General features: G+C 72.2%; 49 protein-coding genes and 2 pseudogenes (1 of these 51 only partly in view). 16 read left to right on the forward strand and 35 right to left on the reverse strand.

Annotation, left to right across the window (positions count from 1 at the left end; all coding sequences use genetic code 11):
- Nucleotides 1–567 precede the first annotated feature (567 nt).
- The 4 genes from tyrS to LNK82_RS42970 are packed head-to-tail and all read right to left on the reverse strand — an operon-like array spanning nt 568 to nt 6,450.
- On the reverse strand, nt 568–1,842 hold the full coding sequence (gene tyrS, locus LNK82_RS42955; protein WP_308257516.1) for a tyrosine--tRNA ligase: 1,275 nt from the start codon (nt 1,840–1,842) through the stop codon (nt 568–570).
- A 47-nt stretch (nt 1,843–1,889) separates the two neighbouring features.
- On the reverse strand, nt 1,890–2,630 hold the full coding sequence (locus LNK82_RS42960; protein ID WP_230572570.1) for a DUF554 domain-containing protein: 741 nt from the start codon (nt 2,628–2,630) through the stop codon (nt 1,890–1,892).
- Nucleotides 2,627–3,391 (reverse strand): alpha/beta fold hydrolase, encoded by a 765-nt coding sequence (locus LNK82_RS42965; protein WP_230572571.1) that lies wholly within the window; start codon nt 3,389–3,391, stop codon nt 2,627–2,629. Before LNK82_RS42965 ends, LNK82_RS42960 begins: the two co-directional genes overlap by 4 nt.
- A complete protein-coding gene (locus tag LNK82_RS42970) occupies nt 3,388–6,450 on the reverse strand; it encodes an amino acid adenylation domain-containing protein (protein ID WP_230572572.1) in 3,063 nt (1,020 codons plus the stop codon). The genes LNK82_RS42965 and LNK82_RS42970 overlap by 4 nt, the downstream gene beginning before the upstream one ends.
- A gap of 349 nt (nt 6,451–6,799) precedes the next feature.
- On the opposite strand from LNK82_RS42970, the gene LNK82_RS42975 reads away from it, so the two are divergent.
- Complete coding sequence (locus LNK82_RS42975) at nt 6,800–7,258, forward strand: hypothetical protein (protein WP_230572573.1); 459 nt, start codon at nt 6,800–6,802, stop codon at nt 7,256–7,258.
- A 156-nt stretch (nt 7,259–7,414) separates the two neighbouring features.
- A complete protein-coding gene (locus LNK82_RS42980) occupies nt 7,415–7,936 on the forward strand; it encodes an EF-hand domain-containing protein (RefSeq protein WP_230572574.1) in 522 nt (173 codons plus the stop codon).
- Here the strand turns inward: LNK82_RS42980 and LNK82_RS42985 are convergent.
- The 11 genes from LNK82_RS42985 to argC are packed head-to-tail and all read right to left on the reverse strand — an operon-like array spanning nt 7,933 to nt 17,081.
- Nucleotides 7,933–8,127: a hypothetical protein gene (locus LNK82_RS42985; RefSeq protein WP_230572575.1), complete on the reverse strand. Its 195-nt coding sequence runs from the start codon at nt 8,125–8,127 to the stop codon at nt 7,933–7,935. The genes LNK82_RS42980 and LNK82_RS42985 overlap by 4 nt on opposite strands.
- On the reverse strand, nt 8,124–8,429 hold the full coding sequence (locus tag LNK82_RS42990) for a hypothetical protein (RefSeq protein WP_230572576.1): 306 nt from the start codon (nt 8,427–8,429) through the stop codon (nt 8,124–8,126). The genes LNK82_RS42985 and LNK82_RS42990 overlap by 4 nt, the downstream gene beginning before the upstream one ends.
- 24 nt (nt 8,430–8,453) lie before the next feature.
- Nucleotides 8,454–9,083, reverse strand: coding sequence for a DNA-3-methyladenine glycosylase (locus LNK82_RS42995; protein WP_230572577.1), 630 nt, complete (start codon nt 9,081–9,083; stop codon nt 8,454–8,456).
- On the reverse strand, nt 9,067–10,410 hold the full coding sequence (gene argH / locus LNK82_RS43000; protein WP_230572644.1) for an argininosuccinate lyase: 1,344 nt from the start codon (nt 10,408–10,410) through the stop codon (nt 9,067–9,069). Before argH ends, LNK82_RS42995 begins: the two co-directional genes overlap by 17 nt.
- Nucleotides 10,411–10,470: 60 nt before the next feature.
- Nucleotides 10,471–11,406 (reverse strand): argininosuccinate synthase domain-containing protein, encoded by a 936-nt coding sequence (locus LNK82_RS43005; RefSeq protein ID WP_230572578.1) that lies wholly within the window; start codon nt 11,404–11,406, stop codon nt 10,471–10,473.
- Nucleotides 11,399–11,905, reverse strand: a complete 507-nt coding sequence (locus LNK82_RS43010) for an arginine repressor (protein ID WP_230572579.1) — start codon at nt 11,903–11,905, stop codon at nt 11,399–11,401. Before LNK82_RS43010 ends, LNK82_RS43005 begins: the two co-directional genes overlap by 8 nt.
- Nucleotides 11,902–12,828, reverse strand: coding sequence for an ornithine carbamoyltransferase (argF, locus tag LNK82_RS43015; protein WP_230572580.1), 927 nt, complete (start codon nt 12,826–12,828; stop codon nt 11,902–11,904). The genes LNK82_RS43010 and argF overlap by 4 nt, the downstream gene beginning before the upstream one ends.
- On the reverse strand, nt 12,828–14,015 hold the full coding sequence (locus LNK82_RS43020; protein ID WP_230572581.1) for an acetylornithine transaminase: 1,188 nt from the start codon (nt 14,013–14,015) through the stop codon (nt 12,828–12,830). Before LNK82_RS43020 ends, argF begins: the two co-directional genes overlap by 1 nt.
- The gene (gene argB, locus LNK82_RS43025) at nt 14,012–14,899 is read right to left on the reverse strand and encodes an acetylglutamate kinase (RefSeq protein ID WP_230572582.1); all 888 of its coding nucleotides are present in this window, start codon (nt 14,897–14,899) and stop codon (nt 14,012–14,014) included. Before argB ends, LNK82_RS43020 begins: the two co-directional genes overlap by 4 nt.
- On the reverse strand, nt 14,896–16,068 hold the full coding sequence (argJ, locus tag LNK82_RS43030; protein ID WP_230572583.1) for a bifunctional glutamate N-acetyltransferase/amino-acid acetyltransferase ArgJ: 1,173 nt from the start codon (nt 16,066–16,068) through the stop codon (nt 14,896–14,898). The genes argB and argJ overlap by 4 nt, the downstream gene beginning before the upstream one ends.
- Nucleotides 16,065–17,081 (reverse strand): N-acetyl-gamma-glutamyl-phosphate reductase, encoded by a 1,017-nt coding sequence (argC, locus tag LNK82_RS43035; RefSeq protein ID WP_230572584.1) that lies wholly within the window; start codon nt 17,079–17,081, stop codon nt 16,065–16,067. The genes argJ and argC overlap by 4 nt, the downstream gene beginning before the upstream one ends.
- A 107-nt stretch (nt 17,082–17,188) precedes the next feature.
- Here argC and LNK82_RS43040 point away from each other — a divergent pair, with 107 nt between their 5' ends.
- Nucleotides 17,189–17,602: a hypothetical protein gene (locus LNK82_RS43040; RefSeq protein ID WP_230572585.1), complete on the forward strand. Its 414-nt coding sequence runs from the start codon at nt 17,189–17,191 to the stop codon at nt 17,600–17,602.
- Here LNK82_RS43040 and LNK82_RS43045 read toward each other — a convergent pair.
- Nucleotides 17,569–18,762 (reverse strand): cytochrome P450, encoded by a 1,194-nt coding sequence (locus LNK82_RS43045; RefSeq protein WP_230572586.1) that lies wholly within the window; start codon nt 18,760–18,762, stop codon nt 17,569–17,571. The two genes, LNK82_RS43040 and LNK82_RS43045, sit on opposite strands and share 34 nt — an antisense overlap.
- Nucleotides 18,763–18,880: 118 nt before the next feature.
- Here LNK82_RS43045 and LNK82_RS43050 point away from each other — a divergent pair, with 118 nt between their 5' ends.
- Entirely contained in the window at nt 18,881–19,510 is a 630-nt protein-coding gene (locus LNK82_RS43050; protein ID WP_230572587.1) for an HAD family hydrolase, read from the forward strand.
- 13 nt (nt 19,511–19,523) lie between these two features.
- On the opposite strand, the gene sthA is transcribed toward LNK82_RS43050, so the two are convergent.
- The 5 genes from sthA to LNK82_RS43075 all read right to left on the reverse strand — a co-directional run bounded on the left by sthA (nt 19,524) and on the right by LNK82_RS43075 (nt 26,068).
- Nucleotides 19,524–20,951: a Si-specific NAD(P)(+) transhydrogenase gene (gene sthA / locus LNK82_RS43055; RefSeq protein ID WP_230572588.1), complete on the reverse strand. Its 1,428-nt coding sequence runs from the start codon at nt 20,949–20,951 to the stop codon at nt 19,524–19,526.
- Between the two features lie 112 nt (nt 20,952–21,063).
- Complete coding sequence (locus tag LNK82_RS43060; RefSeq protein WP_230572589.1) at nt 21,064–21,555, reverse strand: hypothetical protein; 492 nt, start codon at nt 21,553–21,555, stop codon at nt 21,064–21,066.
- A gap of 306 nt (nt 21,556–21,861) precedes the next feature.
- Nucleotides 21,862–24,339 carry a phenylalanine--tRNA ligase subunit beta gene (gene pheT, locus LNK82_RS43065; protein ID WP_230572590.1) on the reverse strand — a complete coding sequence of 826 codons (2,478 nt, stop codon included), beginning with the start codon at nt 24,337–24,339 and terminating at the stop codon, nt 21,862–21,864.
- 3 nt (nt 24,340–24,342) lie between these two features.
- Nucleotides 24,343–25,410 (reverse strand): phenylalanine--tRNA ligase subunit alpha, encoded by a 1,068-nt coding sequence (pheS, locus tag LNK82_RS43070; RefSeq protein WP_230572591.1) that lies wholly within the window; start codon nt 25,408–25,410, stop codon nt 24,343–24,345.
- Between the two features lie 277 nt (nt 25,411–25,687).
- On the reverse strand, nt 25,688–26,068 hold the full coding sequence (locus LNK82_RS43075; RefSeq protein ID WP_230572592.1) for a hypothetical protein: 381 nt from the start codon (nt 26,066–26,068) through the stop codon (nt 25,688–25,690).
- 362 nt (nt 26,069–26,430) lie between these two features.
- On the opposite strand from LNK82_RS43075, the gene LNK82_RS43080 reads away from it, so the two are divergent.
- Entirely contained in the window at nt 26,431–28,218 is a 1,788-nt protein-coding gene (locus tag LNK82_RS43080) for an HSP90 family protein (protein WP_230572593.1), read from the forward strand.
- Entirely contained in the window at nt 28,215–31,016 is a 2,802-nt protein-coding gene (locus LNK82_RS43085) for a hypothetical protein (protein ID WP_230572594.1), read from the forward strand. Before LNK82_RS43080 ends, LNK82_RS43085 begins: the two co-directional genes overlap by 4 nt.
- Nucleotides 31,017–31,280: 264 nt before the next feature.
- Here the strand turns inward: LNK82_RS43085 and LNK82_RS43090 are convergent, their stop codons facing one another.
- The 4 genes from LNK82_RS43090 to infC form a co-directional block, all read right to left on the reverse strand.
- Complete coding sequence (locus LNK82_RS43090; RefSeq protein WP_230572645.1) at nt 31,281–32,129, reverse strand: TrmH family RNA methyltransferase; 849 nt, start codon at nt 32,127–32,129, stop codon at nt 31,281–31,283.
- Nucleotides 32,126–32,515 carry a 50S ribosomal protein L20 gene (rplT, locus tag LNK82_RS43095; RefSeq protein ID WP_073892005.1) on the reverse strand — a complete coding sequence of 130 codons (390 nt, stop codon included), beginning with the start codon at nt 32,513–32,515 and terminating at the stop codon, nt 32,126–32,128. Before rplT ends, LNK82_RS43090 begins: the two co-directional genes overlap by 4 nt.
- A gap of 99 nt (nt 32,516–32,614) precedes the next feature.
- On the reverse strand, nt 32,615–32,809 hold the full coding sequence (rpmI, locus tag LNK82_RS43100) for a 50S ribosomal protein L35 (RefSeq protein WP_123746324.1): 195 nt from the start codon (nt 32,807–32,809) through the stop codon (nt 32,615–32,617).
- 73 nt (nt 32,810–32,882) lie between these two features.
- The gene (infC, locus tag LNK82_RS43105; RefSeq protein WP_230572595.1) at nt 32,883–33,488 is read right to left on the reverse strand and encodes a translation initiation factor IF-3; all 606 of its coding nucleotides are present in this window, start codon (nt 33,486–33,488) and stop codon (nt 32,883–32,885) included.
- Nucleotides 33,489–33,755: 267 nt separating this feature from the next.
- Between infC and LNK82_RS43110 the strand changes: the two genes are divergently transcribed.
- Nucleotides 33,756–34,106, forward strand: a complete 351-nt coding sequence (locus LNK82_RS43110) for a DUF1844 domain-containing protein (RefSeq protein ID WP_053722440.1) — start codon at nt 33,756–33,758, stop codon at nt 34,104–34,106.
- A gap of 148 nt (nt 34,107–34,254) precedes the next feature.
- On the forward strand, nt 34,255–35,784 hold the full coding sequence (locus tag LNK82_RS43115; RefSeq protein WP_230572596.1) for a S8 family serine peptidase: 1,530 nt from the start codon (nt 34,255–34,257) through the stop codon (nt 35,782–35,784).
- A gap of 37 nt (nt 35,785–35,821) precedes the next feature.
- On the opposite strand, the gene LNK82_RS43120 is transcribed toward LNK82_RS43115, so the two are convergent.
- Nucleotides 35,822–36,418 carry a hypothetical protein gene (locus LNK82_RS43120; RefSeq protein WP_230572597.1) on the reverse strand — a complete coding sequence of 199 codons (597 nt, stop codon included), beginning with the start codon at nt 36,416–36,418 and terminating at the stop codon, nt 35,822–35,824.
- Between the two features lie 107 nt (nt 36,419–36,525).
- On the opposite strand from LNK82_RS43120, the gene LNK82_RS43125 reads away from it, so the two are divergent.
- Both LNK82_RS43125 and LNK82_RS43130 read left to right on the forward strand, forming a co-directional pair.
- Nucleotides 36,526–38,817 carry an ATP-binding protein gene (locus LNK82_RS43125; RefSeq protein ID WP_230572646.1) on the forward strand — a complete coding sequence of 764 codons (2,292 nt, stop codon included), beginning with the start codon at nt 36,526–36,528 and terminating at the stop codon, nt 38,815–38,817.
- A gap of 286 nt (nt 38,818–39,103) precedes the next feature.
- On the forward strand, nt 39,104–40,003 hold the full coding sequence (locus LNK82_RS43130; protein ID WP_230572598.1) for a pentapeptide repeat-containing protein: 900 nt from the start codon (nt 39,104–39,106) through the stop codon (nt 40,001–40,003).
- A 3-nt stretch (nt 40,004–40,006) separates the two neighbouring features.
- On the opposite strand, the gene LNK82_RS43135 is transcribed toward LNK82_RS43130, so the two are convergent.
- The 3 genes from LNK82_RS43135 to LNK82_RS43145 are packed head-to-tail and all read right to left on the reverse strand — an operon-like array spanning nt 40,007 to nt 42,163.
- Nucleotides 40,007–40,390: a RidA family protein gene (locus LNK82_RS43135; protein ID WP_230572599.1), complete on the reverse strand. Its 384-nt coding sequence runs from the start codon at nt 40,388–40,390 to the stop codon at nt 40,007–40,009.
- Nucleotides 40,391–40,448: 58 nt separating this feature from the next.
- Nucleotides 40,449–41,198, reverse strand: coding sequence for an IclR family transcriptional regulator (locus LNK82_RS43140; protein WP_230572600.1), 750 nt, complete (start codon nt 41,196–41,198; stop codon nt 40,449–40,451).
- Nucleotides 41,195–42,163: a sugar kinase gene (locus LNK82_RS43145; RefSeq protein ID WP_230572601.1), complete on the reverse strand. Its 969-nt coding sequence runs from the start codon at nt 42,161–42,163 to the stop codon at nt 41,195–41,197. Before LNK82_RS43145 ends, LNK82_RS43140 begins: the two co-directional genes overlap by 4 nt.
- Nucleotides 42,164–42,281: 118 nt before the next feature.
- Between LNK82_RS43145 and LNK82_RS43150 the strand changes: the two genes are divergently transcribed.
- The 3 genes and pseudogenes from LNK82_RS43150 to LNK82_RS43160 all read left to right on the forward strand — a co-directional run bounded on the left by LNK82_RS43150 (nt 42,282) and on the right by LNK82_RS43160 (nt 46,527).
- Nucleotides 42,282–43,535 (forward strand): amino acid deaminase, encoded by a 1,254-nt coding sequence (locus LNK82_RS43150; protein ID WP_230572602.1) that lies wholly within the window; start codon nt 42,282–42,284, stop codon nt 43,533–43,535.
- 10 nt (nt 43,536–43,545) lie between these two features.
- On the forward strand, nt 43,546–45,135 hold the full coding sequence (locus LNK82_RS43155) for an N-acyl-D-amino-acid deacylase family protein (protein ID WP_230572603.1): 1,590 nt from the start codon (nt 43,546–43,548) through the stop codon (nt 45,133–45,135).
- A pseudogene (locus LNK82_RS43160) lies at nt 45,132–46,527 on the forward strand (GntP family permease). Before LNK82_RS43155 ends, LNK82_RS43160 begins: the two are co-directional and overlap by 4 nt.
- 33 nt (nt 46,528–46,560) lie before the next feature.
- Here the strand turns inward: LNK82_RS43160 and LNK82_RS43165 are convergent.
- From LNK82_RS43165 to LNK82_RS43175, 3 genes are all read right to left on the reverse strand, one after another.
- The gene (locus tag LNK82_RS43165; RefSeq protein ID WP_230572604.1) at nt 46,561–47,451 is read right to left on the reverse strand and encodes a hypothetical protein; all 891 of its coding nucleotides are present in this window, start codon (nt 47,449–47,451) and stop codon (nt 46,561–46,563) included.
- An 85-nt stretch (nt 47,452–47,536) separates the two neighbouring features.
- Nucleotides 47,537–47,869 carry an FAD-dependent oxidoreductase gene (locus tag LNK82_RS43170; protein ID WP_230572605.1) on the reverse strand — a complete coding sequence of 111 codons (333 nt, stop codon included), beginning with the start codon at nt 47,867–47,869 and terminating at the stop codon, nt 47,537–47,539.
- A gap of 21 nt (nt 47,870–47,890) precedes the next feature.
- The gene (locus LNK82_RS43175) at nt 47,891–48,715 is read right to left on the reverse strand and encodes an FAD-dependent oxidoreductase (protein ID WP_230572606.1); all 825 of its coding nucleotides are present in this window, start codon (nt 48,713–48,715) and stop codon (nt 47,891–47,893) included.
- Nucleotides 48,716–48,791: 76 nt separating this feature from the next.
- Here LNK82_RS43175 and LNK82_RS43180 point away from each other — a divergent pair, with 76 nt between their 5' ends.
- Nucleotides 48,792–49,382: a TetR/AcrR family transcriptional regulator gene (locus tag LNK82_RS43180; protein WP_230572607.1), complete on the forward strand. Its 591-nt coding sequence runs from the start codon at nt 48,792–48,794 to the stop codon at nt 49,380–49,382.
- Between the two features lie 786 nt (nt 49,383–50,168).
- On the opposite strand, the gene LNK82_RS43185 is transcribed toward LNK82_RS43180, so the two are convergent.
- On the reverse strand, nt 50,169–50,636 hold the full coding sequence (locus LNK82_RS43185) for an SRPBCC family protein (protein WP_230572608.1): 468 nt from the start codon (nt 50,634–50,636) through the stop codon (nt 50,169–50,171).
- A 226-nt stretch (nt 50,637–50,862) separates the two neighbouring features.
- Complete coding sequence (gene uvrA, locus LNK82_RS43190; RefSeq protein WP_230572609.1) at nt 50,863–53,736, reverse strand: excinuclease ABC subunit UvrA; 2,874 nt, start codon at nt 53,734–53,736, stop codon at nt 50,863–50,865.
- A 247-nt stretch (nt 53,737–53,983) separates the two neighbouring features.
- Here uvrA and LNK82_RS43195 point away from each other — a divergent pair, with 247 nt between their 5' ends.
- Nucleotides 53,984–54,775 carry a maleylpyruvate isomerase family mycothiol-dependent enzyme gene (locus LNK82_RS43195; protein ID WP_230572610.1) on the forward strand — a complete coding sequence of 264 codons (792 nt, stop codon included), beginning with the start codon at nt 53,984–53,986 and terminating at the stop codon, nt 54,773–54,775.
- Between the two features lie 101 nt (nt 54,776–54,876).
- On the opposite strand, the pseudogene LNK82_RS43200 reads toward LNK82_RS43195, so the two are convergent.
- A pseudogene (locus LNK82_RS43200) lies at nt 54,877–55,815 on the reverse strand (acyltransferase family protein); the annotation flags it as partial.
- Nucleotides 55,816–55,931: 116 nt separating this feature from the next.
- Here LNK82_RS43200 and LNK82_RS43205 point away from each other — a divergent pair.
- Nucleotides 55,932–56,400, forward strand: partial view of an MBL fold metallo-hydrolase gene (locus LNK82_RS43205; protein ID WP_230572611.1) — the 5' portion only. Its footprint extends 209 nt past the window's final position; only the first 469 of its 678 coding nucleotides appear in the window; it begins with the start codon at nt 55,932–55,934; its stop codon lies off the right edge, out of view.

The following is a 56,400-nucleotide window of genomic DNA, read 5'->3' on the forward strand; positions in this document are numbered from 1 at the left end:
GATCGCTCCGAACAACACTGACAAGTAATGTCAGTTGTCCAGTAACAATCTCAAAGGAAACCTCTTGACGAGGTTCATAAATTTACTGGCTATTCGGCACGCTGTTGAGTTCTCAAAGAACACGCGCACATCATCACTCGCCGCTGTGACGCGGTTCGATCCGAGGCTTGTGATTCAGCTAAAGCTTGTGTTGGGAAACAAGACGCCCTGGTCGCTCGGCTCAGACGAGCCCCGACTGGGTCTTCCGTTCCGCGGTCACCCACTCTACCACGCTAGCGGGAGCTTGGTTCGTGACCTGCCGCACTCCGTTCCGGTGTTCCCGGCCCGTTCCGCGCTGACATGGAGAAAGTTACACGCAGCCGAACCGGAGGTCAAATCGGGGGCGCAGCACCGCGCCACAGGCTGAAACCGCAGGTCAGCAGCCCGTGCCGCACTCCAGTCCACGCTATCCGACCCGGTCCACCGGCAACAGTGTGACCGCGATCACACTCAAACGTGGCGAAGGCCGCCGGTCCGGGTGGGACCGACGGCCTTCGACGTCACGCTCGGAGAGCCTGTTCGCGCAGGTCAGAGGAGCACCCGCAGGCCGGCGGTGTTGCGCTTGCCGCGCCGCACGACCAGCCACTCCCCGTGGAGGAGGTCCTCCTTGGTGGGCACCCACTCCTCGTCGGTGACCTTGGAGTTGTTCACGTACGCGCCGCCTTCCTTCACGGTGCGCCGCGCCGCGCCCTTGCTGTCCGCGAGCCCGGAGCTGACCAGCAGGTCGACGATGGTCGGCGCGTCGGCCAGGCGGACCTCGCCGGTCGGCGCCTCGGCCATCGCGGCCACCAGCGTGGACAGGTCGAGCTCGCGCAGCTCGCCCCGGCCGAACAGGGCCTGGCTCGCCGCGATGACCTGCTGCGTCTCGTGCTCGCCGTGCACCAGGTTGGTGAACTCCTCGGCCAGCCTCTTCTGCGCGGCGCGCAGGTGCGGGGCCTCGGCGGTCTGCCGCTCCAGGTCGGCCATCTCCTCCTGGGACAGGAAGGTGAACAGCCGCAGGTAGCGGAGCACGTCGGCGTCGCCCACGTTCACGAAGTACTGGTACCAGGCGTACGGCGAGGTCATCTGCGGGTCGAGCCACACGTTGCCGCCGCCGGTGGACTTGCCGAACTTGCGGCCCTCGGCGTCGGTCACCAGCGGCGCGGTCAGCGCGTGCACGGACTTGCCGTCGACCTTCCGGACCAGGTCGACGCCGCCGAGGATGTTGCCCCACTGGTCGGAGCCGCCGACCTGCAGCGTGGTGCCGTACCTCCGGTTGAGCTGGAGGTAGTCGTGCGACTGCAGGAGCAGGTAGCTGAACTCGGTGTAGGACATGCCGTCGCCGTCGAGGCGGCGCTTGACCGTGTCACGGGCGAGCATGACGTTGACCGAGAAGTGCTTGCCCACGTCGCGCAGGAAGTCCAGCACGGGCATCCGGCCGGTCCAGTCCAGGTTGTTGGCCACGATCGCGCCGGTCGGGCTGTCGTCGAACTCCACGAACCGCTCCAGCTGGCCGCGGATGCGCCCGGCCCACTCGGCCACGGTGTCCAGCGGGTTGAGCGCGCGCTCCGCGGTGTCGCGCGGGTCGCCGATCATCCCGGTGGCGCCTCCGGCGAGGACGATCGGCCGGTGCCCGGCGCGCTGGAAGCGGCGCAGCATGAGCAGCGGGACGAGGTTGCCGGCGTGCAGGCTGGGCGCGGTCGGGTCGAACCCGCAATAGAGGGTGAGCGGTCCCGCGTCGAGATCCTTCCGCAGCGCGTCGAGGTCGGTGGAGTGCGCGATCAGGCCGCGCCAGGACAGCTCATCGAGGATGTGCTCGCTCACGGTTCCCATCTTCGCCTACCGCGTCCAGCGGTTTCGTCCAGGTGGGGTCAGCTCACCGCGACCGCCAGTGCGGTGAACAGCGGGGCGAACAGCAGCGCGGGAAGCAGGTCCCCGGTCGGGAAGTCCTTGAGCTTGAGCAGGCGCAGCCCCACTCCGGCCAGGAGCAGGCCGCCGGTGGCGTCGAGCGCGGCGACGTGCGGGTCGGGCAGGACGCCGCCGAGCGCGAACCCGGCGACGGTGAACAACCCCTGCACCACCAGCACAGACAGGCCCGCGGCGGCCACGCCCCAGCCGAACGAGGCGGCGAACGCGATCGCGGTGAAGAAGTCGAGCATGGACTTCAGGGCGAGCTGGTCGATGCCTCGGCCGAGGCCGTCGGACAGCGCGCCGAGCACCGCCAACGGCCCGACCGAGAAGACCAGCGAGGAGGAGACGAAGCCCTCGACGAAGCGGTGATCGCCGCCGCCGTCGTCGCGGAGGAACCGCTTCTGCAGGCCCCCGCCCAGCCGTTCGAGCCACCGCTCGATGCCGAGCAGGGAGCCGATCACGCCGCCGACGAGCATGGCCCCGAGCACGACGAGCACCGGGACGCCGCGTCCCATCGCGCCGGACAGCGCGGGGTCGGTCACGCTGACCGCGCTGAGCGCCGCGACCAGGAGGGTGACCATGCCCAGTCCCTGGGTGATCACCTCCCTGGTCCGCTCCGGGAACCTGTGCCCGACCAGCGACCCGATGGTCGCCCCGGCGAGGATGGCACCGACGTTGAGCGCCGTGCCGAGCCCGATCATGTGGAGAGTCCCCCAGAAAGAGTGATCAGTTCCGCGAACGCCGCCGGGTGGGTGACGTGGGCCGCGTGGCCGGCTCCCGGGATCTCCCGGAAACGCCCGTTCGGCGCCAGCGCGGCCAGGTGCAGCGCCGTCTCGCGGTGGTGCGGCAGCGTATCCGCCGCCGCCCCCGCGCCGACCACGACCGGCACGTCCAGCGCGATCGGGTCGAACAGGGGCGTGTCGAGGCTGCGGTCACCCATCTCGGTGACGAGTGCGGCCCCGTCCTCCTCCAGCTGGTGCCGGGGAGTCGCGGGTGGCCGTCCGGTGACGGCGCGGAGCAGTTCCTCGGCGACGGCCGCGGGGCCGTTCGGCTCGGTGTCGCGGACCAGCTGCTCCCACGGCGCGCTCGGCGGCCACCACGGCAGCCACCGCACGGGCGGTTCGTAGGCCACCACGGCCCGGACCAGCTCGGGTGAGCGGGCCGCGGCGCACAGGGCGACGAGCCCGCCGTAGCTGTGCCCGGCGACGACGGACCCCGGTTGTGCCGCCAGGATGGCGGTCAGGTCGTCGACGTGGTCTTCGAGGGTGGTGGTGGCGTCGCCCAGGGCTCGGGAACCGCCCCAGCCGCGTCGGTCGTAGCCGATGACCGTCCACTCGGACAGGTGCGCGGCGACCTGGCGGAAGCTGGTGTGCCGGTCGAGTGAGCCGTGCACGAGGACGACCTTGTCCGGTCCGCCCGCGCGTTTGACGATCGTGGGTCGGCGTCCGGTTCGCGTGGTCATGCCGTCGCCAGGATCCGGTCGGAGATGCGCGCGGGGGTGGGGTCGGCCAGCAGCTGCTCGACGTCGAGCACGTGGTCGACCTCCTGCTCGATCTTGGTCAGCAGGGTCGCGACGGCGAGCGAGTCGCCGCCCAGGGCGAAGAAGTCGGAATCGGCCTTGACCTCGGCCTGGCGGATGCCGACGCAGGTCGCGAAGAACTGGGCGATGCGCCACGTGAGCCGGGCGCGCCTGCGGTCGGGCTCCGGTGCGGTTCCCAGCGTCGGCACGGGTGGCGGTGCGGACGTCCGTGCGGGTTCCGGTGTCGGTGCGGGGAGCGCCGCGACGGGCTCCGGGGTTGGGCTTGCGGGCTGTGGCCTTGCGGGCTCGGTGGGCGTTCCGGTCCGGTCGGCCTTGCCGGTGATGCTCCTGGGCAGCTCGGCGACGACGGTGAGCGTCGCCGGGACCATGCCGCTGTGCAGGTGCATCCGGAGGTGCTTCCACACGACCGTCTCGTCGAGGTCGCCAACCACCTGCGCTTCCAGCCGCCCGGCGCGCTCGGACACCACGGCGGCCTCCACGCCCGGTGAGGCCTCCAGCACCCGTTCGACCTCGTCCAGCTCGACCCGCTGGCCGCGGATCTTGACCTGGCGGTCGCGCCGGCCGAGGTACTCGATCGAGCCGTCCGGCAGCCACCGCGCCCGGTCGCCGGTGCGGTAGAGCAGCCTGCCGGGCTCGGCGGCGAACGGGTCCAGCCGGAACCGCTCGCGCATCAGCTCGTCGCGGCCCAGGTAGCGGCCGACGCCGAGACCGCCGACGCACAGCTCGCCCGGCTCGCCGACCGGCACCGGGCGCAGGTCGGCGTCCAGCACGTAGACCTGCTTGTTGGCGACCGGCCGGCCGATCGTCGGCGTGGTGCCGGTGTCGGTGCACTCGTGCCAGGTGGCCATCACCGCGGTCTCGGCCGGGCCGTAGAGGTTGAGGAACCGCCGTCCGGGCACGAGCCAGCGGGCGAGCACCGCGGTGGTGAGCCGCTCACCGGCCGCCGCGGCGACCCGCAGGTCCGGCAGCGGGCCGTCCGGCAGCGCGAGCCACACCGACGGGGTGAGGATGACGGCGGTGACCCTCCGCTGCGCGAGCAGGCGCACCAGGGGCGGGCCGACGACGAGTCGCGCGGTCGGCGCGACGACGAGGGTGGCGCCGTTGAGCAGCGCGAGGACCAGGTCGGCGAAGCAGCCGTCGAAGTTCGGCGACAGGAATTGCAGCACGCGGTCGGTCGGTGCGAGCCGGAAGATGCGGCGCTGCCCGATGTGCAGGTTCACCGCGCCCTCGTGGCTGATCGCGATCGCCTTGGGCCGCCCGGTCGTGCCGCTGGTGAACACCACGTAGGCCGTGTTGCCCGAGGTGACGCCGGTGATCGGCGGGTCGTCGCGCTCGGCGGAGGTGTCGACCTCGGTCAGCACGACGCGCGCGCCGGACTGCTCGACCATGGCGCGCAGCCGTTCCGGCGGGCACGTGGGTTCGGCCAGCATGAACGCGCCGCCCGCCTTGGCGACGGCGAGCACGGAGATGACGAAGTCGACCGTGCGCTCCATGACGACGCCGACCACGGACTCGGGCTGCACGCCCCGTGCGCGCAGGTCGTGCGCGAGCGCGTTGGCCCGCCGGTCGATCTCGCCGTAGGTGTGCTCGCGGCCCTGGTCGTCCACCGCGACGGAGTCCGGCGCGAGCCGGGCGCGGTGCTCGAAGACCTGGTGCCAGCCCGCGTGCGGGCCCAGCGGGGCGGAGTGGTCGTTGAACTCGACGGTCACCCGGTGGCGTTCGACGTCGGAGAGGGCGGGCGGCGCGGTCCGCACCTCGACGGGGGCGTGCGCCGGGCAGCGGGTGTTCGCGTGGTGGCCCCACCGCACCTCGCCCGCCGGCCGGTAGTGCGGGTACCGGTCGAGGAAGCCGCGGATGGCCCACCCGCCGAGCCGTTCCGCGTACGGCGCGCCGACGCAGTAGTGGCGGCCCATGCCGAAGCCGAGGTGGCGCGTCCCGTTGCGCCGGATGTCGAGGTCGCGCGGGTGGTCGAAGACGCGCGGGTCGAGGTTGGCCGCGGCGAGGTGGACCAGGACCGTCTGCCCGGCCCGGATCGTGGCGCCGCCCAGGTCGACGTCCTCGACGGCGAGGCGGGCCAGGTACTGGCTCGACCCGTTGCGCCGCATGAACTCGTCCACCGCCGACTCGATCAGCTCCGGCTCCTCGCGCAGGGCGCGCAGCTGGTCCGGGTGGTCGTGCAGCTGGAGCAGGCCGGTGGTCACCAGGTGGGTGAGGGTCTGGTAGCCGCCCCCGACCAGCACGATGCAGTTCGCGGCCACCGAGAACAGCTCCTCGTCGGTGCCGTCGATGCCGTCGACCAGCGCGGAGACCAGGTCGTCGCCGGGGTCGGCCATGCGGCGGCGGGCTTGGTCGCGGAAGCCGGCGACGGCCTCGTCCAGCACGGCGACCACTTCCCGGTCGCGGACGTCGGGGAGGCTGGACAGGCTGCCGAGCAGCCGTTCGTAGGCGTCCGCCCACCGGGTCAGCAGTTCCTCGTCGCCTTCCATGCCCAGCAGGTGCGCCACGAGCTTGGCGGGCAGCTTCGCGGCGTAGTCCCCGACCAGGTCGAGCACGCCCTCCTCGGGCAGATCCGCGAGCGCCTCGTCCACCATTCGACGCATGACGTCGTCACGTGCCCGGATTTGGGCCTTCGTGAATTGGTCCCGAATGCGCGCGCGAATTGCGGCGTGCTCCGGCGGGTCCATGAAGAGCATTTGTTCGGAGACGATGCCGGCGGCGCTGGAAGCGGCGTCCAGGCCTCGTTCGTCGAGTGCCGATGCCTTGCGCGTGCGGGCCGAGGAGAACCGCCGGTGGTCGGTGAGGACGCGGGCCGCCTCGGCGTAGCCCGTGCACACCCACACGCCGCCTACCTGGTCGTAGAACAGCGGACCGAGCTCGGTGACGGCGTCGATGTAGATCAACGGGTCGGCCACCACTGCGGCACGGCCGAGGTTGTGCGTGCCATGGCGCGCACGGTCGTACCCGGATGGGTTGGACAACATTAATTCCCCCCAAGGAATTGGGGGCACCCGGTACCGGTGCCGCGACTTACCGGCACCGTGAACCGCCCCCTCGGTTAACACCCCGCGGCGAGTCTAGGCACAGCCGCCAGAATCGGTCAAGACAGGATCAGCAGGGGTGTATCAATCAGCGGGACGGACGAACTGCGAACTGCACTTATTCCACGGCGGTGGGAAATGGAACAACTCTTTCGGACGCCGCGCCGGGACAGCTCGTCGAGGATGTGCTCGCTCACGGGCAGCCATTCCCCCGCTGCCTGGTCACCTCAGTTTGAGGCGGTGCCGCCGGTGGGTAGTCGACCCGAGGGCTCTACTGAGAGGACCACGGCTGATGACCTACCCGAACCGCGACAGACGTCCCGCCGACCGTCCCACCGAGCACCTGCGCCCGACCGAGCCCGCGTACCGGGAGGAGTTGCCCTACCAGCGCGAGGAGGAGGTCGTCGAGCGCGGTGACGGCCGGGTGCGCGCCGTGCGCGTGGTGTGCGCCGTCATCGACGTGCTGTGCTGGCTGTTCGCGATCGTGCTGGCGATCCACATCTTCCTGGTCATCGGCGGCGCCAACCCGGCGAACGGGTTCGCGCAGCTGATCGACTCGTGGTCGGCGGCGGTGTCCCTGGGCCTGCGCGACCTGTTCACGCCCGCGAACGTCGGTGTCCGGACGTTGTTCAACGACGGCCTCGCCGCGTTGCTGTGGCTGCTGATCGGCGCGGTGCTGACCAGCGTGATCAGCCGGGTGGCGTTGCCCGCGCACGAGCGCCGCGTCTGGTACCGCCGCACGGTGCGCTAGTCCGCCCCGCCGGTGTGGGTGACGGCGGTCGGGCGGCGTGCCTGCTTGCGCCCGACCAGGCACTACCGACCGTCACCGCGATGTCACTCGGGCGCGCAGAGGTTTGCCCCGGCTGGTCAATTGTCCTCGTCGCGTTCCCCGACCAAGTTTGCTTGCGTGGCCAGCGACTTGCAGCGGAAGAAGACCTCCATCGTGTTCACCGCGATGGACTCGAACGGTGACGGGTTCCTCGAGCGGGCCGATTTCGAGGCGTTGACGGACCGGTGGGTGCACCTCCGGGGCGCGGCCGACCCGGAACGGTTGCGGGAGATCATGATGGGCTGGTGGGACGCGCTGCGGGCGGCGTCCGACCACGACCGCGACGACAAGATCACGGTGGACGAGGTGCTGACCGTGGTGGAGGACCTCGGCACCATGCTCGACCTGGTGGTGGCCACGGCGGAGTCGATGTTCGAGGCGGTGGACGAGGACGGCGACGGCCTGGTCTCCGCGCCCGAGTACGGCCGGATGATCCACGCCTGGACCGGCGACGACGCCCCGACCGACGCCGTCTTCGCCCGGCTCGACCTCGACGGCGACGGCTCGATCTCGAAGTCCGAGTTCGTGCAGCACTGGGTGGAGTTCTGGGCGGGCGACGACGCGGACGCGCCCGGCGCCCACGTGTTCGGCGAGGTCTAGAAGGACCCGCGCACGAACCGCACCGGCACCGGCGCGCCGAACCACGTCGCCCACTCGGCCGCGTGAGCCGGCGAGTCCTGCCGGAGGAGCCCGGCCGCGGCCAGGCCGGCCGGTGGCGCGTCGAACCGGTGCCACTGGTCGGCGTGCAGGGTGAGGAACGCGGCCTCGGGCAACGAGTCGAGGTTGGTCACGACCGCGCCGCCGAGGTGCAGCTCGACCAGCCGCGGCCACGGCGGCACCTCGACCGTCGCACCACCGGAGACCGGTCGGTGTTGATGCGCAGCTCCAGGTCGGTGCGGCCGAAGTGGGTCGCCGGCCGCTCGCTCAAGCCGTGCTCGGGCCGCCCCCGCACCCGGCCCTCGCCGTCCACGTCCTCGTGGCGCGAGAACCAGCCCTCGCCGAACTCCGCGCGGCGGCCGATCGCCCGCCACGCGCCGTCACAGCGGTCCACCACGTCCTGGCACAGGCGTGCGAGCAGCTCTTCTTCGTCCACCGTGACTCCCCCGGAAAAAGGGTGTCAGGTCACGACGCGCGTCCGGCGGGTGCCCCGGCGGTAGGTGCTGACGGCGGGCGAGTCGATCCAGAACCGCCACGGCACGTCCACCGCGACGGCCACGCCCACGCGCGGGCCGGTGCGGATGTCGGCCTCGTCCACCGGCTCGCCGGCCAGCAGCCGCACGGTCGCGCCCGGCTCGGTCAGGTTCACGCCGTTGTGCACGCGGTCGAGCCCGAGCACGCCGGTCAGCCGAGCCGGGCCCTTGGCGAGTTCGGCGGCGTTGCGCGCGGTCGGGCGGCGGGCGTGCGCCAGCGCCGACCCGGTCACCACCTCGCCGGCGCGCAGCAGCACCGCGCCGGGCACGCCGTCGGTCAGCGACACGACGTTCGCGCAGAAGTGCATGCCGTAGACGAAGTACACGTAGAGCCGACCGGCCGGGCCGAACATCACGTCGTTGCGCGGCGTGCGGCCCCGGTAGCAGTGCGAGGCCGGGTCGTCGCCGCCCCGGTACGCCTCGACCTCCACGATCCGCAGCGCGACCACGCCCTCGTCGGTGGTCGACTCGATGACGCTCCCGAGCAGGAGCCGCGCGGCGTCGACGGGGTCGACCGCGAGCTCCCGCTCGGTGAGCTGCCTAGGCGTTGCGGGCAACGGAGACCTTGTCGCGCAACCTCTTCAGCTGCTCGGCGACCCGGTCGGGCGCGGTGCCGCCGTGCGCGTCCCGTGACGCGATGGACCCTTCCACGGTCAACACGCTACGCACCTCGGGCGTCAACGCGGGAGAGATCGTGGCGAACTCCTCATCGGTGAGGTCCTCCAGCCCGACGCCGCGCCCCTCGGCCACCCGGACGCACTCGCCCGCCGCCTCGTGCGCCACCCGGAACGGCACGCCCTGCCGCACCAGCCACTCGGCGATGTCGGTGGCCAGGGTGAACCCGGCGGGCGCCAGCGCCGCCATCCGCTCGGTGTCGAACCGCGTGGTGGCGATCATCCCGGCCAGCGCGGGCAGCAGCAGTTCCAGCTGCTCGACCGAGTCGAACAGCGGCTCCTTGTCCTCCTGGAGGTCCCGGTTGTAGGCCAGCGGCTGCGCCTTCAGCGTCGCCAGCAACCCGGTCAGGTTGCCGATGAGCCGGCCGGACTTGCCCCTGGTCAGTTCGGCGACGTCGGGGTTCTTCTTCTGCGGCATGATCGAGCTGCCGGTGGCCCACGCGTCGTCCAGCACGGCGAAGCGGAACTCGGCGGTGGTCCAGATGATCACCTCTTCGGCGATCCTCGACAGGTCGACGCCGATCATGGCCAGCACGAACGCGATCTCGGCGGCGAAGTCGCGCGACGCGGTGCCGTCGATGGAGTTCTCCACCGGACCGTCGAAGCCCAGCTCCTCGGCCACCGCGGCCGGGTCGAGGCCCAGCGACGAGCCGGCCAGCGCGCCCGAGCCGTACGGCGACACGGCGGTCCGCTTGTCCCAGTCGCGCAGCCGGTCGACGTCGCGCAGCAGCGCCTGGCCGTGGGCGAGCAGGTGGTGCGCCAGCAGCACGGGCTGGGCGGACTGGAGGTGCGTGCGGCCGGGCATGACGGCGGTGGCGTGCGCGGACGCCTGGTCGGCCAGCGCCTCGACCACGTCGAGCACACCCGCCGACACCCGCTGCGCGGCGTCGCGCAGCCACATCCGGAACAGCGTGGCCACCTGGTCGTTGCGGGACCGGCCGGCGCGCAGCTTGCCGCCCAGCTCCGGTCCGGCCCGCTCGATCAGGCCGCGTTCCAGCGCGGTGTGCACGTCCTCGTCGGCCACCGTCGGGGTGAACGACCCGGCCGCCACGTCGGCTTCCAGCGCGTCCAGCGCGGCGAGCATGCGCTCCAGCTCGTCGGCGGTCAGCAGACCGGCCCGGTTCAGCACGCGGGCGTGCGCGCGGGAACCCCTGATGTCGTACGGGGCGAGTCGCCAGTCGAAGTGCGTCGACGCGGACAGCCGCGCCATCGCCTCCGCCGGTCCTCCGGCGAACCGGCCACCCCACAATGAGCTCACGTGATCGAATCCCTACGTCGCGGCGATCTTGTCCGGCAGGTTCCGCGATCTTCCCGAGCCCACGGCGAAGTCGGACAGCGACTCCTCGCCGCGCCGGCCGGTGACGACCGCGCGGCCACCGTGCAGCACGAGCCGGACCTCGCCGGACACGTGCCGCTGGGTGGTGTCGATGAAGCTGTCCAACGCCTGCTTGAGCGGGGAGAACCACAGACCTTCGTGCACCAGTGCACCCCAGCGCCGCTCGACCTGCCGCTTGAAGCGGAGCAGGTCGGGCTCCAGGGTGACGTCCTCCAGCTGTTGGTGAGCGGTGGTCAACGCGCTCGCGCCCGGCGTCTCGTAGGCCCGGACGCCGGTGAGGCGGCCGACCCCCGAGACGCCCGCCCTCCGGTTCAGCTCCCGGACGGCTTGCGGCATGGTCACGGTCTCGCCGTCGATGGCGACCGGCGTGCCCCGGTCGAACGCGAGCACGAGCTCCTCGGGGTCGCCCGGCTCGATCCGGCCCACCGGGCGGTCCTCCGCCGGGGCGTCGGCCGTTGCGACGGCGACGACCGCGAGGTCGGGCGCCAGGGCGGCGACACCGGCCTCGAAGCGGATCCGGTCGGCGCCGGCGCGGTCGTGCGCCACGGTCGTCGCGCCGTGCCGGCGGGCGGCCTCGACCACGTGCCCGGCGACGAGCGGCGCGACCAGCGCCGAGGCCGGGTGCAGGGCGTTGGCGCGCAGCGCGGGCAGGCAGTACTGGTCGGCGAACTCGTCGCGGGCGTCGGCGACCACGGCCTCGACCGCGCCGCAGTCCAGCGCCCGGCGGCGGGTGGTCTCCAGGTCGTCCCCGCCCCGGCCGAGGTCGACCACGACCGCGACGACCTCGGCGCCGGTCTCCTCGGCGAGCCGGCCGATGGCGACCGGGGCGTCGAACCCGCCGGAGTACGCGAGGACGACCCGCTCACTCATGGGGCTCCCCCGGCTGCGCCTCGTGGTCGCCCGCGGCGAGCGCGGTCACCCTGGCGGCCAGGTCCGCGCCGGTGAGCGGTTCCCTGGCCACCGCGAGGATGGTGTCGTCACCGGCGATGGTGCCGACGATGTCGTGCAGCGCGGCCCGGTCCAGCGCGCTGGCCAGGAACTGGGCCGCGCCGGGCGGGGTGCGCAGCACGGCGAGGTTGCCGGAGTGGTCGACCGACACGAGCAGTTCGGCGAGCACCCTGGTGAGGCGGGACGTGCCGCCCTGCACACCGCGCACCGGGCTGCCGTCCTCGGGGATGACGTAGACGGGCGCGCCGCCGTCGGGTCCGCGCAGCTTGACCGCGCCCAGCTCGTCCAGGTCGCGCGACAGCGTGGCCTGGGTGACCTCGATGCCTTCCACCGCCAGCGTCTTCGCCAGTTCCGACTGGCTGCGGATGGCGCGTTGGGCGACCAGTTCGACGATGCGGGCCTGCCGCGCGGTCCGGGTCATCGCGACTGCTCCAACAACCACACGAGCAGCGCCTTCTGGGCGTGCAGCCGGTTCTCGGCCTCGTCCCACACCGCGCTGTCGGGGCCGTCGAGCACGTCGTCGGTGATCTCCTGGCCGCGGTGGGCGGGCAGGCAGTGCAGCACGGTCGTCTTCACGCCGGTCGCGGCCACGAGCTCGGCGTTGAGCTGGTACGGCCGGAACGGGCGCATCCGGTCGCGGCCGTCGTTCTCCTGGCCCATCGACGTCCAGGTGTCGGTGACCAGCACGTCCGCGCCGGCCACCGCCTCGCGCGGGTCCTCGACCACGGTCACCGAGCCGCCGGTGTCCGCGGCGCGCTTGCGCGCGTCGTCCAGCACCCACGGCAGCGGCTGGAACAGCGCGGGCGCGGCGATCCGCACATGCATGCCCGCCGTGACGCCGCCGAGCAGCATCGAGTGGGACATGTTGTTCGCGCCGTCGCCGAGGTAGGTGACGGTGAGGCCGGCGAGCTCGCCGTGCACGCGCCGGATGGTCTGCAGGTCGGCCAGCACCTGGCACGGGTGGAACTCGTCGGTCAGCGCGTTGATCACCGGGATGCGGGACACCGACGCCATCGCGTCGATGCGCTTCTGCGCGAACGTCCGCCAGATCACCGCGTCCACGTACCCGGACAGGATCCGGGAGGTGTCCTCGATGGTCTCCTCGCGGCCCAGCTGCATGGACCGGCCGTCGATGATCACCGGGTTGCCGCCGAGCTGGGCGATGCCGACCTCGAACGACAGCCGGGTGCGGGTGGAGTTCTTCTCGAAGATCACCGCGACGGACTTGGGCCCGGCCAGCGGCTTGGCGGTCAGCCGGTCGGCCTTGTAGCCGTCGGCCAGGTCGAGGACCGCGGCCTGCTCGTCCGGGGTCAGGTCGTCGTCACGCAGGAAGTGGCGCACCATCACGGCTCCTGGCCTGGGGTGGGGAGGAACGACGGCAGGTCGGCCACCAGTCGGTGGGCGTCCGCCTCGTCCAGCACCAGCGGCGGCGCCAGGCGGATGACGTCGGGCTGGATCGGGTTGATCAGGTAACCGGCCTGCTGCGCGGCCGCCGCGGCCTTCGCCGAGACCGCCTCGCGCAGCGTGATGCCGAGCAGCAGGCCGGCGCCCCGCACCCCGGAGATCAGCGGGTGGTCCAGCGCCTCGACACCGGTCGCGATCTCCTTGCCGACCGCGGCGGTGTGCTCCAGCAGGCCGTCGGCGGCGATCGTGTCGAGCACGGCGAGCGCGGCGGCGCAGCACACCGGGTTGCCGCCGAACGTGGTGCCGTGCTGGCCGGGCTCGAACAGGTCCTTCGCCGGGCCCACCGCGATGCACGCGCCCAGCGGCAGCCCGCCGCCGAGGCCCTTGGCCAGCGTGATCACGTCGGGGACGATCCCGACCTGGTGGAACGCGAACCAGGTGCCCAGGCGCCCGACGCCGGTCTGCACCTCGTCGAGGACGAGCAGCGCGCCGTGCTCGGTGGTGATCCGGCGGGCCGCTTCGAGGTAGCCCTCGGGCGGCACGACGACGCCGTTCTCGCCCTGGATCGGCTCCACGATGAACGCGGCGGTCTCGTCGTCGACCGCGGCTTCCAGCGCGGCCACGTCGCCGTACGGGATGTGCACGACGCCGGGGACCAGCGGCTCGAACGGCTCGCGCTTCCTGGGCTGGCCGGTCAGCGCCAGCGCACCCATGGTGCGGCCGTGGAAACCGCCGTCGGTGGCGACGACCTTGGTGCGACCCGTGCGGCGGCTCAGCTTGAACGCGGCCTCGTTGGCCTCCGCGCCGGAGTTGCAGAACAGCACCCGGCCGTCACCGTCCACACCGGACAGGTCGAGCAGCCGTTCGGCGAGCTTGAGCGCGGGCTCGTTGATGTAGAGGTTGGACGTGTGGCCGATCCTGCCGATCTGCTCGGTCACCGCGGCCACGATCGCCGGGTGCGCGTGGCCGAGCGCGTTGACCGCGATGCCGGTCAGCAGGTCCAGGTAGCGGTTGCCGTCGGCGTCCCAGACGTGCGCGCCCTCGCCTCGGGTCAGGGTCAGGCCGGGCGTGCCGTAGTTGTTCATCATCGCGGCCTGCCACCGCTGCTGATTCTGGCTCTCGCTCATGCCTCGCCCGCCCCAGTCCGTTCGGTCACCATCGTTCCGACGCCCTCGGAGGTGAAGACCTCCAACAACACCGAGTGCGCCAGCCTGCCGTCGATCACGTGCGCCTCGGGGACGCCGCCGCGCACCGCGCGCAGGCAGGCCTCCATCTTCGGCACCATGCCGCTGTCCAGGTCCGGCAGCATCTTCTCCAGCCGCTCGGCGTCCACCCGGTGCAGCAGCGAGCTCTTGTCCGGCCAGTCCGCGTACAGGCCCTCGACGTCGGTGAGCACGACCAGCTTCTCGGCCTTCAGCGCCACGGCCACCGCGCCCGCCGCCGTGTCGGCGTTGACGTTGTGCACCACGCCGTCGGCGTCCGGTGCGACCGTGGACACGACCGGGATGCGGCCCGCGCGCACGATGTCGAGCACCGCGTCCGGGTTGACGTCCACGATGTCGCCGACCAGGCCGATGTCGACCGGCGCGCCGTCCACGATGGCCGGTCGCCGGGCGGCGGTCAGCAGGTGGGCGTCCTCGCCGGACAGGCCGACCGCGAGCGGGCCGTGGGAGTTGATCAGGCCGACCAGCTCGCGCTGCACCTGGCCGACCAGCACCATCCGGACCACGTCCATGGCCTCGGGCGTGGTGACGCGCAGGCCCCCGCGGAACTCGCTGTCGATGCCGAGCCGCTTGAGCATCGCGGCGATCTGCGGCCCGCCGCCGTGCACCACGACCGGGTGCAGGCCCGCGAGCTTGAGGAACACCATGTCCTGCGCGAACGCGCGCTTCAGCTCGTCGTCCACCATGGCGTTGCCGCCGTACTTGACGACCACGATCGCGCCGCGGAAGCGCTGCAACCACGGCAGCGCCTCGATCAGGATCCCGGCCTTGGCCTGTGGCGTGATCATGAGCTGTACGCGCTGTTCTCTTCGACGTACCCGTGCGACAGGTCCGTGGTGAGCACGGTGGCCGTGCCGTCGCCGAGGTTCAGGTCGACCACGATGGCGACGTCGCGGCCGGACAGGTCGGCCTCGCCCCGGTCGGCGGCCCGGTGGCCGTCCGCGAACAGCGTGACGCCGTTGATCGCGATGCCGAGCTTGTGCTGGTCGACGGTGGCCCGCGAGCGGCCGACGGCCATCGCGATCCGGCCCCAGTTCGGGTCGGAGCCGAACAGGGCGGTCTTGACCAGGTTGTCCTCGGCGACGGTCTTGGCGACCACGACCGCCTCGGCTTCGGTGAGCGCGCCGTTGACCGTGATGGCGACCTCCTTGGTCACGCCCTCCGCGTCGCCTTGGAGCTGCTTGACCAGGTCGTGCGCCACGGCGGTCAGCACGTCGGCGAACTGCTCGGCGGTCGGCGTGACCCCGGAGGCGCCGGAGGCGAGGAGGAGCACTGTGTCGTTGGTGGACGTGCCGCCGTCCACGTCGAGCCGGTCGTAGGTCTTGGCGGTGACCGCGCGCAGGGCCGCGTCGAGGGCGTCTCCGTCGATCACCGCGTCGGTGGTGATGACGCTGAGCATCGTGGCCATGTTCGGCGAGAGCATGCCCGCACCCTTGGCGAACCCGCCGACCGACCACCCGTCCGGGTAATCCTGCCAGCACTGCTTGGGGTGGGTGTCGGTGGTCATCACGGCGGTGGCGGCGTCCAGGCCCGCCTGGTCGCCCGCGGCGAGTGCCCGGGCCGCCTCCTCCACGCCCGCCTTGAGGTCGTCGATCGGCAGGCGCTCGCCGATCAGGCCGGTGGAGCACACCGCGACCTCGATCGCGCCGACGTCCAGCACCTCGGCGACCTTCTCGGCGGTGGCGTGGGTGTCCTGGAAGCCCTCGGGACCGGTGCACGCGTTCGCGCCGCCGGAGTTCAGCACGACGGCGTGCAGCTTGCGCTCCTTGAGCACCTGCTGGGACCACAGCACGGGCGCGGCCTTCACCTGGTTGGTGGTGAAGACGCCGGCGGCGGCCTGGCCGGGTCCTTCGTTGACGACCAGCGCCAGGTCGAGCGCGCCGGACTCCTTGATGCCGGCCGCGACGCCCGCGGCCTTGAAGCCCTTCGGCCCGGTCACGCCCTTGTCGCGGTTCACGGTGCGACTCCCACGGTGGACAGGCCGGTGGTCTCCGGCAGGCCGAGCGCCAGGTTCATGCACTGCACCGCCGCGCCCGCGGTGCCCTTCGCCAGGTTGTCGATCGCGGCCACCACGACCAGCCGGTTCACGTCGCGGTCGACGGCCACCTGCAGCTGCACGGCGTTCGAGCCGAGCACCGCGGCCGTGGTCGGCCAGTGGCCCTCCGGCAGCAGGTGCACGAACGGCTCGTCGGCGTAGGCCTTCTCGTAGGCGGCGCGGACGTCGGCGTCGGGGTCCTTGAGCGTCGCCGAGCAGGTCGCCAGGATGCCCCTCGGCAACGGCGCCAGCACCGGCGTGAACGAGACCCGGACCGGCTCGTCGGCGACCTTGGACAGGTTCTGCGTGATCTCCGGGGTGTGCCGGTGCGCGCCGCCGACGCCGTAGGCGCTGAGCGAGCCCATCACCTCGGAGCCGAGGAGGTGGGGCTTGAGCGCCTTGCCCGCGCCGGACGTGCCGGACACGGCCACCACCGTCACCTCGGGCTCGACCAGCCCCATCGCGGGCGCCAGGGCCAGCGACGACACGGTCGGGTAGCAGCCGGGCACGGCGACGCGGCGGGCGCCGCGCAGCTCGTCGCGCTGACCGGGCAGCTCGGGCAGGCCGTACGGCCAGCTGCCCGCGTGCGCGCCGCCGTACCAGCGGTCCCAGGCGGTGGGGTCGGTGAGCCGGTGGTCCGCGCCGCAGTCGACGACGAGCGCGTCGTCGTCCAGCTGCGCGGCGATCTCGGCCGAGCGGCCGTGCGGCAGGGCGAGGAAGACGACGTCGTGGCCCTTGAGGGTGTCGGCGGTCGTCTCCTCCAGCACCCGGTCGGCCAGTGGCAGCAGGTGTGGCTGGTGGGCGAACAGCGGGGAGCCCGCGTTGCCGCCGGCGGTGAGCGCGCCGATCTCCACGTCCGGGTGACCGAGCAGGAGGCGCAGCACCTCACCCCCGGCGTACCCGCTGGCCCCGGCGACCGCGATCCGTACCGTCATGCGGATAAGTATGCACGCTGATGCAAAGGTACTCAAATCGGTTCGGCTAATGGAGCGGCGCGGGTGCCGGTGTCATGCTTTCCTGTACGGGAACTGGGGGGTTCATCGTGATACACCATCCGCACGACCACGCACGGGGGCACTTCTCACCCGGACCACGACGTCCGCGCGACGGCTATCCGGGTCCGCTCGCCGGACGGCCGTGGCTGAACCTGCTCGCCTGGCTCGGCGTGCTCACCGCGATCGTGGGGATGACCGTCATCGGCCTGGACGTGGTGTGCGACTCCGCGCCGACACCCGTCGGCTCGGTGCACTCCGACGGGTTCCCGGGCCGCGACCCGTTCCCGGGCGCCCCGATCCCCGCCGGCGACCCGGCCGCCGGGAGCAGGCCGGCCCGACCCGGCGACGCGGGCTTCGGCATCGGCCTGGTCTTCGGCGGCTTCGCGCTCGCGGCCGTCGCGGGCCTCGGGCGCTCGCCGCGCCGCCGTCACCACGTCACGGGCAGTGCCCCGAGGCCGTAGACGATCCGCTGGGAGCGGTAGTCGGGTTCCGGCCCGACCAGGCGCAGACCGGGGAACCGGCGCGCCAGGGCGGGGAAGGCGATCCGCATCTCGATCCTGGCCAGCGGCGCGCCGAGGCAGTGGTGGACGCCGTGGCCGAACGCGACGTGGCCGCCCGCGTCACGGGTGATGTCCAGCCCGTCCGGGTCCGGCACGAGATCGGGGTCGCGGTTGGCGGTGGGCAGCGAGCAGAGGATCAGCTCGCCGGGGCCGAGGGTGTGACCGCCGAGCTCCACCTCGGCGGTCGTGATCCGCGGCACGCCGGTGTGCACGACCGTCAGCCACCGCAGCAGTTCCTCCACGGCCGCGTCGGCGCGCTCGGGCTCGTCGCGCAGCAGCCGGAGCTGGTCGGGGTGGCGCAGCAGGGCGAGCACGCCGAGGCCGAGCATGTTGGCCGTGGTCTCGTGGCCGGCCAGCAGGAGCAGGTCCGCGATGCCGACCATCTCGCGGTCGTCGAGGGCGGCGGCCTCGTCGCGCGCGAGCATGCCGAGCAGGTCGTCGCCCGGCTCGACCCTGGCCCGCGCGACCAGGTCGGCCAGGTACGCCTTGGTCTCGTACTGCAGGGCGAGCCGCTCCTCGAACGACAGCGCCGCGTCGAAGAACCTCGTGTAGCGGTCCTGGAAGGTGTCGCGGTCCTCGAACGGCACGCCGAGCAGCTCGCAGATCACCAGCGCCGGCACGGGCAGCGCGAAGTCGGCCACCAGGTCGGCGGGCGGCCCCTTGCGCTCGATCGCGTCGAGGTGGTCGCGCACGATGTCGTGGACGCGCGGTTCCAGCCGGCGCATCCGGCGGGCGGTGAACTCCGGCGCCAGCGTCCGGCGCAGTCGGGTGTGCTCGGGCGGGTCGAACGCGAGCATGTTGCCCGGCCGCACGGCGGCCAGCTCCTCGTCGGTCAACGCGGGCGCGCCCGGCACCAGGTGGTGGGCCGAGATGCCGAACCGCCGGGAGTCGCTGTAGACCACCCGGACGTCCTCGATCCGGGTGACCACCCACACCGACGTGCCCAGCGCGGGCGAGTCGATCCGGCGCACCCCGCCGTCCTCGCGGATCTCCGTCAGGTCGGGGTGGGGGTCGAACCCCACCCGGCGGTAGATCAGGGGCGTCGTCGGCTTCGCGGCCATGCCGCCTCCAACCCTCGGGGTCCTGCGAAAAAACGTAGCGACGTGGCGCGGTCGTGCGCGAGCCTTCGCACGAGTGAGTCGCCGACTACCCACCGTGATGACGAGGAGCGTGCCGCCGATGGCCGGACGCCTGCGGGCCGTGATCTTCGACTGGCGGGGGACGCTCGTGCTCACGCCCACGTTCCGCGGGTGGGTGGCGGAGGCGTTGCGCCGGATCGGCCGCGGCACCGACCGGACCGCCGAGGTGATCGCGGCGCTGGACGTGACCGGGCTGGACGCGCCCGGCGTCGACGCGGACGCCGCGCTGCACCGGGAGACCTACTACGGGGCGTTCCGGGCGGCCGGGCTGGACCAGGAGCTGGCCGACTCGCTGTACGCGGTGGAGTCCGACCCGGCGTTCACCCCGTTCGCGGTGGACGCCGGGCCGACGTTGCGGGCGCTGCGGGAGGCCGGCGTGCGGATCGGGGTGCTCAGCGACATCCACTTCGACATCCGGCCCGCGTTCGCCGACCTGCCGGTCGACTCGTTCGTGCTGTCCTTCGAGCACGGCGTGGTGAAGCCCGACCCGGCGATCTTCCGCCTCGCGCTGCGCGAGCTCGACACCGCGCCCGAGGAGACGCTGATGGTCGGCGACCGCTCGACGCACGACGGCGCGGGCGTCGAGGTCGGCCTGCCGACGTTGCTCGTGCCGCCGCTGCGGGACGTCGACGACGCCCGCCTGCACCTCGTCACGACCCTGCTCGCGTGATCGGGGCTCGCGATCAGGAGCCGAAGCGCTCCAGCGCGCGCATCTTGTTCGTGGCGTCCAACGCGGCCACCTTGTACGCCTCGGACAGCGTCGGGTAGTTGAAGACGGTGTCCACCAGGTAGTCCACCGTGCCGCCGCACGCCATGACCGCCTGCCCGATGTGGACGAGGTCGGTCGCGCCGGTGCCGAACAGGTGCACGCCGAGCAGCTTGCGGTCCACAGTGGACACCAGCAGCTTGAGCATGCCGTAGGCGTCGCCGACGATCGAGCCGCGCGCCAGCTCGCGGTACCGCGCCAGCCCCACCTCGTACGGCACGGCGGACGACGTCAGCTCGGCCTCCGTGGCGCCGCAGTAGGAGATCTCCGGGATGGTGTAGATCCCGATCGGCTGCAACGAGGACAGCTCGCGCGCCTGCTCGCCGAACGCGTGGTAGGCGGCGAGGCGGCCCTGGTCCATCGACGTGGCGGCCAGCGCCGGGAAGCCGATCACGTCGCCGACCGCGTAGATGTGCTCGACGGGCGTGCGGTAGTGCTCGTCCACGGTCAGCCGGCCGCGGTGGTCCGCTTCGAGGCCCGCCTTGTCCAGGTCGAGCGCCTCGGTGTTGCCCTGCCTGCCCGCCGAGTACATCACCGCGGCGGCGGGGATGCGCTTGCCGCTGGCCAGCGTGGTGACCGTGCCGGAGTCGGACACGTCGACGTTGACGACCTTCTCGCCGAACCGGAACGTCACCGCCAGGTCGCGCAGGTGGAACTTCAGCGACTCCACGATCTCCGGGTCGCAGAAGTCGAGCATCCGGTCGCGCTGCTCGACCACCGTGACCCGGCTGCCCAGCGCGGCGAACATCGACGCGTACTCGATGCCGATCACGCCCGCGCCCACCACGACCAGGGACGACGGGATCTCCTCCAGCGCCAGCACCTCGTCGGAGTCCAGCACCCGGATCTCGTCGAAGTCCACCTGGTCCGGTCGGGCGGGACGGGTGCCGGTGGCGATCACGACGTGCCCGGCGGTGATCAGGTGGTGCTCGCCGCGGTGCCCGCCGTCCACCGCGACCGTGTGCGGGTCGACGAACCGGGCGGTGCCGGTGAGCAGGTCGACCTGGTTGCGGTGCAGCTGCGCGCGCACGACCTGGACCTCGCGGCCGATCACGTGCTGCGCGCGGGAGAGCAGGTCGCTGATCGTGATGTCCTGCTTCACGCGGTAGCTCGCGCCGTACAGGTCGCGCTGGCTCAGGCCGGTCAGGTACATCACGGCCTCGCGCAACGTCTTCGACGGGATGGTGCCGGTGTTCACGCACACGCCGCCCACCATGTCGGCGCGGTCGACGATCGCGACCCGCTTGCCGAGCTTGGCGCCCGCGATGGCGGCCTTCTGCCCGCCCGGGCCCGAGCCGATCACCAACAGGTCGTAGTCGTACTCGCGTGCGCCCGCAGCAGTCATACGCCGAAGCGTCGCACACACCGCCGCTCCGCGGTGGCGGCTCCGCGGACGTGCTCACCCGTGTCGGCGATCCGGCAGGCGTCGGCGGCGCTCCCGGGGAAGCCGGCACCCGTCAGGTGCGCGCCGCCCGACCCGAGTAGGTCAGCGGGAACACGAGGTCCTTGCACGCGCCCGGCACGTCGTGCGCGATCCGCACGACCATCTCCACCTCGACCTCGCCCGCCGGCGGGATGGTGACCGGCTCGGCCATCGGCACCACGGTCAGCACGCCGGACGGGCAGTCCGGCACCCGGTTGCGCGCGGCGTCCAACGGCTGGCCCGGCTCGGCCTCCAGCGTCAGCACCACGATGTCCACGGTGTTCGGGTTCGACAGCCGCACCAGGCGGAAGCCCTCGCTGCCCGGCGTCAACTCGACCGCGCCGCCGGAGACGTCGTTGATCTCGAAGGGCTCCAGGTTCGACACCTCGCCGCCGCTCACCGAGTACGCCATCGCGGGCAGTTCGGGTTCGGGCCAGGTCAGGTGCATGGCAGCCACCACGGCGGCACCCACGCCGAGGATGGTCATGGCGACGGCGACTTCCATCCGCGGGCCCAAGCTGCGCATGAGGCAACCTCACTCGATTGCTGCTCCAGGCGGTGGGTTCGCCGCTAGCTCCCCGTCGGACCGGCGACCAGACTCGCCCGGCGGTTCATCGCTTCGCCCCTCGGCCCAGCGGGCCGCGAAGCCAATCTTGGAGAACGTTCAACCTGTGCGCAAGGACCTGGCCGACCCGGAAAGACAGGCCTTTGGACCTCTTGACACGTCACGCGACCGCGCGTGAACTGCACGTTCTCCGGTATCCGCCACCGGGTGATTCACCCGCGCGGCGTAGTCCCGGACCCGCAGTGGTGCGGATCCGGGACACCCGCGTCAGCTTCTCAGCACGGCGCCGAAGCGCTCCGCCGCGGCGGCCACGGCCGCGTCACGCGCCGCCGTCGCCTCCTCCACGGTCAACGTGCGGTCCGGCGCGCGGAACCGCAGCGAGTACGCCAGCGACCGCTTGCCGTCGCCGACCTGGTCGCCGGTGTAGACGTCGAACAGCCGGATGTCCTCCAGCAACGCCCCACCGCCCGCGCGCAGCACCCGTGCCACCTGCTCGGCGGGCACGTCCACCGGCACGACCACGGCCACGTCCAGCAGCACCGGCGGGTACGCCGACACCACCGGCGCGGGCCGGTTGTCGCTCAACGGCAGCGCGTCGAGGTCCAGCTCCATCGCCACGGTCCGCTTCGGCAGCCCCAGCGCCTCCACGACCTTCGGGTGCAGCTCGCCCGCGTGACCCACGGGCCAGTCGCCGACGCGCAGCTCGGCGCACCGGCCGGGGTGCCACGGCGCGAGGTCGGAGGCGACCACGGTCAGCTCCACCCCGTAGGCCTGGCCGACCAGCCGCGCGGCCTGCACCGCGTCCGCCCAGTCCGCCTGCCTGCCCTTGCCCCACCAGCCCGCCCGCTCGCGGTGGCCCGCCAGCACGGCCGCCACGTGCACCGGCTGCTGCGGCAGCGCCGCCAGCAACGACGCCACCTGCGCGTCCGACGGCCGCTCGCCCACGCCCACCTGCGGCACCGGCACCTGCTGCGTGCGCGGCAACGTCACCTGGGCGATGGAGTAGAGCGCGATGTCCTTCTGGCCGCGCGCCAGGTTCCGCTGCACGGTCTCCAGCAGCCCCGGCACCAGCGTGGTCGCCAGCGCGTGCTTGTCCGACTCCAACGGGTTCAGCACGCTCACCGTGTTGCGGCGCACGTCGCCCTCGGGCAGGCCCAGCTCGTCGAACACCGACGGCGCGACGAACGGGAACGGCTTCACCTCGACGAACCCGTTCTCCGCCAACGCGCGCGACACCGTGCGGCGACGGCGCTGCTGCTCGGTCAACCCCCGGCCGGCGGGCGCGGGCGGCAGCGTGGACGGGATCGTGTCGTAGCCCTCCAGCCGCAGCACCTCCTCCACCAGGTCCGCGGGCTGGGTCAGGTCCGCGCGCCACGTCGGCGGGACCGCGGTGACCATGGTCGCGCCGTCGTCGCCCGTGGTGACCTCGACGAGGCAGCCGATCTGGCCGAGCCGGCGCGCGGTCACGCCGCGGGCGTAGTTCACGCCGGCGACCCGGTCGGGCAGGTTGATCGGCATCGACACCGGCAACGGCTGCGCGGGCGTGCCGACGTCGGTGCGGCCGGGCTTGATGCTGCCGTCGCCGAACATGTCCAGCAGCCGGGCCGCGCGCTCCAGCGCGACCGGCGCCAGCGCCGGGTCCACCGTGCGCTCGAACCGCTTCGCCGCCTCGCTGGGCAGCTTGTGCCTGCGCACCGTGCGCGCGATGGACGCCGGGTCCCAGTTCGCCGCTTCCAGCAGGATGTCCGAGCTGGTCGTGGACACCTCGGTGCTCGCGCCGCCCATCACGCCGGCCAGCGAGATCACGCCGGTGTCGTCGGCGATCACGATGTCGTCCGGGTCCAGGACGCGGACCTGCTCGTCCAGCGTGGTCAGCTTCTCGCCGGCCGCCGCGCGCCGCACCACCAGGCCGCCCTTGACCGACTGCGCGTCGAACGCGTGCAGCGGCTGGCCCAGTTCCAGCATCACGTAGTTGGTGACGTCCACCGGCAGGGAGATCGACCGGATGCCCGCCAGCATCAGCCGCCGGCGCATCCACCACGGCGTCGGCGCGGTCGGGTCCACCCCGCTGACGCGGCGGGCCACGAACCGGGGGCACGCGCGCTCGTCCTCGATGGTGACCGGCAGGACCTCGCCCTCGCCCTCGGGCACCTCGGCCGTGCCGGGGTCGCGGTAGGGAACGTCGAACGCGCACGCGATCTCGCGGGCCAGGCCGCGCACGGAGAACGCGTAGCCGCGGTCCGGCGTCGGCGCGACCTCGATCACCGTGTCGCCCAGGCCGAGCAGCTCCAGGGCGTCGTCACCGGGCTGCGCGGTGCCGCTGGGCAGCACCATGATCCCCGCGTGGTCGTCGCCGAGGCCCAGCTCGCGGGCCGAGCAGATCATGCCGTTGCTGGTCTTGCCGTAGGTCTTGCGCGCCGAGATGGTGAAGTCGCCGGGCAGCACCGCGCCGGGCAGCGCCACCACGACGGTGTCGCCCTCCTGGAAGTTCGACGCGCCGCAGACGATGCCGTTGATCTGGTCCGGGCCGACCTCGACCTGGCAGTAGCGGATCGGCTTCTTGAACTCGGTCAGCTCCTCGATCTCCACCACGCGACCCGCGACGAGCGGGCCGGTGACCGAGTCGAGCTTGTGGACGTCCTCGACCTCGATGCCGATCCGGACGAACGCCTCGGCGAGCTGCTCGGGCGTGGGCGTCTCGGCGAACTCGAGGTTCTCGACCAGCCAGGTAACCGGAATGCGCACCGGTCAGGCCTCCGTTCCGAATGGCTGGGTGAAGCGGACATCGCCTTCGACCATGTCCCGCATGTCGGGCAGGCCGTTGCGGAACTGCAGCGTGCGCTCCAGGCCCATGCCGAACGCGAACCCCGAGTACACGTCGGGGTCGACGCCGCAGTTGCGCAGCACGTTGGGGTTGACCATGCCGCAGCCGCCCCACTCGACCCAGCCGGCGCCGCCCTTGCGCTCCGGGAACCAGACGTCCACCTCGGCGGACGGCTCGGTGAACGGGAAGAAGCTGGGCCGCAGGCGGGTCTTGGAGTCCTCGCCGAACATGGCGCGGGCGAACGCGTCGAGCGTGCCCTTCAGGTGCGCCATGGTCAGGCCCTTGTCCACCGCCAGGCCTTCGACCTGGTGGAAGACGGGGGTGTGGGTGGCGTCCAGCTCGTCGGTGCGGAACGTGCGGCCGGGGCAGACCACGTACACGGGCAGCTCGCGGTCGAGCAGGGTGCGGGCCTGCACCGGGCTGGTGTGCGTGCGCAGGACCAGGCCGGAGTCGGCGGGCGCCACGTAGAACGTGTCCTGCATGGAGCGCGCCGGGTGGTCCTTGCCGAAGTTCAACGCGTCGAAGTTGAACCACTCCGTCTCCAGCTCCGGGCCCTCGGCGACCTCGTAGCCCATGGCCACGAAGACGTCGCCGATGCGCTCGGCGAGGGTGGAGATCGGGTGGCGGGCGCCGCGGGGCACGCGGTCCCACGGCAGCGTGACGTCGACCGTCTCCTCGCGCAGCACCCGGTCGTCGCGCTCGGCCTGCAGCCGGGCGCGGCGCTCCTCGAACGCGGCCTTGACCGCGTTCTGCGCCTCGTTCACCCGCTTGCCCGCCTCCGCCTTCGCGGCGGGTGGCAGCGCGCCGATCTCGCGGCGGGCCAGCAGGACCGGCGAGCGGTCGCCCAGGTGGCTCGGCTTCACGGCGGCGAGCTCGTCGAGGTCGGCCGCCTTCGCGAACGCCTCACGAGCCTGCTCGACCGCCGCGTCGAGCGCTTCCGGGGAGAGCGCCGCGACCTGCTTGGGGTCGTACGGGTCGTTGGCTCCGGACATGGTTGGTGGACAGCTCCCGTCACGGACAACTTGGTGGTCAGCCCTCCGCACGGCATGCGGAGCGGCGGGTCGATCCTAGGTGATCGGCCCCGACCGGCCTGCGGCACCGCCCGTTCGGGCCGTTCTCCGTGACGTCCATCCCGCGACCGAGTGATCGGAACGCGACGTCGTGAACCACCGGCGTGGCAATTCCGCCGTTTCGCCGAATGACGATGACGCCGTCACATGACCGACGGGCCCCTTGTCCGGCGCAGGCGTTCCGCTCGAATCGCCAGCCCTACGTCTGCGCATCCGGATTCGGCGGCGACTGCCGCGTGCGCATTCCATGGGCCGCTGCCGCGGCGAAGTCGTAGCCGCAACCCGCGCACGCCGTCGCACCGCGCTTGACCGAACGGCCGCAGACCGGGCAATCGCGCGTCTTACGCCGGGTGATCAGCCAGAGCACGCCTAGGATGACGTCCGCAGCGAGCCAGAATGCCACGATCAGGGACACGCCGATGCCCGTGCCCACGGCCCTGGCCGCGTCACACGCCTCTTGGTCGAGGCCCTCGCACGGGGTGTCGGCGCTCCCACTCACACCCGCGATGATCCAGATCAGGAACAAGAGGTTGATCGCGAGGATGAACCACGTGAAGAAACGAAATCGCGGAAACCGCATGACAGCCCTCTCGGAGCAGCGCCCACCACCCGACCGGGCGCTCCAATAGGTCCATTTGGAGTATGAACCTCGAAATCACGCGGCGTAAGCCCGGGCGACGACTCGTCCGGCAGGACGGACCGCGTCACACCGAGCAGGGTCGACCGACCACCCGCTGTGTCCGCCACGCACCGGCGGCTCGGACGGCCGGGCGTGCGGCCGACCGGCTCTTCGGTTCCGGGAATTGTCGGTGGGGCGTGGCAGTCTCTACCGCGCGAGCAGGACCCCGGCGGGCGATCAGCGGAAAACCGGGTCACAAGCCGCCGGCACGCCCTTAGAATCGTCCCTCCCCCGTGACCTGACCCGAGGTGAACTCCACTCCCATGGCACACACCTTCGGTGTCGACCTGCGCGGGATCATCGACCTGCTCAGCCACCACCTCTACAGCAGCCCCCGCGTGTACGCGCGCGAGCTCCTGCAGAACGCGGTGGACGCGATCACCGCCCGCCGCGCGCTGCAACCGGACGCGCCGGGCGAGGTCGTGATCGAGCCGGTCGGGTCCTCCGGCGGCACCCTCCGCATCACCGACACCGGCATCGGCCTGACCGAGCGCGAGGTGCACGACCTGCTGTCCACGCTCGGCCGCACGTCCAAGCGCGACGACCTGGGCTTCGCCCGCCAGGGCTTCCTCGGCCAGTTCGGCGTCGGCCTGCTGTCGGCGTTCCTGGTCGCCGAGCGCATCCGGCTCGTCAGCCGCTCGGTCAAGGGCGGGCCGGCCGTGCGGTGGACGGCCGACGCGGCGGGCAACTACGAGGTGGAGGTCGTCGGCGGAGCCGACAATCCGACTTCAGCCGACGCCGCCGACCTCGACATTCCGGTCGGCACCACCATCGAGCTGGTGCCGCACCGCGACTCCGAGCACTGGCTCGAGCACGACGTGGTCAAGGCGCTCGTCACCGAGTACGGCGCACTCCTGCCGGTGACGGTCCGCGTCGGTGACGAGGTCGTCACCCACGGCGAGCTGCCGTGGGTCGAGGACGCCCTGGCCTACGGCGAGAAGGTGCTGGGCGTCCAGCCGTTCGACGCGATCCCGGTCGAGGTCCCGACCGTCGGTCTCAAGGGCGTCGCCTACGTGCTGCCGCGCGGCGTGCACCCCGGCGCCCGCCAGTCGCACCGCGTGTACCTCAAGCGGATGCTCGTCGGCGACTCCATCGAAGGCCTGCTGCCGGAGTGGGCGTACTTCGTGCGCTGCGTGGTCGACTCGACGTCGCTGCGGCCCACCGCGAGCCGCGAGTCGCTCTACCAGGACGAGACGCTGCTCGCCGTGCGCGAGGAGCTGGGCCGCCAGGTCCGCGACTGGCTGGTCCGGCTCGACGCGACCGACCCCGACCGCACCCGGGCCCTGCTCGACGCGCACCACCTGGGCATCAAGTCGCTGGCCAGGGTGGACGACGAGATGCTGCGGCTGGTCGAGCGGTGGCTGCCGTTCGAGACCACCGACGGCCCGCAGTCGCTGCGCCAGTTCCGCCGCAAGCACGGCGTCATCGCGCACGTGCCGGACGTGGACGAGTTCCGCCAGCTCGCGCCGGTCGCGCACGCGCAGGGCATGGGCCTGGTCAACGCGGGCTACGCCTACGACGCGGAGATCATGGAACGGCTGGTCGCCCTGGACGGCCCCACCGCCGCGCGCCGGGTCGCGCCGAGCGAGGTGCTGGCCGCGTTGGGCGACCCGGACGCCGAACTGGAGCGCGCGTTGCGCGAGCGGCTCACCTCGGCCAAGGACGTGCTGGAACGGCACGACTGCGAGGCCGTGCCGCGGGACTTCGACCCGGGCTCGCTGCCCGCGCTGCTGGTCACGAACGTGGAAGCGGAGCGCAAGCGGGACGCGCAGCAGGTCGGCGAGCAGGCCGACCCGCTGTGGGCGGAGCTGCTGGGCAGCCTGGTCGAGTCGACGTCGGACGCGGCGCAGCGGCTCGTGCTCAACTGCCGCAACCCGCTGGTGCGGCGGCTGGCGCAGCTGACCGACCCGGCGCTGGTGGAGCTGACCGTGGAGTCGCTGTACGTGCACGCACTGCTGCAGGCACGGCGTCCGATGCGCCCGAAGGACACCGCGGCGCTGAACCGCTCGTTCCTGGAACTGCTGGACCGCGCTGTGGGGGATCACCTGTGAACGAGGAGAAGGAAGCCGCCGAGCGGCAGTTCGTCGAGGCCTACCACATGCCGGAGGGCATGGCGCGGCACGAGGCGCTGGAGCGCGCGGCCCGTGCCGCGGACGCGCTCGACCACCTGCCGCTGGCCGTGAGCTGTCGGATCGCCCTGATCCGCTCGGCCTACGACCTCGGCCGCTACGACCTGATGCTGGCCCCGTTCGCCTGGTGCGGCACGGCCGAGCAGCGCGACCCCACGGCGTTCGACGAGTGGGAGACGCACAGCTACGACTGGGCGCACAAGTGGATCGTCAGCGGCCTGATCGCGGACCCGCGGTTCACGCTGGCGCAGATCGGGTCGTTCGTCGACCAGCTCGCCGAGCGCTACCAGCGGCTCGGGTACTCGATGCAGCCGGTGCACGGCGCGCGGGCCGACCTGGCCGCGCACGTCGGCGACGACGAGGCTTACCGGGAGCACTTCGCGAAGTACCTGGCGATGGACCGGGGCCCGATGAGCGACTGCGAGGCGTGCGTCGTCGAGGAGCAGGCCGGGCACCTGATCCGGCAGGGCAGGCACGCCGAGGCCGTCGCGCACGCCGAGCACCAGCTGGAGCAGGACACCGGCTGCGCCACCCAGCCGCAGGGCATCCTGACCACGTTGACGCCCGCGTTCGTGGCGCTCGGCGACGTGGACCGGGCCCGGCAGGCGCACGTCGTGGCGTACCGGCTGGTGCGCGACGACCTGGTCGGCGGCTACCTGGACGACCACCTGGAGTTCTGCGCGACGTCGGGCAACGTGCGGCGCGGCGTGGAGCTGCTGCGCGGCCACCTGCACCGGGTGCACCACTCCACCAGCCCGTCACGGGCCATGCACTTCGCCGCGGGCGCGGCGCTGCTGCTCAGCCGGGTGTCGGCGGACGAGGAGTTCGCCGTGCCGCGGGACGGGCGGACGACCGTGCTGACCGCGCCGGAGCTGCGCGAGCTGCTCCAGGCGCAGGCGCTGGAGATCGCGGCCAGGTTCGACGCGCGCAACGGCAGTGACGCGGTGAGCACCCGCATCCGGCGGACGCTGGCCGCGCCGGACACGATCCCCGTGGCGCTGGCCGTGCCGATCCCGTCCACGCCCGCTCCGGTCGTGGACGAGGAAGACCCGGTGACGGTCGCCGACCCGGTGGAGCTGGCGCAACAGCTGTGCGACGCGTTCGACAGCGGCGAGTTCATCACCGGCATGCGGCTGCTGAGGTCGTTGCCGGAGGACATGGACCCGTTGCTGCCCGAGTCCCTGGGCGCGCTGGTCGCGGCGCGGCGGGCGATCGTGAGCGCGCACGTGCGGCCGAAGGCGGAGGTGCTGGTCGAGCTGGACGCGGCGGTCGAGCGGCTGGTCACGTGCGGCGAGCACGACCTGGCCAACCGGTTCCGGGCGCGGGGCGCGGGGTTGCGCGTCGAGGACGACGGGCCGGCCGCGTCCATCGCGGTGGCGCGCACGTGCCTGGCCGAGGCGGAGGTCGCGGGCACCCCGTACACGCGGGTGCTGACCAGGCTGCTGCTGGCGGACCTGCTGGCGGACGAGGACGAGACCGACGAGCTGGACGCGTTGACCGCCGAGGCGTTGGAGCTGGCCCGGGCCGAGGTCCCGGAGCTGGTGGCGCGGGCGCGCTGCGACCGGGCCCAGCACCTGGCCACCACGGGTCACCTGGACGAGGCGCACGCCGAGGTCGTGGCCGTGCTGGCGGACGCGCCGTCGTCCTCGGTGCGGTTCGACGCGCTGCGCCTGCAGCTGAAGATCCGGACCGTGCGCGGTGAGGAGGACGCGGTGCGCGTCGCCGCCGAGTTCGTCGGCGCGTTCAGCACGCCGCGCGGACCGTGGACGGCCGAGACGCACCGGCAGCGGGTGGCGTCGATCGAACGGCTGGGGCTGGAGGCCGAGCACCTGGTGGAACTGCGTGACGCGGTCGCCATCGGGCACGAGGTCGGCGTGCCGGACGACGTGGCGAAGGCGTGCTACGCGCTGGCCGGCGGCTACCTGAAGGCGGGCCGATTCGTCGAGGCCGCCGAAGCCCTGGAAGAGGCCGTGCGCGTGATCGACGGCGGTGAGGTGGACCCGGACGTCATCGTCCCCGTCCGCTACCGCCTGGGTCAGGTGTGCGCCCGGCTGGACGAGACCGAGGCCGCCCGTCGGCACCTGGAAGTCGCCCTGGGCCTGGTGCCGGCCGACGAGCCGTGGCGGCGTGCCATGGTCCTGGACGTCCTGGCGGGAGTCCTGCGCCGCCTCGACCTGCCGCTGGAAGCCGCGTCCGCCTACCAGGGCGCCGCGGCGGCGTGGCAGGAGGTGTCGGAACCGGCCGAGGCCGCGGGCTCCCTGGTCGAAGCCGCCGCCGCGCTGCCGAACGAAGAGGCCGCCGAGTGCGCGACCACCCTGACCGCGGCGGAACAACTCCTGCCCGCCGTGGAGGACCCCGACCACCGCACCCACCTGACCGCGCGCATCGCCGCGATCCGGGCGTTCCTGCACGTCCAGGCTGGCGAACACGCGGCGGCGATCGAGCAGAACGGCATCGCCGAAGAACTGGCCGCCCAGCTGGGTGACCTGGACTGGCAGACGTTCCTGGTGGCGCGCGGTGCCAGGTTCCTCCTGGAATCGGGCGACCCGACCAACGCGGAAGCCGAAGCCCGCCGCGCGGGGACCCTGATCACCGACGAGACGCCGCCGCAGATCCTCGGCGACATCGCGAACGTGCTCGAAGAAGCCCTCCGAACCCAGTCCAAGCCGACCTCGCGCGACCCCCTGCTCCGCACCCTGACCAGCCGCCTGGACACCTGACAATCCGGCGTGCTGACCATCAAACCCGCTGGTCAGCACGCCGCCACCGCCGAAGGACGGATGTCAAGCATGATCACCAGATCGAGCGAAACACCGTCCCGGCGAGAACCAAATCGAACTCGTGCGTCGCCTAGAACAAGAAAGGAGGCCGGCCAAGGCACCAGCACCACGTGCCCCACCCCACCCGCCACCGACCCTCACCACCAGGCCGCACAAGCCCCGAGAAAAGCCCCCAGCAGACAGACCCCGCCGAGCCACGAGCTATCAGACCCGCTGAGCGCGAGCCGAAGCGTAAAGGCACACCGCCGCGGCAGTCGCGAGGTTGAGGCTCTCGGCCCCGCCGTAGATCGGCACCTTCAGCGAAGCGTCCAAGCCCGCCACGACCTCATCCGGCAACCCGTGCGCCTCGCTGCCGAACACCCACCCCGTGGGCGCCGCGAGATCACCGCGCAAGTCGGCCGTCACCAGGTCCTCCGGCGCGTACCCGTCCGCCGCGACCAGCCGCAGCCCCGCCTCCCGGCACGCCGCGAACGCCGCACCCGCGTCCCGCACCCGCGCGATCGGCAGGTGGAACACGCTGCCCGTGGACGCGCGCACGCACTTGCCGTTGTGCGGGTCGACCGTGTCGCCCGCGAAGATCACCGCGTCCGCGCCCGCCGCGTCCGCGACGCGCACCACCGTGCCCGCGTTGCCGGGATCCGCCACGCCGTGCAGCACGGCCACCAGCCGGACGCCCGGCGCGAGCGCCTCCGCCACCGGCACGTCCACCAACGAGCACAAGGCAACGATGCCCTGCGGCGTCACGGTCTCCGACAGCGCCGCGGCGGCCTTGTCGGTCACGGCGCTGACCGGCACACCGGCGTCGACCGCGGCATCCACCAGCGGACGGTTGCGGGTGGTGGCGTCGGCGGTCACGAAGAGTTCGTGCACCCGGCCGCGCCCGGCTGCCGCCCAGGCCAGGGCCTCGCGCACGGCCTGCGCACCCTCGGCGAGGAACCGTTCGGCGCGGTCGCGGCCGGAACGCCTGGTCAGCCGCCTAGCGGCAACGACCCGGGGAGTCCGTTCGGTGAACGGAGCTTCCCCGGGTCGTGGTGCGCGATCGTCCGCGCTCAGGCCTTGTCCTCGACGGGCGCGTTGACGTCGCTCGGCAGAGCGGCGCGAGCGGCCTCGACCAGCGCGGTGAACGCGCCGGGGTCGCTGACGGCCAGCTCGGCGAGGATCTTGCGGTCCACCTCGATGCCGGCGAGCCGCAGGCCCTGGATGAAGCGGTTGTACGTCATGCCGTTGGCGCGGACACCGGCGTTGATGCGCTGGATCCACAGCTTCCGGAAGTCACCCTTGCGGGCGCGGCGGTCCCGGTAGGCGTAGTTGAGCGAGTGGAGCACCTGCTCCTTGGCCTTGCGGTACAGCCTCGAACGCTGGCCGCGGTAGCCGCTGGCGAGCTCAAGGGTGGTACGGCGCTTCTTCTGGGCGTTCACTGCCCTTTTGACGCGTGCCACGGGTCCATCCTGTCGATCTCGTGGGGCCGGTGGGGGCCGACCCCGGTGTTCAAGGGGGTGAAGGTCTTAGGCCTCGGAGGCTCGGACGGCCTCGGACGTTCAGAGGCCGAGCAGCTTCTTCAGCCGTGGCACGTCGTTCTTCGCGACCTCGGTCGTGCCGGCGAGACGGCGCGTCAGCTTGCTGGACTTCTTCTCCAGCAGGTGGCGCTTGCCGGCCTTCTCGCGGACGAGCTTGCCGCTGCCGGTGACCTTCACGCGCTTGGAGGTCCCGCTGTGGCTCTTGTTCTTGGGCATTTCCGTCCTCAGTCTCGTGCAGCCACCGGGGATGGGGGCGGCCATGCTTGCTCCCGGCCCGGAGGCCGGGAGATCACTCTTCGACAGACTCGTCCGTCGCCTCGTCGGCGCCGTCGTTCTTGATCGGACGGGTCTTCGTGGTCTTGTGCGGCGCCAACACCATGATCATGTTGCGGCCGTCCTGCTTCGGGTTCGACTCGACGAACCCCAGCTCGGCGACGTCCTCGGCGAGCCTCTGCAGCAGTCGGTAACCCAGTTCCGGCCGGGACTGCTCACGGCCGCGGAACATGATGGTCACCTTGACCTTGTTCCCGTGCGACAGGAAGCGGGCCACGTGGCCCTTCTTCGTCAGGTAGTCGTGCGGGTCGATCTTCGGCCGGAGCTTCTGCTCCTTGATGACCGTCAGCTGCTGGTTGCGGCGCGATTCACGGGCCTTCTGCGCGCTCTCGTACTTGAACTTGCCGTAGTCCATGAGCTTGCAGACCGGCGGCCGAGCCTGTGCGGCGACCTCGACGAGGTCGAGATCCGATTCCTGGGCGAGTCGGAGCGCGTCCTCGATGCGAACGATCCCGACCTGCTCGCCGTTCGGCCCGACCAGACGAACCTCGGGCACGCGGATGCGGTCGTTGATGCGCGGCTCGGTGCTCACCGGAGCACCTCGGTTCGAGGGACTTGTCATTCACGTCCTTTGTGACTCGTTGTGCGCCAAAGACAAGAGGCCCCACACCTGCCCGGTGTGAGGCCCGCTTCCTACCGATCGCACAACGAAGGGCGCAGTCGACCCTTCGATGGACCGGACCCGGCCACCTGCACGAAGCGGCAGACTCGGGTGGGAGCGGGGCTCCACTTGCCGTCCCCACACGTGTGGGGACTGGTCGCGCGGAGAATAGTAGCAGACGGCCTTGTCAACCCCCGAATCGGCGACCGGTCGGGGGCGGTTGCGAGAATGGCTCCCGTGACCGACCTGCCTTCGAACAACGTCCGCGACCTGTCCGATGTTCCCAGCGTCGAGGTGATCAGCAAGGCGGCGATCATGCTGCTCTCCTCCGCCGCCGAACGCCTCGGCCTGGCCGACGAGGACCCCGAGCACAGCCCCCGCCGCGACCTCGACGAGGCGCGCCGCCTGATCACCGCGCTGGCCGGCCTGGTCACCGCGTCCGCCGAGTACCTGGGCCCGCACGCCGGGCCGCTGCGGGAGGGGTTGCAGTCCGTGCAACGGGCGTTCCGCGAGGCCTCGGCGTACCCGGACGAGCCGGGCCAGGGCCCGGGCGAGAAGTACACCGGCCCCGTGTACTGAGCGTTGAACTCAGGTGTTCCGAACGTAGGACACACGGGTGCCGAAGGTTCGACACGCGGGACCTGGAGGTTCGACACGCGGGCGTGCCAGGGTCGGAGGGGTTCGCGCGAACTCCTGATCCTCGACCCTGCACGAGGGAGAACCCGACATGGGAGAGTTCCGCGCGCCCTGGATTCGATCAGACCGAGCGGTCGGTGTCGGTGCGGCGGTGGTGTTGGCGGCGGCGTTGGCCGTGACGCCCGCGCAGGCCGCCGAACCGCAGATCCGCGACGCCGGCGGCCCGACGGCCGTTCCGGGCAGCTACATCGTGGTGCTGGAGGACGGCGCCGGCACGGACGTGCTGGCCGCGAAGGTGGGCGCCCGCGTCACCCACCGCTACCGGTCGGCGCTGAACGGTTTCGCCGCCACCATGAGCGAACGGGCGGCGAAGCGGTTGGCGGCCGACCCGGAGGTGGCCTACGTCGCCCAGGACCAGCGGGTGGACGTCCTGGCCGACCAGCCGAACCCGCCGTCGTGGGGCCTGGACCGCGTCGACCAGCGCGACCTGCCCCTGAACGCGAACTACGGCTACGCGACCACGGCGGGCAACGTGCACGCCTACATCATCGACACCGGCATCCGCGCCACGCACGCGGACTTCGGCGGTCGGGCCACCTTCGACGCCAACACCACCGGTGACGGCAACAACACGGACTGCAACGGCCACGGCACGCACGTCGCGGGCACGGTCGGCGGCACGGCGCACGGTGTGGCGAAGGCCGTCCGGCTGCACGGCGTGAAGGTGCTCACGTGCTCCGGTTCGGGCACGATCGCGGGCGTCGTGGCGGGCGTGGACTGGGTCACGGCGAACGCGCAGAAGCCCGCCGTGGCGAACATGAGCCTCGGCGGCGGCGCGAACGACACGCTGGACGCGGCCGTGCGCCGGTCCATCGCGTCGGGCGTCACGTACGCCGTCGCGTCCGGCAACTCGAACGCCAACGCGTGCTCGTACTCCCCCGCCCGGGTGGCGGAGGCGATCACGGTCAACGCCTCGGACAGCTCCGACGCGAGGGCGACGTTCTCGAACTGGGGCACGTGCACGGACGTGTTCGCGCCGGGCGTGGGCATCACGTCGGCGTGGAGCACGGGCGACACCGCCACGAACACGATCAGCGGAACGTCGATGGCGTCGCCGCACGTGGCGGGCGCCGCCGCGCTGGTGCTGGCGGGCAGCCCGGGCGCGTCGCCGCAGCAGGTCCGGGACGCCTTGGTGTCCGCCGCGACGCCGAACAAGGTGGGCAACCCGGGCACGGGCTCGCCGAACGCGCTGCTGTTCACCGGTTCCGCGCCGCCGCCGCAGCCGGGCGCCGACACGCTGGTCCGGGGCGAGAGCCTCGGCGCGGGCCAGGCCAAGGTGTCCCAGGACGGCCGGTTCACGCTGGTCATGCAGGGTGACGGCAACCTGGTGCTGTACACGGCGGCCGGTCAGGCGCTGTGGCACACCAGCACGCACGGCACGGGCGCGGCCCGGGTGGTCCTCCAGCACGACGGCAACCTGGTGATCTACACGGCGGCCGGTCAGCCGGTGTGGCACACCAGCACGCACGGCACGGCGGCCGACCGGCTGATCGTGCAGAACGACTCGAACGTGGTCCTCTACGGCCCGACGGGCCAGGTCTTCTGGCACCGCCTGGCCTGATCGCGAGGTGACGCCGGGGTCGACGGAGGCCCCGGCGTCACGGTCGGACGCCGCTGGCCCGCAGCCGCCGGTCGGCCAGTGCCTTGATGGTCCCGGGGTCGCGGCGCCGCCAGCCCTCCACCGGGTCGCCGGGGAACGCCGCCAGGTCGCGCAGCGACAGCGTGGTCAACGCGTGGAGCGCGAGCAGGTCGAACCGCTCCTGGTCACGCAGCCGCCGCGCCACCGCGGCCCGTCGGGCGAACCGCAGCCGCAGCGGCAGCCACGTGATCAGCACGAACGCCAGCGGGATGGCGATGAGCGCGGTGGTGAGCCACAGCGCGGTGGACTCGACGGCCTGCACCTGGGCCTGGCCCGCGTCGGTCAGCGTGCCGCCCGCGGACCGGCCGCGTTCGAGCGCGTCGGCGAGCTTCCCGCCGACCAGCGGCACCTCGCGGGCCTTGGCGGCGGCGTCGCCGAACGTGTCGGCCAGGCTCTGCCCGGCCTGGGACAGGCCGTCGCCGGGCGCGCGCAACGCGCGGACCGCGTCGCCCACCGCCCTGGCGACGTCGACCCAGAACCACGTCCAGGCGACCGCGAGCAGGTCGGCGACCACTTGCCACACCAGCCGGGGCGGGCGATCCGCGTACCACTTCATGAGGTGTGGTCTTACCACGCGGGCGTTACGGGAAACCGACGTGACGGTCGTCGCCGCGACCGCGGGTCGGTGTCGCGGCCGGTGGCACTAATGTCGCAAGCGTGGGGATGACGTTCGGTGAGCTGCTGCGCGCACACCGGCTGCGGGTCCGGTTGACGCAGGAGGAGCTGGCGGAGGGTTCCGGGGTCAGCGTGCGGGCGATCAGCGACATGGAGCGCGGTCGCGCGAAGGGGCCCCAGCGGCGCACGGTGGAGGCGCTGGCCGGTGTGCTCTCGTTGGCGGAGCACGAGATCCGGGAGTTGCTGGACGCGGCCAAGGAGGGTCGGGCGCGGCGCGCGCCGTCGCCCGCGACGCCGTCGGCGCTGCCACCGGACGTGGCCGACCTGACGGGTCGCGAGGGCGAGCTGGCCGAGTTGGCGGCGGTGGCGGAGGGGACGCGGACGACGTCGTTGGTCGTGGTGCACGGTCCGCCGGGCGCGGGGAAGACGGCGTTGGCGGTGCGGGCGGCGTACCGGTTGGCGTCTCGTTTCGCGGACGGGTGCTTCTTCTTCAACCTGCGCGGGATGGACGTGCGGCCGGTGCACCCGTCGGAGGTCGTGCACCGGATGTTGTTGGCGCTGGGCGTGCCGGAGAAGGAGATCCCGGCGGGTGAGGCGGAGCGCTCGGACCTGTACCGGGCGCGGTTGCGGGAGCGGTCGACGTTGTTGGTGCTGGACAACGCGTCCGACGAGGCTCAGGTGCGGCCGTTGTTGGCGACGGGGTCGGGGTCGTTGGTGCTGGTGACGTCCCGGTTGGTGCTCGGCGGGTTGGAGGCGGGCCGTCGGCTGGGGTTGGACGTGCTGGACCCGGTCGAGTCGTTCGACCTGCTCGGCGCGATCGCCGGGCGGGCCAGGGTGGGCGCGGAGCCGGTGGCGACGGCGCGGGTGGCGAAGCTGTGCGGTCACCTGCCGCTGGCGCTGCGGATCGCGGGCAACCGGCTCGCGAGCCGTCCGAAGTGGACGATCGGGCACCTGGCCGGGCAGCTGGTGGACGAACGGCGGCGGTTGTCGGCGTTGACGGCGGGTGACCTCCAGGTGCGGACGGCGTTCGAGATGTCGTACCGGCAGCTCGGGGCGAAGGCGGCGGTGTTGTTCCGGCGGTTGTCGCTGGTGCCGGGCGCGGACTTCGGGCCGGACCTGGCCGCGGTGCTGGCCGATGTGGACCGGTTCGCGGCCGAGGACACGTTGGAGGAGTTGGTGGACATGAGCCTGCTGGACACCGCGGAGGTGCCCGGCCGGTACGTGTTCCACGACCTGATCCGGGTGTTCGCCGGTGAACGGCTGGTCGACGAGGAGCCGGCGCCGGTGGTGGCGCAGGGGTGGCGGCGGATGGCGGACTGGCTGCTGGGCACGGCGGTGACGGCGGCCGGGTTCTTCGGACCGGACGCGCGCACGACGCCGTCGGGGCCGTTGAGCAACCAGGAGGACGCGGACGCGTGGTTGACGGCGGAGGCCGCGAACTGGTTGGGCGCGCTGCGGTGGGCGGGCTCGAACGGGTTGCACGCGGAGGTGTTGCGGCTGGCCACGGCGATGCACTGGTACTCGGACCAGCGCGGGCGGGCCGAGACTTGGGTCGAGGTGTTCACCGCGGGGGTGGCGGCGGCGCGGGCGTTGGGCAGCGTGCGCGACGAGGCCGTGCAGCTGAACTTCCTGACGTGGACGCTGTCGGTGCTGATGCGCCGGTACCCGGAGGCGTTGGCGTTGTACGAGGAGGCGTGGCGCGCGTCGGTGGCGGCGGGTGACGTGACGGAGCAGGGCTGGGCCGTGCACTACCGGTCGGTGTCGGAGCTGCGGACCGGGCGGTTGGAGGAGGCGCAGGTCAGCGCGGTGCGGGCGCAGGAGCTGTTCCGGCAGGCGGGGTTCCCGCTGGGTGAGCAGATCTCGTTGTCGTGCTTGGGGTTGGTGCTCGACGGGTTGGCGCGGTACGAGGACGCGGTGCGGGTGCACCGGGAGCTGCTGGCGAACGTGCGGTCGGGGAAGCTGGACCTGGCGCCGGTGATGGCGAGCGAGATGTCGGCGACGCTGCTGGTGCGCACGGCGGACACGCTGGGCCGGTTGGAGCGGTGGCCGGAGGTGCTGGCGGCGGTGGACGAGGCGCTGGAGCTGCTGCGGGCGACGACCGCGCTCTCGAGCCTGTGCGACGCGCTGTACCTGCGGGGGTTGGCGCTGCGCGAGCTGGGTGACGCGGTGGGGGCGCGGGCCGAGCTGGTGCGGGCGGTGGCGGTGGCCGAGGAGCACGAGCACCCGCGCTTGGCGGTGGTGCTCGGCGCGTTGGCCGATGTCCACGAGGCCCTGGGCGACCCGGTCGAGGCTGGGGTGTCCCGCGACCGGGCCGCGGCCGTGGAGTCAGCCGATCGGTGATGCGTTCCTAGCCATCGCCGGGTCCTTCCCTGCCTGCGTGCTACTTGGGGGTGCACCCAGTCAATCGCCTGCACCATCCCGGCACCACGCAGAACAACCGGCAGAAGTACGTGCGTTCGCCCGTTCGGGCAACTGCCGGTGCGGTTGGCCGCCCATTCGGGCAAGTGCCGGTGGGACTGGCAGTGTGTCCAGCATGAGGGATGTCGACCCTGCCTGGTCACGGAAGCTCAGGAGCGCGGAGCAGAGGAAGAGGCTGCGGACGGTCGCGCGGCGAACACTGCTGGCGTTGGCCCTGCTCGCGCTGGCCGTCGCGGCCGGGCCGCCGCTCCTCGCGCTGCTGGCTCACTTCATTGTGGGTCTGTCGGCCTTCATGTGGGCGAATACCGGCTGGGGCCGCGACATGGTGCCCCTGATGGTGGTTGCCTCGGTCGCCGGTGTGCTGCTGTGGCTGGCCGCCCGGCGCTTCCGCGAGCGCACGGCGAGCGGTGGGCAGAGGTCCGCCTGGGCGTCGATGTCGGTCTCCGAGCGGACGTCCCTGATCACGTCGGTGACCGCGGTCGTGGCACTGGCCGTCACCGCGTTGTCCGTGCAGGCCACCCGCGAACAGGTCGAGCTGGCCGCGCGGGGCCAGGTGAACGACCGGTACGACAAGGCGGTGGGGCAGCTCGCCTCGGACAAGCCGGAGGTTCGCGTCGGCGGCATCCTGGCGCTGGAACGGGTGGCCATGGATTCCCCCGGCGAGGCCGGGATCGCGGCCGGGCTGCTCGCGGCCTTCATCCGGTCCGCGGCACAGCGGCAGGCACGCCCCTGCGATTCGGCCGACGACGTGAGGGTAGCGGTCTCGACGCTCACCAGGTTGGCGGTCTACGACAGTACGAGCGCCCTTGACCTGCGGAACACCTGCTTGTCGGGCACCTCGTGGCTCCGTGCGCAGCTGGTCGGCGCCGACTTCAGCGGCGCCGACCTCGAAGGCGCGCAGTTCGTGCAAGCCGAGCTGGGCAACTCGCGGTTCGTCGGCGCGAACCTCGGCAACGCCGTGTTCGTCGGCACGTCGCTCGCACACGCGGACCTCAGCGGCGCCAGTCTGCGTGGCGTCGACCTGACAGACGCAAACTTGAGGGGGGCGAAGCTGAGCGGGGCGGACGTGGGGCAGGCGAAGCTGCCCCCGGACGCCCCGACTCCCTGACGGCTACTCCACGACCGCGAGCGCGTCGATCTCGACCAGCAGCTTGTCGGGCAGGCCGACGTAGACGGTGGTGCGGGCGGGGAACGGCTCTTCGGTGACGAACTCGCCGTAGGCGGCGTTCATCTCGGCGAAGTGCGCGGTGTCGGTGAGGTAGACGCGCAGCATCACCACGTCGGCGAGGGTCGCGCCGCCGGCCGCCAGCACGGCGATCACGTTGCGCATCGCCTGCCTGGTCTGCTCGGCCGCGGTGTCGCCGACGATGGTGCCGGTGGCCGGGTCGAACGCGACCTGGCCCGCCACCTGGAGCACGGGGCCCTTGCGGACGCCCTGGGAGAACGCGGCCACGGGGGTGGGCGCGTCGGCGGTCCTGATCTCGGTCTTCGCCATGGGTCGTGCGTTCCTCTCTCTGGTGGTCCGTCGGCCGCGTGGCGGCGGTGACGGTTCGTCAGTCGCGCGGCGTCCAGCCGCACTCGACGGAGGCGGCCCGCGCGGTGGCGAGCAGGTCGGGCACGTGGCCGAGCAGCCCGTCGAAGTCCAGCAGCACCTTGGGCACGGACATCGACACGGCGGCGACGACCTCGCCGCGGGCGCCGCGGACGGGCGCGGCGACGCAGTGGATGAAGTCCTCGTGCTCGGCGTTGTCGACGGCGTAGCCGGCGGCGCGGACGCGGTCCAGCTCGGCCAGGTAGGCGTCCGGCGTGGTGATGGTGTTCGCGGTCAGCGGCACGTAGTCGATGGACCGGGCGACCTCGCGGCGGCGTGGCTCGGGCAGGTCCGCCAGCAGCACCTTGGCGACGGCGGTGCAGTGCAGCGGGGCCCGTCTGCCGATGCGCGAGTACATCCGCATCGGGTGGGTGCTGTCGTACTTGTCGATGTAGATGACCTCGCCGTCCTCGTAGGAGGCCAGGTGGACGGTGTAGCCGGTGCGGGCGTTGAGGTCGCGCAGGGCGTTCTCGGCGCTGCGCCGCACGTCCCGCTCCTCCAGCGCCCGGTTGGCCAGGTCGAACAGGGCGGTGCCCAGCCGGTAGTGGTGCACGCCCTCGCGCTGCACGAACCGGTGCGACTCCAGCGTGCGCAGCAGCCTCATGGTGGTCGACTTGTGCACCTCGATGACGCCCGACAGCTCGTCCAGCGTCTTCGGCCCGGTGGCCAGTTCCCCCACCAGGGTCAGCGCCCGGTCCAGGCTTTGGCTCATCGACGTCTCCTCAGGTGTGCGGCGGCCCACGTGCGGGAATCGGCGTCCAGCAGTGGCACGGTCACCGCGGGCGGCAGCGACTCGCCGACATCCTCCCTGGTGAGCAGCGCGGAGGCGGCTTGGAGGTGCCCGGCGCGCAGTCGGCGCGTCGGCGGCTCGCCGGCGAGGTGCGCGGCGAGGTAGCCGGCGGCGAACGCGTCGCCCGCGCCGACGGGTTCCACCACGTCCACCCGCAGTCCCGGCTGGAACGTCGACGCACCGCCTTCGACGACGGTCGCGCCGCGTGCGCCGTGCTTGACCACGAGCGTCGTCGGTCCGGGCAGCAACGCCCTCAGCTCCGCCGGATCGCCGACACCCCACACGGCCTGCGCCTCGTCGGCGCCGGCGAGCACGATGTCCGCCGCGTCGGCGAGTCCCCGCAGCACGGCCGGGTCGCGGTCGCGCCACAGCGCGGGCCGCCAGTTCAAGTCGAACGACACCGGCGCGGACCGCGGCCGGCGCAGGACGGCGCGCAGCAGTTCGAGGCAGCTGTCCGAGAGAGCCGCGGTGATGCCGCTGACGTGGATCAGCGCGATGTCGTCCCAGCGCAGGCGGTCCAGCGTGGCCGGCCCCATCGCGGACGCCGCCGAGCCGCGCCGGTAGTACCGCACCGGGCTGCCGGCGGCGTCGGCTTCCTTGACGTAGAGGCCGGTCGGCCGGTCGGGGTCGACGCGCACGCCGGTGACGTCCACGCCCGCGCCGCCCACCGCGTCGAGGACCGCGCCGCCGAACGCGTCGTCGCCGACCGCGCTCACCCAGCGGCTGCGCACGCCGAGCCGGGCCAGGTGGATGGCCACGTTGGACTCGGCGCCGCCGATCGCCCTGGTCCACGTGCGCGCCGCGCGCACCGGGCCGGGTTCGGCGGGCACCAGCACCGCCATGGTCTCGCCCAGGCACACCACGCCGCCCGGCAGGTCGAACCGCATCCGGACTCCTTGATCGACGGTGTCGGCTGATTGACGGGCAGGCGACCGAATGTTACACACTCCAGCAGCACATCGCGCAATAGCCGTTGCAATATACGCAACGTTAGGAGCGGGAGACGTGGATCTCGACGCTGTGGCCGCCATCCGCGACGAGCGGGTCGACTGGCGGTTCAAGGGCCTGCCCGCCGACGCGTTCGGCGCCACGATCGGCGAGGTCGCGGCCCGCCGGCTCGACCTGTTCGCCGACGGGTTCGTCGGCCCCCTGGTCGTGCTGGACGCCGCCGCGCTGGAGCACAACCTCGCCACCATGGCCCGCTGGTGCGCCGACCGCGGCGTGCTGCTGGCGCCGCACGGCAAGACGACCATGGCCCCGCAGCTGTTCGCCCGCCAGTTGGCGCACGGCGCGTGGGGGATCACCGCGGCCAACACCAGCCAGCTGCGGGTGTACCGGGCGTTCGGGGTGGAGCGGGTGGTGCTGGCCAACCAGCTCGTCGACCCCGCCGGGCTGCGGTGGCTGGCCGCGGAACTGGCCGCCGACGACACGTTCGAGTTCACCTGTTGGGTGGACTCCGTCGCGGGGGTGGCGCGGATGACCGAGGCGCTCGGCGCGGTCGAACGGCCGGTCGACGTGCTGGTCGAGCTCGGGGCGCGCGGCGGGCGGACCGGCGCGCGTGACCAGGCCACCGCGCTGGAGGTGGCGCGGGCCGCCGCCGCGAGCCCCGCGTTGCGCCTGGCCGGCGTCGGCGGCTACGAGGGCGCGCTGGCGCACGACGCGTCACCGGCGGCGCGGTCCGTCGTGGACGGTTACCTGGACTCGGTGCGCGAGTTGGCGATCGCGCTGCGGGACGTGTTCGAGGTCGACGAGCCGATCGTCACGGTGGGTGGCAGCGCGTACTTCGACCAGGTGGCGGCGAAGCTCACCGAGCCGTGGCCGTTCCCGGTGCGGCCGGTGCTGCGCAGCGGCGCGTACATCACCCACGACGACGGGTTCTACCGCGGCATCTCACCCCTGGGCCGCACGCCCGGCGCGCAACCGTTCCGCAGCGCGCTGCGCGCGTGGGCGCAGGTCACCTCACGCCCGCAGCCCGACCTGGCGCTGCTGACGCTGGGCAAGCGGGACGCGTCGTTCGACGAGGGCCTGCCCGAACCGCAGGTGGTGCGCGGCCGGGACGGCGTCGAGCGGCCGTTCGCCGCCGAGGTCACCGCGCTCAACGACCAGCACGCGTTCGTGCGGCTGTCCGGTGACGAGGTCGAGGTCGGCGACTGGGTCGGCCTCGGCCTGTCGCACCCCTGCACGGTGTTCGACAAGTGGCCGCTGATCCCGGTGGTCGAGGGCACCACCGTGGTCGACCTGGTGCGCACCTACTTCTAGGGGGTTCGGCGTGGACATCGTCTTCCGGGGCGCACGGGTCGTGGACGGCACCGGCGCGCCCTCCTACCGGGCGGACGTGGGCGTGCGCGACGGGCGCATCGCCGAGATCGGCGACCGGCTCGACGGGCGGCGGGTGGTCGACGCCGACGGCCGGGTCCTCGCGCCCGGCTTCATCGACATGCACTCCCACTCCGACCTCCAGGTGCTGGCCGACCCCGGCCACCTGGCCAAGGTGTCGCAGGGCGTCACCACGGAGGTCCTCGGCCAGGACGGGCTGTCCTACGCGCCCGTGGACGACGACGTGCTGGCCGTGCTGCGCGCGCAACTGGCCGGGTGGAACGACGACCCGCCCGGCTTCGACTGGGACTGGCGCTCCGTCGGCGGGTACCTGGACCGCCTCGACCGGGGCATCGCGGTCAACGCCGCCTACCTCGTGCCGCAGGGCACGCTGCGGATGCTGTGCGTCGGCTACGACGACCGGCCCGCCACCGACGCCGAGCTGGACCGGATGCGCGAGGTGCTGGCGCGGTCGTTGCGCGAGGGCGCGATGGGCATGTCGTCCGGCCTGACCTACACGCCCGGCATGTACGCCGACACCGCCGAGCTGACCGAGCTGTGCCGGGTCGTCGGCGAGCACGGCGGGTTCTACAGCCCGCACCACCGCAGCTACGGCGCGGGCGCGCTGGAGGCGTACGCGGAGATGGTGCGCGTGTCGCGGGACGCCGACTGCCCCCTGCACCTCGCGCACGCCACGATGAACTTCGAGGTCAACCGGGGTCGGGCGGGCGAGCTGCTCGACCTGCTCGACCGGGCCATCGCGGCCGGCGCGGACATCACCCTCGACACCTACCCCTACCTGCCCGGCGCGACGTACCTGTCGGCGCTGCTGCCGAGCTGGGCGGGCGCGGGCGGACCGGAGGCGACCCTGGCGCGGCTGTCCGATCCGGACACCCGCGAGCGGATCCGGGTCGAGGTCGAGGAGACCGGCTCCGACGGCTGCCACGGCGTGCCGGTCGACTGGTCGACCATCGAGGTCAACGGCGTGCGCAAGGCCGAGAACGCGCACCTGGTCGGGCACTCGGTCGCCGAGTCGGCGCGCCGGGCCGGCCGGCCGCCCGCCGAGCTGTACTTCGACGTCCTGCTCTCCGAGCGGCTGGGCACCTCGTGCCTCATGCACGTCGGCCACGAGGACAACGTCCGCGCGATCATGCGGCACCCGGCGCACACCGGCGGCAGCGACGGCCTGCTGGTGGGCGACCGGCCGCACCCGCGCGCGTGGGGCACGTTCCCCCGCTACCTCGCCCGGTACGTGCGCGAGCTCGGCGTGCTGGGCCTGGAGGAGTGCGTGGCGCACCTGACCGGCCGGGCCGCGCGGCGGCTCCGGCTCGCCGACCGGGGGCTCGTGCGCGAGGGGCACGCGGCCGACCTCGTGCTGTTCGACCCCGACGCGATCGCCGACACCGCGACGTTCGACGAGCCCCGGCAGGCCGCCGCGGGCATCACCCACGTCGTCGTCAACGGGGTGCCCGTGCTCGACGACGGCGTGCGGACCGACGCGCTGCCCGGCCGTTCCCTGCGACACCACCGGAGCCGTTCGTGATCGACTGGTTGCAGCACACCGCGGGAGGGCTGCTGACGCTGTCCGCGCTCAGCATCGCCCTGCTCCTGGCCATGATCATCAGGTGGAAGGTCGAGCCGTTCATCGCGCTGCTCGTCGTCGGCCTGCTGGTAGCGCTCGCCGCCGGCCTGCCCGTGGAGACGCTGGTCGGCTCGGCGCAGAAGGCCTCGGACTCGTTGGTGGAGAAGGGTTTCGGCGGCATCCTCGGCCACGTCGCCGCGATCATCGGCCTCGGCACGCTGCTCGGCTCGATCCTGGAGGCCTCCGGCGGCGCGGAGGTGCTGACCCGGTCGCTGCTGCGGGCGTTCGGCGAGAACCGCGCCCCGCTGGCCATGGGCCTGTCGGGGTTGATCTTCGGCGTGCCGGTGTTCTTCGACATCGGCATCTTCGTGCTCGCTCCCCTGGTCTACGTGGCCGCGAAGCGCAGCGGCCGGTCGATCGTGCTGTACGCCATGCCGCTGCTGGCCGGGCTGTCGGTGACGCACGCGTTCATGCCGCCGCACCCCGGCCCCGTCGCGGCGGCGGGCATGCTCGGCGTCGAGCTCGGCTGGATCATCGTCATGGCACTGGCCGTGGCGATCCCGTCGTGGTTCATCGGCGGCGTGCTGTTCTCGGCGTGGATGGGCAAGCGGCTGCACGTGCCCGTGCCGGAGGAGATGCTGGCCGCCGCGGAGAAGGCGCGCGGCGAGCAGGCCAAGGGCGAGCCGCCGCTGTCGCTGGTGCTGGGGATCATCGCGGTGCCCCTGGTGCTGATCCTGGCGGGCACGTTCGGCAGCATCCTGCTGCCCAAGGGGTCCACCGCGCTGGGGGTGTTCACGTTCTTCGGCACCCCCGCGGTGGCGTTGACGATCGCCGTGCTGGTGGCGTTCTGGCTGCTGGGCTTCCGCCGGGGCATGACGCGCGAGCAGGTGACCGAGCTGTCCGCCGCGTCGTTGCGGCCGGTGGCGATGATCCTGCTGGTGGTCGGCGCGGGCGGCTTCTTCGGCGCGGTGCTGTCCGCGACGGGCGTCGGCAAGGTGCTCGCCACGTCGCTGGCCGACGTCGGGCTGCCGGTGATCGCGCTGTCGTACGTGATCAGCTGCGGGATGCGCATCGCGCAGGGCTCGGCCACCGTCGCGATCGTGACCACGACCGGTATCGTCGTGCCCGTCGTGGCGGACCTGGACTTACTCGCAGCCGCAGCTGGCGCTGCTGGTCATGTCGATCGCGGCGGGCTCGATCATCGCCTCGCACGTCAACGACGGCGGGTTCTGGATCGTGTCGCGCTACTTCGGCCTGTCGGTGAAGGAAACCCTCCAGACGTGGACCGTGCTGGAGACGATCCTGTCCGTGGTCGGCTTCGTGGTGGCCGCGCTGCTGAGCCTGGTGGTGTAGCGGGCGCCTCCCGCCGTCTCCCCCGGCCGCCTCTCAGGCGCCGGCCTTCGTGCCGTCCGGCCTGGCGGCGAACCACACGCCGCCGACGCCGTGGCCCTTCGCGTCGCCGCACACCACGTCGTCGGCGAACAGGTACAGCGGCCACCCGGCGACCGTGGCCTGCCGCGTGCCGTCCGCGCGGGTCACCGAACCCACCAGCGCCTGGTCCACGCCCCGCACCTCGAACCGCGGCGAGTCCACCAGCAGCGGCGGCCACTTCGTCGCGCAGTCGCCGTCGCAGTTGGACGCCGAGGGGTTCGCGCGGTCCTCGTCGAACCGGTAGAGCGTCATGCCGTCCTTGTCGGTCAGCACGGTGCCGAGCCGGCCCACCGACGCGGTCGTCAGCACCAGGCCCGCGGCGGGCGCGGCCTTCCTGCCGTCCGGGGCGGCCACGAACCACGTGCCGCCGACGCCCTGCCCGTTGGCCTGGCCCGGTGCGGTGTCCTGGGCGAACCGGTACACGGGCCAGCCGGCCACGGTGACCTGCCGCACGCCGTCGGGGCGGTCGAGCGTGGCCACGAGCGACTGGTCGACGCCCTGCACCCGCACGTCGCCGGAGGTCGCCGGCACCGGCGGCCACTGCTCCGCGCAGCCACCGTCGCAAGTGGACAGCGAGGGTTTCGCCGAGTCCCGGTCGAACCGGTAGAGCGTCAGGCCGTCGCCGTCGGTCAACACCGTGCCCAGGCCCGGCACCACGGCGGTGGCGATGTCGGCGGACTCTTGCGGCGCGACCTCGTTGCCGGCCCTTTCCGGTTGTGCGCCAAGGGGACCGGCCCCCTGCTCCTGAGCGGCGGGCCGTGCGGCGCCGGTGTGCGGCGTGGTGCCGCAAGCGCCGAGCAGGGTGATGCCGAGGAGAGCGACGGCGGCTGCACGCGTGCGGGTCATGGCGGACCTCCCTGAGGCGACCGGATGCCACCCACACGGACAGCGGACCCGAACGGTTCACCGGATTCGGTGGTTTTTTGTGCGCTCAATCGAGGCCGTGATCACGGAACGCCGCACGCTTGAGCGGCGGCACCGCCTCGAACAGCCGCAACACCGACTTGAACGCCACCCGGCCGACCGCGTTGCCCGACACGAACTGCCGCGCGCTGCGCAACGACGCCGTCACCGCCGCGAAGCCGTACTCCCGCATCCGCCGCTCGTAGTCCGCGATCGCGTCCAACGGCTCGCGCTCGACCAGGTTGCGGCACAACGTCATCGCGTCGCGCAACGCGGTGTTCGCCCCGATCCCGCGCATCGGCGTCATGCTGTGGATCGCGTCGCCGAGCAGCGTCACGGCGGTCGTCGGCCACGGGTCCACCGGCACTGACGTGCGGATCGGCTAGTGCGACACCGAGTCGTGCGGCGACTCGCGCACCACCCGCACCAGGTCCGGGTGCCAGCCGGTGATCGCGTCGGCCACCACGTCCCGCAGCGGCCGGTTCGCGGGCAGCACCAGGCCGGCCGCGGCGTAGGCCCACATCAGGTAGCCGTCCTCGGCCAGTTCGTGCGGCGCGAGGAACATCCCAGCCGCCGCGCGCGGGATCACCGAGTGGGCGTGTGCGACGAGCTCCGGCGGCAGCCAGGCACGCGTGCGCGGGGTCAGCGGCAGCTTGCCCGCGACGGCCGTGATGCCGGTGTCGACGCGTTCGGCGTGCGGGAGGTACTGGGCTCGCACCGCCGAGTTCGCGCCGTCCGCGCCCACCAGCACGTCGCACCGGGTGCTCGTGCCGTCGGCGAAGTGGACCGTGAGGCGGCCGTCCTCGTGCTCGTAGCGGGTGAACCGACGGCCGAACCCCACCACGTCGTCCAGGCCGGTCAGCAGGATCTCCCGCAGCGTGATGCGACTGACCGAGTGGTGGGCGCGGGCCGGGACGTCCGCCGGGTTCTCGACGGTGAGCAGCCGTCGGAGCCGCTCGTCCAGGAACCCGAACCCGCCGCCGCCACGGCCGGTGGTGGCGACGAACCGCTCCCACAGCTCCGGCGGCAGGCACTCGTGCAGCGCGCGTGCGCCGATAGGGCTGATGTGCAGCCGATATCCCTGCAACCGGTCGGTCGACGTCACGTCCCGCTCGTGCACGGACACGCTCACCCCGTTCCGCGTCAACCCCTGGGCCAGGCACAACCCGCCCACACCGCCACCGACGACCGCCACGTGAAGACTCATGCGGCCCACTATCATCCAAACGTTTGATTAAGTCAACCAGACGGCTGATAGTGCGTGATCGGCTACGGTTGACCGCGTGCCCCGCCGCTCACCCGACGCCACCGAACGCAAGCGCGACCCCGAGCGCACCAAGGCCCGGATCCTCGAAGCGGCGACGGCCGAGTTCGGCGCGAAGGGCTACGCGGCGGCCCGGGTGAGCGCCATCGCCGACCGCGCGGGCGTGAACAAGCAGCTGATCTCGTACTACTTCGGTGGGAAGGAAGGCCTCTACCGCGAGCTGTCCGGGCGGTGGCAGCGGCAGGGCGGGGAACTCACCGACGGCCCGTTGGCGGAGGTCGTGCGCGGGTTCGTGCTGTCGACGCGCTCGCAGCGGGACTGGGCGCGGCTGATGGTGTGGGAGAACGTGTCCGGCGACGACACGCCGGACGAGGGGGACACGGAGTTCCTGCGGGCGCAGGTGGAAGCGCTGCGGGCCAGGCAGGAGGCCGGCGAGCTCCCCACCGACCTCGACCCGGCGTGCCTGCTGCTGGCCCTGACGGCAGCCGCGAGCGCGACCGTCTTCATGCCGCGGATGGTGCGCCGGATCACCGGGGAGGACCCGGAGTCGGACGAGTTCGCCGAGCGCTACGCCGAGCAACTGGCCCGACTCGTCCGACACCTCGGCTAGCTCCGACACCTCGACCGGCTCCGGCGCGGGCTGGTGTCGCACCTCGACCATCTCCGGGACCGGCCCGCACTCCGGCGCGCCGCGGCTCAGCGCGCTGCGGGCTCGGGCTGCACTTCAGCCAGCTCCACCGGCGCGGGCTCGGCCTCTCGGGCGGCTCGGACCGGCTCCGATTTGAGCGGCATTTCGGCCGCCACCACCTTCAGCCGGCACCGCCCCGGGCGAACGCTCGACTGGCGCGGGCTCGGCCTCTCGGGCGGCTCGGACCGGCTCCGACTTGAGCGGCATTTCGGCCGCCACCACCTTCAGCCGGCACCGCCCCGGGCGAACGCTCGACTGGCGCCGGCCCGGCTCGATCAAGCTCTCGCGCGGCTCGGGCAGGATGGATCGGGCGGGATGGATCGGGCGGGATCTCGACCAGCTGCGGCCTGAGTTCGCCTTTCGCGGCTCTCGCGCTCCTCGGGCGCGACACGGGCTCGGGTGGCGACTCCCCCTCGGCCTCGGGCATGGCTTGGGCTCCGGCGGCGGTTCGGGCTCTGGCGGCGCTCGGCTCGGACTCAGACGACAGCTCAAACTCTCGGCGTGGCTCGGGCTCGGCCGACAGTTCGGCTAGCTCTCGCGCGGCTCGGGCTCGGGTGCAGCTCAGGCGAGGCTCAAACTCTCGGCGCGGCTTGGGCTCCGGCGGACGGCGGCGCGGCTTGGGCTCCGACGGGCGGCCGTGGCTCGGGTTCGAGCGGGCGGCGGCGCGGCTCGGGTTCGGGTGGGTGCTTCAGCGGGCCGGCAGCTCGGTTAGCAGTTGCCCAGAGCCGCGTGGAACCCGGCCAGGTAGGTGCGCAGACCCCGCTGGCCGCTGCGCATCATCAGCTCGTGGTTGGCCAGGAGCAGCGGCCGGGCGAGGAGGGCCACGCGGCGCAGCAGAGGTTTGCGCACGACCACCTCCTGGTCGTAGACCAGGCGCGAACCGCGGCCCTCGGCGAAGATCCGCCAGCTCGCCGTGCCGTCGAGGTCTCCGACGAGGTCCGCGCGCAGCAGACCCGCCGCCGGCTCGCGGGCGTTGTGGCGGGCCTGGAACACCAGGTCGTACGGCAGCGCCGAGCGGCACCGCAGCTCGGCCACGTCGTCGGCGACCCGGCGGGCCGTGCGCACCTGCGGCCACCACTGCGGGTAGCTGCCCAGGTCGGCGAGGACGTCGAAGGTCCGCTCGGGGGTGCTGTCCACCGACCAGACGCTGCGGAAGCGGTACGTGTTCGGTGACATGACGCCAGTGTTCGACATGGCGCCATAGTCACGTACACCGGTCGTGTGCGCGAGCACCCGTGGCCGCGGGGATGGTGGGTGACCGGGGCCGCCGCGTCTCCCCATCATTTCCGGCAACGCTATCCGGCTTTCCATTCATACCCGGAGACCGTGACGCCTTTGGGTGATCTTGGGGCGGCTGACCGGCCAGGTCGAGGCGGCCCGGCCGGGTCAGCCGCTCCAACGGTCAGCCGACGGCGGCGGCGGTTGGTAGGGCTTCGCGCAGGAACTGTCCCGTGTAGCTGTCCGGCACGTCCGCGACCTGCTCCGGCGTGCCCTCCGCCACCACCATTCCGCCGCCGGACCCGCCCTCCGGCCCCATGTCCACCAGCCAGTCCGACGTCTTGATCACGTCGAGGTTGTGCTCGATCACGATCACCGTGTTGCCCTTGTCGACCAACCCGTTGATCACGCCGAGCAGCTTGCGGATGTCCTCGAAGTGCAGCCCCGTGGTCGGCTCGTCGAGGATGTAGACCGTCTTGCCGGTCGACCGCTTCTGCAGCTCCGCCGCCAGCTTCACCCGCTGCGCCTCACCACCGGACAACGTGGGCGCGGGCTGCCCCAGCCGCACGTACCCCAACCCGACGTCGACGAGCGTGCGCAGGTGCCGGTGGATCGCGTTGATCGGCTCGAAGAACGTCGCCGCCTCCTCGATCGGCATGTCGAGGACCTCGGAGATCGTCTTGCCCTTGTAGTGCACTTCCAACGTCTCGCGGTTGTACCGGGCGCCCTTGCACACCTCGCACGGCACGTAGACGTCCGGCAGGAAGTTCATCTCGATCTTGATCGTGCCGTCGCCCGCGCACGCCTCGCAGCGCCCGCCCTTGACGTTGAACGAGAACCGACCCGGCTGGTAGCCCCGCACCTTCGCCTCGGTGGTGGCCGCGAACAGCTTGCGGATGTGGTCGAACACGCCCGTGTAGGTGGCCGGGTTGGACCGCGGGGTGCGGCCGATCGGCGACTGGTCGACCTGCACCAGCTTGTCGACCTGGTCCAGCCCGCGCACGCGCGTGTGCCTGCCCGGCACCTGCCGCGCGCCGTTGAGCTTGTTCGCCAGCACGGTCGCCAGGATGTCGTTGACCAGCGTGGACTTGCCCGAGCCGGACACACCGGTGACCGAGACCAGGCAGCCGAGCGGGAACGACACGTCGATGCCGCGCAGGTTGTGCTCCCGCGCGCCGACCACGGTGAGCTGCCGCTTCTTGTCGACCTTGCGGCGGGTGGCGGGCATGGGGATCTCCTTGCGCCCCGCCAGGTACGCGCCGGTGATCGACTCCTTGTTCTTCAGCAGCTCCCGGTACGGGCCGCTGTGCACGACCTTGCCGCCGTGCTCGCCCGCGCCGGGGCCGATGTCGACCACCCAGTCGGAGGTGCGGATGGTGTCCTCGTCGTGCTCGACCACGATCAGCGTGTTGCCCAGGTCGCGCAGCCGGACGAGGGTTTCGATCAGCTTGTGGTTGTCACGCTGGTGCAACCCGATCGAGGGCTCGTCCAGCACGTACAGCACGCCGACGAGGCCGGAGCCGATCTGCGTCGCCAACCTGATCCGCTGAGCTTCTCCACCCGAAAGAGTGCCGGACGCCCGGTCCAGTGACAGGTAGTTGAGGCCGACGTCGAGCAGGAAGTGCAGCCGGGCCTGGATCTCCTTGAGCACCGCGCCCGCGATCATCGACTCGCGCTTGCCCAGCTTGAGCCCGTCGAGGAACTCGGAGCACTCCGACACCGACATCGCGCACACCTCGGCGATGGACTTGTCGCCCTTGCGCCCGTGGTGCAGCGTGACGGCCAGGATCTCCGGCTTGAGGCGCGTGCCCTGGCACGTCGGGCACGGCACCTCCCGCATGTAGCCCTCGTACTTCTCCCGCATGTACTCGGACTCGGTCTGCTCCTGCCGCCGTTCCAGGAACGGGATCACGCCCTCGTAGTTGGCGTAGTAGGAGCGCTCACGACCGTAGCGGTTCTTGTAGCGGACGTTGACCTGCTCGTCGACGCCGTGCAGCACGGCCTTCTGCACCTTGGCGGGCAGCTGCCGCCACGGCGTGTCCATCCGGAACCCGATCGCGAGGCCGAGCGACTCCAGCAGCCGGGTGAAGTACTCGGCGGTCTGGCCGGACGCCCACGGCGCGATCGCGCCCTCGGCCAGCGACAGCTCGTCGTCCGGCACGACCAGCTCCGGGTCGACCTCCTTGCGCACGCCGATACCGGTGCACGCCGGGCAGGCGCCGTAGGGCGAGTTGAACGAGAACGACCGCGGCTCCAGGTCCTCGATCGCCAGCGCGTGGCCGTTCGGGCAGGCCAGGTTCTCGGAGAAGCCGCGGACCCGGCCCGGGTCGTGCTCCGGCACGTCCACGAACTCCAGCTCGACCAGGCCGTCGGCCAGGCGCAGCGCCGTCTCCACCGAGTCGGTCAGCCGCTGCTTGGAGCTCGCCTTCACGCTCAGCCGGTCGATCACGACCGCGATGTCGTGCTTCTCCTGCTTCTTCAGCTTCGGCACCTCGCCGAGGGCGTGGACCACGCCGTCGACCTTGGCGCGCGAGTAGCCCTGCGACTGCAGGGTGGAGAACAGGTCGAGGTACTCGCCCTTGCGGCCGCGGATGACCGGCGCGAGCACCTGGAACTTGGTGCCCGATTCCATGGCCAGCACCTGGTCCACGATCTGCTGGGGCGTCTGCTTGCTGATCGCCTCGCCGCACGTGGGGCAGTGCGCCTTGCCGGCCCGCGCGTAGAGCAGCCGCAGGTAGTCGTAGACCTCGGTGATGGTGCCCACGGTCGACCGCGGGTTGCGGCTGGTCGACTTCTGGTCGATCGACACCGCTGGCGAGAGGCCTTCGATGAAGTCGACGTCCGGCTTGTCCATCTGACCGAGGAACTGCCGCGCGTAGGCCGAGAGCGATTCGACGTAGCGGCGCTGGCCCTCGGCGAAGATCGTGTCGAAGGCGAGGCTGGACTTGCCCGAGCCGGACAGCCCGGTGAACACGATGAGGCTGTCCCTCGGCAGGTCGAGGTCCACCCCTCGCAGGTTGTGCTCGCGCGCCCCGCGAACGACAAGCCGGTCGGCCACAACGGTTCCCTTCGGTTCTTGACCTTCCCCCGAACAGACGTTCGAAAAGCGTATCGGACCACCACGCCGGCCCTGCCACCGCGTCGGCCCTGTCGGGGAGGGCGTCAACCATGCTAGGGCCGGGTACCGACAAATCGTGACGGGCACACTCCCACGATCGTGCGCCAACGGCTCTACCGGTCGGTAGTCAACGCCCCTACGCTGGGGTGATAGGCCGTTCGGCCGCAAACGCCGGGATGAGGTGCCCATGAGCTTCGCTGATGCCGCCCAGGTCCGATCCGCCCAGACGAGCGTACCCGCGCCCCGCGAGCAGTCGGCCGCGGTCCAGGACGCGGTCGCCGGGCTCGCCGAGGTCGAACGGGCGACAGGCGCGTTGTACGAGGTCGTGGCGGCCCTGGACCTCTCCGCGCTGCGCGGTCCGAGCCTGCTGCCGGGCTGGAGCCGGGCGCACGTGGTGACGCACCTCGCACGCAACGCCGACGCCCTGGTCAACCTGCTCATGTGGGCGAAGACGGGCGTCGAGCACCAGATGTACCCGAGCGCGGCAGACCGCGACGCCGACATAGCCGAGGGCGCGGGACGGTTGCCGCAGCTGCTGCGGGCGGACCTGGACGCGGCGTGCCAGCGGTTCGCCACGGCCGCCCGCGAGCTGCCCGCCACGGCGTGGGAGGCGGAGGTCGTGCACCCGACGTCGGGTCCGTTCCTGGCGCACCGGGTGCCGTGGCTGCGGCTGCGCGAGGTGTGGTTCCACCTGGTCGACCTGGACCGGGGCGTCGGGTTCGCCGACCTGCCGCCGGAACTGCTGGAGCACTTCCTCGAGGAGGCCGTCGGCCAGTACGCCGACCGGGCCGACACGCCGTCGGCGCGGGTGGAGGTGGTGTTCCCGGACGGCCGTCAGCGCGGCTGGGCGCTGACCGCGGACAGCGCGACGTCGCCCGCGGTCGGCGGCCCGGCGGCGGACGTGCTCGGGTGGCTGACCGGACGCCACAGCGGCGCCCGGCTGAACGGGACGGTGCCGACGCTGCCCAAGTGGCTCTGAGCGGCGTGCAGGCGGGCGGTGAGCAGCAGGCCGGCCAGGGTCGGCCGACTCGCCGTCAGGGCCCGGTGCGCCGGGCGTTCCACGAACTTGGTGAGCAGCCAGCCGAGCAAGACGGCCGACCCGGTGAAGAACGCCAGTTCCAGCCACGGCCCGCCGTAGGGTGAGACCTTGGCCATGACGACGTAGCCGAGCTCCTGGTGCACCAGGTACACGCCGTAGGAGATGCCTGCCAGCCACTTGATCGGCCGGGAGAGCAGGCGCACGGGAGCGACGTCCCAGTCCGGGCCGCCCGCCGCCGCGCACACGCCGATCAGCAGGACGCCGAAGCCGACGGTCGACGCGAGGTCGCCGCTGTGCCCGACCTGCACCAGGAGGGTCGCCGTGAGCAGGGCGAACAGGTGCCGGTCGCCGAGGCGTCCCTTGGACCACAGCCAGATCGCGACGCCGATGGCGAACAGCTGCGCGCGCTGGGCGCCGAGGCCGTTGTACAGGGTGTGGACGAGGCCGGGGTCGGCCGTCCAGTCCCTGATGGCCAGGGGGACGACGATGAGGACCCAGAGCAGCGCCTTGACCGCCCGGCCGCGGATCCGCGACGCCAGCAGGGCGCCCGCGACGAACCCCGTGACCTGGATCGGGAGCGTCCAGTAGGAGACGTCGACCAGGCGTGCGTCGGGGAACCAGCTCTGGAGCATGAGGACGTTGACGAGCAGGTCGCGCGGTTCGAGTTCGCTCCAGCCGTCCGGCGTGAGGTGGCGCAGCACGGTGTAGGTGCACACGGCGGCGACCACGTAGGCGGGCAGCAGGCGGGCCAGGCGGTTGTGCAGGAAGCGGCCGGGTTCGCCCTTGGCCAGCGAGGCGCAGGCGAAGAAGGCGGAGATCACCACGAGCGTGCTGGCGCCGAACTCGAAGCCGAAGACGAACGACGGCCGGCTGAGCTCCGGGTGGTTGGCCGGGCCGACGCGGGTGGCGTGCTGGAGGAGCACGCACAGCACGGCGAGGATGCGCAGGACGTCCCAGTTGATCCGACGTTTGGTAGGCACGAGGAAGAAGAACCCTAATCAGACGTTATCGGCGGAGCGGCGGAGAGTGTTACCAACCCTATGGGGTCGACCTGTGGGAGCCCTGAAGGGTGCCCGGTCGGATACGGTCGGCCATTGTGGACGTACTAGAGGACTACAAGGGGCACGTGTCGCCGGGCGGCCCGGCGGCGCGGCGGACCCTCGACGCGCTGACCATCACGAAGGTCTCGGTCGGCCCGATGGACAACAACGCGTACCTGCTGGTCTGCCGCGCGACGAACGAGGGTCTGCTCATCGACGCGGCGGCCGACCCGGAGCGGCTGTCGGACGTGGTCGGCCACGAGGTGGACCGGCCGAGGTTGAAGACGGTCGTGACCACGCACCGGCACCAGGACCACTGGGGCGCCCTCGGCGCGGTCGCGGGCGCGAACGGCTCCAACACCATCGCGCACGAGGCGGACGCGGAGGTGCTGCCGATCCCGCCGGACGTCCTGGTGGCGCACGGCGACACGGTGCACGTCGGCGAAGTCCCCTTGACGGTGATCCACCTGCGCGGCCACACGCCGGGCTCGATCGCCCTGCTGTACCGCGACCCAACCGGACACC

The organism is Saccharothrix luteola, from assembly GCF_020859565.1.
Lineage (GTDB): Bacteria > Actinomycetota > Actinomycetes > Mycobacteriales > Pseudonocardiaceae > Actinosynnema > Actinosynnema luteola.

Bases quoted from the DNA above. Each gene is read 5' to 3' on its own strand.
- pheS (WP_230572591.1), bottom strand. From the start codon at position 25,410: ATGTCCGGAGCCAACGACCCGTACGACCCCAAGCAGGTCGCGGCGCTC.
- LNK82_RS42965 (WP_230572571.1), bottom strand. From the start codon at position 3,391: ATGACCACGCGAACCGGACGCCGACCCACGATCGTCAAACGCGCGGGC.
- infC (WP_230572595.1), bottom strand. From the start codon at position 33,488: ATGACAAGTCCCTCGAACCGAGGTGCTCCGGTGAGCACCGAGCCGCGC.
- argC (WP_230572584.1), bottom strand. From the start codon at position 17,081: ATGACGGTACGGATCGCGGTCGCCGGGGCCAGCGGGTACGCCGGGGGT.
- LNK82_RS43175 (WP_230572606.1), bottom strand. From the start codon at position 48,715: ATGAGTCTTCACGTGGCGGTCGTCGGTGGCGGTGTGGGCGGGTTGTGC.
- argF (WP_230572580.1), bottom strand. From the start codon at position 12,828: ATGGTGCGCCACTTCCTGCGTGACGACGACCTGACCCCGGACGAGCAG.
- LNK82_RS43045 (WP_230572586.1), bottom strand. From the start codon at position 18,762: ATGGCCGCGAAGCCGACGACGCCCCTGATCTACCGCCGGGTGGGGTTC.
- LNK82_RS42960 (WP_230572570.1), bottom strand. From the start codon at position 2,630: ATGATCGGGCTCGGCACGGCGCTCAACGTCGGTGCCATCCTCGCCGGG.
- LNK82_RS43050 (WP_230572587.1), top strand. From the start codon at position 18,881: ATGGCCGGACGCCTGCGGGCCGTGATCTTCGACTGGCGGGGGACGCTC.
- LNK82_RS42975 (WP_230572573.1), top strand. From the start codon at position 6,800: ATGACCTACCCGAACCGCGACAGACGTCCCGCCGACCGTCCCACCGAG.
- LNK82_RS43020 (WP_230572581.1), bottom strand. From the start codon at position 14,015: ATGAGCGAGAGCCAGAATCAGCAGCGGTGGCAGGCCGCGATGATGAAC.
- LNK82_RS42970 (WP_230572572.1), bottom strand. From the start codon at position 6,450: ATGTTGTCCAACCCATCCGGGTACGACCGTGCGCGCCATGGCACGCAC.
- LNK82_RS43145 (WP_230572601.1), bottom strand. From the start codon at position 42,163: ATGCGGTTCGACCTGCCGGGCGGCGTGGTGTGCCTGGGCGAGACCATG.
- LNK82_RS43110 (WP_053722440.1), top strand. From the start codon at position 33,756: ATGGCTCCCGTGACCGACCTGCCTTCGAACAACGTCCGCGACCTGTCC.
- LNK82_RS43135 (WP_230572599.1), bottom strand. From the start codon at position 40,390: ATGGCGAAGACCGAGATCAGGACCGCCGACGCGCCCACCCCCGTGGCC.
- argB (WP_230572582.1), bottom strand. From the start codon at position 14,899: ATGATCACGCCACAGGCCAAGGCCGGGATCCTGATCGAGGCGCTGCCG.
- LNK82_RS43080 (WP_230572593.1), top strand. From the start codon at position 26,431: ATGGCACACACCTTCGGTGTCGACCTGCGCGGGATCATCGACCTGCTC.
- LNK82_RS43010 (WP_230572579.1), bottom strand. From the start codon at position 11,905: ATGACCCGGACCGCGCGGCAGGCCCGCATCGTCGAACTGGTCGCCCAA.
- rpmI (WP_123746324.1), bottom strand. From the start codon at position 32,809: ATGCCCAAGAACAAGAGCCACAGCGGGACCTCCAAGCGCGTGAAGGTC.
- LNK82_RS43005 (WP_230572578.1), bottom strand. From the start codon at position 11,406: ATGAGTGAGCGGGTCGTCCTCGCGTACTCCGGCGGGTTCGACGCCCCG.
- sthA (WP_230572588.1), bottom strand. From the start codon at position 20,951: ATGACTGCTGCGGGCGCACGCGAGTACGACTACGACCTGTTGGTGATC.
- argH (WP_230572644.1), bottom strand. From the start codon at position 10,410: ATGGCGCGGCTGTCCGCGTCGACGCACTTCGACTGGCGACTCGCCCCG.
- LNK82_RS43165 (WP_230572604.1), bottom strand. From the start codon at position 47,451: ATGACCCGCACGCGTGCAGCCGCCGTCGCTCTCCTCGGCATCACCCTG.
- LNK82_RS43075 (WP_230572592.1), bottom strand. From the start codon at position 26,068: ATGCGGTTTCCGCGATTTCGTTTCTTCACGTGGTTCATCCTCGCGATC.
- LNK82_RS43115 (WP_230572596.1), top strand. From the start codon at position 34,255: ATGGGAGAGTTCCGCGCGCCCTGGATTCGATCAGACCGAGCGGTCGGT.
- LNK82_RS43120 (WP_230572597.1), bottom strand. From the start codon at position 36,418: ATGAAGTGGTACGCGGATCGCCCGCCCCGGCTGGTGTGGCAAGTGGTC.
- LNK82_RS43060 (WP_230572589.1), bottom strand. From the start codon at position 21,555: ATGCGCAGCTTGGGCCCGCGGATGGAAGTCGCCGTCGCCATGACCATC.
- LNK82_RS43195 (WP_230572610.1), top strand. From the start codon at position 53,984: ATGAGCTTCGCTGATGCCGCCCAGGTCCGATCCGCCCAGACGAGCGTA.
- LNK82_RS43140 (WP_230572600.1), bottom strand. From the start codon at position 41,198: ATGAGCCAAAGCCTGGACCGGGCGCTGACCCTGGTGGGGGAACTGGCC.
- LNK82_RS43185 (WP_230572608.1), bottom strand. From the start codon at position 50,636: ATGTCACCGAACACGTACCGCTTCCGCAGCGTCTGGTCGGTGGACAGC.
- LNK82_RS43125 (WP_230572646.1), top strand. From the start codon at position 36,526: ATGACGTTCGGTGAGCTGCTGCGCGCACACCGGCTGCGGGTCCGGTTG.